Below are 50,115 nucleotides of genomic sequence, written 5' to 3'. Positions count from 1 at the left end.
CTCAGCGGCCGGCCGCCGGCGTCGCTGGTGCGGCGTGGCGCGCCGCCGGGGTGCCGGCCGGTGAATCCGTTGGGCGGCGCCTGCACGGCCGCTACGCGGTCGGCGGCCCGCCCCCGACCACCGCATCGGGCGGGCCGGCCCGCGCGGCGTCCGCCGCCGCCTCCGCGCGTCCGGGCCCTGTCGGAGAACCTGGCCGCGGACAGTGCCCCCGGACCGCGACGGCGCGCTTCCCGACCACGGGCCGCCACCGTCCCGCCTCCCCCGAGGCCGGTGCTTCGGGCCGCCCCCGCACCGCGGCGGCCGCCGGGACACCGCTCACCCGAGGGGACCGGCGCGAGCGGGACGGCGCTGACCAGGGGGGCCGCTCCGCCGGCGAGGGGCCGCCGGGGTGCGTTCCCACGGGGACGGGCCGCGGAGCGCGGCCGCGAGGCCCGTCGGTACTGCCGGGCCCGCCCGCCGCCGTCGCGTCGCGACGGGCGCCGCCAGGGGCCGCGTCGTGCGCTCACCGGCCGGCCTCGCGCTGGCGGACCTGCTCGAACGCGGTCTCGATCAGCCGGCGCTCGGCCGGGCTCGCGGCCGTGCCCCGGGCCCAGTCGACGAAGTCCAGGACGAGTTCGGGCTCGGAGCGTTCGGCGACGCGTTCGGCCCAGCTGACACCGCCGTCCGAGGAGCCGCCTTCGGGCGCGAAGTCGAGGTGCAGGGCGTGCGGGAAGCGCTCACGCAACCGGTCCATGGGAAAGCCGGGGCGGACCGGGTCGGTCAGCGTGACCTGCAGCCAGTGGTCGGTGTAGCGCTCCCACTCCGGCTCCGAGAGCAGGTCCTCGATCCGGCCCCGGATACGGGCGATCCGGCGGGGCACCGGAGCGGGCACGAACTCGGCGCCGGACAGCCCGGTGGCGGACAGTTCCACCAGCCAGGAGCCCTTGACGTGGTGCTCCTCGGAGAACGAGTAGGCGAGCGGGGAGCCCGAGTAGCGGACGCCCGGCGCCATCCGCTGGGCACCGTGCAGGTGGCCGAGTGCGACGTAGTCGACACCGTCGAACACGCCGGCCGGGACGTGCGCGGCGCCGCCCACAGTGATGTCGCGTTCACTGTCGGACGGCTCGCCGCCGACCACGAAGGCGTGCGAGAGGACGACGGAGCGGGCACCGGCCGGGCGGGTGGCGAGGTCGGCGCGGACCAGGTCCATGGCGTGCCCGAGCGCGGTGGCGTGGCTGCGGTCCGGCAGGTTCCAGTGGTGCCGGACGATCTCGGGTTCGAGGTAGGGGATGCCGTAGAAGGCGACCGGCCCGTGCGCGTCCTCGACGATCACCGGCTGCCCGACACCGTCGAGGGAGCTGCGCAGATGGACGCCGGCCGCGTCGATGAGCTCGGCGGCGTAGGCCAGCCGCACCATGGAGTCGTGGTTGCCGCTGACGAGCACCGCGCGCGCTCCGGTGTCGCGGATCCGGGCCAGCGCCTCACCGAAGAGCCGGACGGCGTCGATCGGCGGCAGGGCGCGGTCGTAGAGGTCGCCGGCGACGGCCACGACGTCCACCCGCTCGGCGCGCACGGTCTCGACCAGGTGGTCGACGAACGCGGCCTGGGCTCCGATCAGGTTCTCGCGGTGGAACGACCTGCCGAGGTGCCAGTCGGACGTGTGCAGAATCCTCACCACGGCCTCCCGACCCGCATGTCACCCCTCCTGCCGGCCGAGGGGCCGGCGCGTTGGGCGCCCGGTCTGCCTTTCTCGGCGGCACCGAGCACGTTACCCGCTCGGCGCGGCCGGTGTCGGCTTCCGGCACGGGCCGTCGCGTGGCGGGCGGCACTCCGCTGGTCGGGCGCGCGCCGTGTCCCACGGCCAGCACGCGCGGGGAGTGGATGGTGCCGGCCGGCCGAGGCGGGGCGGGCGAGCGTCAGGGAACCGCACCGGCCTGGAACCGCCCGGCGCCGAAGAGCGGGCGGCCTTCCCCCCTGCCGTGGCGCGTCGGCGGACGGGCGGCACCTTCCCGGAGGCTCCTCCTGGGGGCGCACTCCTCGGACCGGACACGACTGGCGACGGCGTGTGGGGGCGGCGCCCCCGGGAATGCCGCGGCCCGCCGCGCGCCGGACCGCTCGCGCCGCCGGACGCCGCCCCGGCGTGCTGGTCGGAGGCGGGACCAGCCCCCGGCCGACGCGGCGGTGTCCGTAACGGGACTGGCCGGTCCGGAACCGGCCCTGGGCGACCGTCGGTTCCCGGCGAGCCGGTACAGCGCGGGCCGGCGCGCCCGCCTGTGGATAACCCGCGCGGAGCCGGGCCGCCGGGCCGCGTCCGGCGGCTTCGAGGGTGCGGCCGCCGGCATTGCCGGAAACGGCGGCGGGCGGCGCGGGCCGACCGCGTTCCCGGGGAATTCATTGGCGGTCCGGGATTCCCGCGTCCGCCAGTCGGAGACCTGTGGATGTCTGTTCCGATAATGGGAAGTGGCGGGCCGGTAGCGTCGGAGGGTGACCGCGGATATCCACAGGGTGTCGCGGCGGCTGTGTATATCGCGAGGTCGACCAATAGCCGTCCGGAAGGCCGACTGCGCAGCGTTATCGACGCGCCAGGGACGACTACTCAGCGTCATACTTCCGAAATACTGAATGGTCCGCTCCGAAAAGGGCAGACGTCCCGGTCCCGGATTTCCCCCGCGGCCGACGCGGCGGGAATCTCGGCCGCTGCCCGCCGGCCTACCCCGGCCCATGGCGAATCGTCCGCCTGACGAGGGCGTTTAGGCGCGTCTTATTCAGCCGGTACAGATTAGGGGTGATGCACACGCTGCCCACCGCCACCGAGCGGAACGAGTCCCCGGGCGGGACCACCGAGATCCTGCGGTATCCCGCCCGGTCCCTGGTGCTGCTCGGCGGCATCCCAGGAGCCGGCAAGAGCACGCTGCTGAGCCGGCTGTACGGCCTGACCGGGACGGAGGACCACACGGTGCACGCCCCCGACGGGGTGCGGGTCGTCGACTCCCAGGCCTCCCGCAACCGGCTGACCCCGTGGCTGCGTCCGCTCCCCTACCCGGCGTGGCGGTGGGTCGTACACGTCCTGCACTACCTGCGGGTGGTGGCCGCGCTGCGCACCGGTGCACCGGTCATCGTGCACGACACGGCCACGAGGCGGCTGGTGCGCGTGCTGCTCGGCGCCTACTGCCGGCTGAAGCGGGTCGAGGTCCACCTGCTCCTCATCGACGTGGAACCGGCGACCGCCCGGGTCGGCCAGCTCGTCCGCGGCCGGATGGTGACGGCGCGCAGCTTCCGCACCCACGAGCGCCGCTGGCGGCGGCTGCTCGCCGCGAGCGGCCGCGGCCCGGCCGCCGTCGTGCCCGGCGCCGCTTCCCTGCTGCTGCTGGACCGCGTCCGCGCCGGGCGGCTGGGCGGCATCCGGTTCCATGCCCGGCCGGCCCCGGTCCACGGTCCGGCGATGCGGGTGCTGACCTGCCCGGCCGTCTACTCCGCCGCGATGCTCGCCCCGCTCTGACCGCCTGGCGGCGCCCATACGGCCCGTGCGCCGCTCCGGCCCCGGCCGACCCCGGCCGGGGCACCCGCCCGGCGGTGGGAGAATGTCCGGGTGGATGCGCTGGTCAACATCGCCGTGTTCGGAATCGCCGGCGCCGTCATGATGGCGGCGCTCCTGGGGCTGCTGCTCGTCTTCGCCGGACACGAGCGCGCCAGGTGGGCGCGCGTCCTGTTCGGGACGCTGTCGGTCGTGGTGCTCGTCGCCCTTCCGGCGCTCGCCGCCGCCGACCTGCTCAGCACCGGCGCCGCCCCCGGTTTCGGCCGCGCGTTCCTCACGGCCTTCGCCGTGATCGTGATCATCTACGCCGCCAACGTCGCGCTGCTCCCGCTGGTGACCCGCCGGGCGGCCGGCCCCGACCGGCCCGCCGCGCTGCCCCGGCTGTCGGCCGCCACCCTGGTGGGCGGGCTCGTGGTCTGCGCCCTGCTCGGCGTGGTCGACGCCGGCATCGGCAGCCTGCTGCGCTAGCCGGCCCGGGTCCGGGGCTCCGGCCCGGGCTCGACCGGCACCCGGCACGCGGAGCCGCCCGGGAACGGGCGGGCGTCCCGCCGCACGGCAGCCCCCGCGTTACCCGGACCCGCCCGAGCGCCTCCGCCGGAACGGCCGCCCGGCGGCGCCGAGGCTGCCGAGGCCACTGCGGGCGATCGCGTCCAGTACCTCCGGGCCGTGCCCGCTGGCGGTCCGCGCGGCCGCCGGCGGGCACGATCGGCCGCCGGTATCCGCGGGAACGGCGACCCGCGTCTGCGGCTACCCGTTCTCCCGGGAGCGCTGGTCCAGCCGCTGGAGGTAGGCGTTGTAGGCGTCCATGTCGGCGTCGTCGGAGCCGCCCCGGCGGCTGTGCCGCTCCCGCCGCCGCTCGGTCCGCTCCTCGTCGCGGGACCACTGCACGACCAGCGCCACCAGCACCAGCAGGGTGGGAAGCTCGCCGACCGCCCACGCGACGCCGCCGCCCGCGTACTGGTCCTCCTCGATGCTGGAGCGCCACGGCACGTCGAACTGGCCGTAGTACTCCATGCCGATCGGCGCCGACTGCATCATGATGGCGATGCCGAAGAACGCGTGGAAGCCCATGACGAGCAGCAGCAGCACGATGCGCAGCAGGTAGGGGATCTTCCGCGGCGCCGGGTCGACGCCGATCATGATCCAGTAGAACAGGAACCCCGCGAGCAGGAAGTGCACGCTCATGAACAGGTGGCCGAGATGGCTGCTCATGAGGGTGCCGAACAGCGGCGTGAAGTACAGCGCGTAGGTGCTCGCCACGAACACCGGCGTGGCGAACCCGGGGTGCGTCACCAGGTGGGAGTACCGGCTGTTCAGGAACAGTGTCAGCCACTCGCGCGGTCCCCGGTCGCCGCGCCGGCGGGCCGGCCGCAGGGCGCGCAGGGCCAGCGTCGCGGGCGCGCCGAGCACCAGCAGGATCGGGGTCAGCATCGACAGCACCATGTGCTGGATCATGTGCGTGCTGAACAGCACCATGGCGTAGGTGGCGACCCCGCTGAGCTTCGTGGCGACGATGGTGAGCAGCCCCAGGGACCACGCGACGGTGCGGCCCCACGGCCAGCGGTCGCCGCGCCGCCGCAGCCGCACCACGCCGGCGGCGTAGAGCCCGCCGAGCACCGCCACGAGCAGGATGTAGAACAGGTCGGGCCGCCACAGGGCCAGCAGCGTGCCGGCCGAGACGGGCGGCGGCATGCTGAAGCCGAGCAGCTCGCGCACCGGGTCGAAGGTGCCGTCCAGCGGCGGTGGCGGCGCGGTGCGGCTGAGGGCCGTCGCCAGTCCCATGGCCGCCGACATGACCACGATCTCCACGACGACGAGCCGGACGAACAGGCCGCGCCCGCCACCGTCCGCCAGGGCCGGAACCGTCCGCCCGCGGTGCAGCCACCCGACGTAGCCCAGCGCCAGGAACAGCACCGCCTTGGCGACCATGATGAGGCCGTAGGCGGTGGTGACCAGGTCCCCGACCGAGTAGAGGCGGCTGGCCGCGCTCGCGACGCCGCCGACCGCCACTCCGGCGTAGGCCCACAGGGCGATCCGGCTGAACCGGTCCCCGACCACCGGAAGCTGCTCCCCGTCGGCGCGCAGCGCGTGGTAGGCCACCGCGGCGAGCCCGCCGACCCACACGGAGATGGCGAGGACGTGCAGCGCCAGGCCGGTGGTCGCGAGGTCGTGGTTGGGCGAGGACGACGAGTGCCCGGTGAGGGCCGGCGGCACCAGTCCGACCAGGGTGAGGGCGAGCAGCCCGAGCCCGCCCCCGGCCGAGGCCACCGTGCGCCCGAGCAGCGCCACGGCCGTCGAGACCAGGATGACCAGCATCAGCCCGATGCCCTGCGGCACCGATCCGGCGAAGCTGGTGAGCTGGTCCCCGATGACCTCGCCCGGCGGCAGGCCGAGCAGGTCGGAGAGCTGGAAGACCAGGGTGGCGGCCGCGGCGGCCGCCCAGCCGAGCGCCAGCCACGAGGCCGCGCGCACGTACGCCTGCGCCTGGTCGCCGAGCCGGCCGCGGTCCGAGGGCAGCAGTACCGCCGAGAGCAGGAGCGCGCCGAGGGTGAGCGCCGCGAAGACGTCCAGTGCGGTCTTGGCGACGGGAAGCCCCCACCGCGTCAGCATCCCGGCGTCGGGCAGGCCCGGGATGACCTGGGCGGTCACCGCGCCCCCGGCCATCAGGGCGATGATCAGCGCGATGAGGCAGACGGCCGCGGACACGACCGCGGTCTGGACGACGGCGCCCGCACCTCCCTGCCGCCGGGGGTCGCTCTCGCGAGTAACGGGGGAAGCCACGCGTGCCGCTCCAGTGTGGTCGTGGTTACTGCCGTCTGCGTTGGCGTCGGATGACCGCCAGGGCGGCCCCCGCGCCGACCAGCATCCCGAGTCCGCCCCACAGCCAGGGAACGATCTCGGCGGCCGCGTCACCGAACAGCAGGCCCAGTATGTCCAGCGCGGACACCACCTCGGTCCAGAGTAGACGAACTACTACAACGTGTCGGACTTACCTCCCCGCGCGGGCGACCGGCGCGTCGACCCTCCGCGTCAGGCGCCCGGATCCGCTCCGCCGATCCACGAGGAGACTACGCCTCTGCGCACCCTTCGACGCGGTGATGCGTGCGGGGCCCCCGGCCGGACGAAGGGGTGGCGCCTCCCCCTGCCCCCCGGCCGGCTCGGGCGGCCGGCGGTCGAGACGTGAGCGCTCCGAGGTCGCCGACGACAGCGATCATGCCCTCGACCTGCCGCGTGACCACTACCGGCCACACTGGTGACGCTCCGCGACCATACGATTACGATCATGCCGTCTCGTCCCCCGGCACCGGGAGCAGCAAGATGGGTCGTCATGAGAACCAGGACAAGCCCCGCGACAGCGGATCGGGGGGCAGCGCCGGTAGCGACGGAAGCAAGCCCAACGCCCACGGTTCGGAGGGCTTCCCCTCCCAGGGCGGCGATGGCCAGAATCCCGGCAGGTGAGGATGCCTAACCCCGGGGCACGGCTCGCCGAGGCGCTCACCTCGTTCGGCGCCGTCACCGATCCGGCCTGGCACCGCGCGCTCCTCACGGTGCCGCGGGCGCTGTTCGTTCCCGACACCGTGTGGGTGTCGTCGCGTGACCGGCCGGGCTGGTACCGCCCCGTCACCCGCGATGATCCCGAGTACGCGACGTGGGCGGATGCCGACTGGTCCCTCATCACCCAGGTCGACGACGGCGCGCCCGCCGGTGGGAACGGGTGGGGCCGGCTGGCCACCTCCAGCATCTCCCAACCCTCCCTGGTGGTGGCGATGCTCCAGGCACTCGACGCCGACGCCGGGCTCCGGGTACTGGAGATCGGCACCGGCACCGGCTACAACACGGCGCTGCTGTGCGAGCGGCTCGGCGCCGAGCACGTCATCTCCATCGAGGTCGACCCGGTGGTGGCCGAGGGTGCTCGCACAGCCCTCGCCGAGCTGGGCTACCGGCCGCGCCTGGTGGTCGGCGACGGCGTCCGCGGTGTGCCGGAGGACGCTCCCTATGACCGGTTGCTGGCCACCGTCGCCGCCCATGACGTCCCCGCCGCGTGGATCGAGCAGGTCCGTCCCGGCGGGGTGATCGTCACCCCGTGGTCGACGTGGTTCGCGCCGGGCGTCCTGCTGCGGCTGGTGCGGGCCCATGACGGCAGCGCGTCCGGGCGGTTCGTGGGTAACGCCGACTTCATGATGCTGCGGTCGCAACGCTCCCGGTCGCCCTTCGGCGAATGGCGCGAGTACGTGAACGAAGACGATCCGACCGCGGTGGCGAGGCGCACCAGGACGAACCCCCGGTGGATCGCCCACCGCGACGAGGGATGGCGGCTGGTGGTGGGACACCTCGTGCCGGGCGTGGATTTCGCGTCCTACGAAGCGGCCGACGACTCCGGCGAAGCATCCGTGTACGTCTTCGACCGCGGCACGGGGACGGGATCGTGGGCGCTGGGCGAGTACTCGCCCGCCGAGGACGCCTGGGAGGCCAAGGTACGCGGCCCCCGGGATCTGTGGACCGAGATCGGCGCGGCCTGGTCGGCCTGGCAGCGGGCGGGCCGCCCCGGGCGCGACCGGCTCGGGCTCACCGTCACCCCCGAAGGCGACCAGGTGCTCTGGGTCGACTCCCCGTCACAGCCCCTGCGCCGCCCCGGAGCGGCGGTGGCACAGCGGTAGGGCGTTGTTCCTCCGTCGTTCCTCCGTCAGGGCGCGCCCGCGGGGACGACATACCCGGCCGCTCCGAGACCGCGAAGGCGGCCGGCCGGGACAGCCCCCGGCCGGCCGCCTCTCCGGCCGGCTCACTTGCGCGTGAGGATGTGCGTGCCCTTCTCGGTCGCGACGGTCACGCGCTCGAACTCCGGGTGGTCGGCCAGCCAGCGGTCACTCGTTTCCTGCTCGGCCTTTCGGATCGTGTCGTCCAGGAGTACGACGGCGCGCGGTGAGCAGCGCGGCAGCAGGACCGGGCCGGCGGGGTAGCGGGCCAGCGGGGCGGTGCCGCCGGGCGGGCCGTCCACGAAGAGAAGGTCGATGCCGGTGAGGTCGGCGATCGCGTCCAGGTCGTACCAGGGCTGCCGCTCCCGCTCGTCGGCGGCCTGCGCGTCGTCGCGGGCCGGCGGCCAGGGGCGCAGCGGCGCGTAGCGGACCTCCACCAGGTCGGCCAGGCCGTGCGCGGCCACGAGGTCGCGGGAGAGTTCGGCGTAGCGCTCGTCGTGCTCCAAGGCGACCAGCCGGCCCTCGCCCACGCGGCGCAGTGCGTGCCCGAGCCAGACGCTCGACGCCCCGCTGCCGCACTCGACCACCAGGCCCGGCCGGCGTTCCCGGATCTTCTCGACCAGCAGGCACAGCACGTCCGGCGAGGCCGCCCAGCCCCGCAGCGCCGGCATGAAGCGGTCCGGGTCCACGAAGTCGCGCAGCTCGCGCTCGGCGACCTGCTGCTGGTAGTCGCGGCGGCCCTGGTCGGTGACGTGCGCGGTGAGGCGGTCGAACCGGCCGCGCTGCTCCTCGACCAGCCGGGCACCCAGCTTGCGGGCGTCGGCGTGCAGGGAGGGCACGTCGTTGTCGCGGACCAGGCGCAGCATCCGGTTCATGGACTCCAGCCGCTGCGCGATACCGCCCTCGCTGGCCGCCGACTTGTGGTAGTGCTCCAGCCGGCGGCCGAGCCGGTCGACGTTGCGGCTGACGCGCCGCACGACGAGCAGCAGCAGGCCGACGGCCAGCGCCAGGCCCCACAGCACGAGGAGCTGGACGGCGGCCACCCACTCGACGGCCCCGGTGGCGGTGAGCACCGCGAGGACCGCGACGCCGGCCGCCCCGGCCGCGGCGGGGGGAATCCACAGGCGGGGGCTCGGCATCCGCATGTCGTGAACCTCCACGAGTATCAGGTTGTCCGGCCGCACGCGGTGGCGGCAGGGCGATGGGCATCGCCGGCCGGGTATCCCGCGAAAAACCCGCGAACCGAAGAGCGGCTGAGGAGAATAAGAACGGTGCCCGCCCTCGGGCGGGGATGCTGACGACAATAGCGACGGCGGTGCCCCGGACGCTGGACAGCCGCACGATCGAACCAGGCATTTCCCGAGAGTTCGCCTGCTGGAAACGGACCGACGGAGTGCCGACCGCTCCGCGGTGACCTGGTTCCCCCACGGCCGGTGCCACCGCGAAGGGGGCCAGGTGCGACATTTCGATCTCGTCATCCGCTCCGATCGGGTGGTCACGCCCGACGGTGTCATCCCGGCGGCGGTCGGCGTCCGCTGCGGACGGATATCCGTCGTGGCCGACCGCCATGCCGAGCTTCCGGCCCGGCGGGAGACCGACCTCGGCGCGGCCGCCCTGCTTCCGGGCTGCGTCGACATCGACGTGGCCGTGCAGCGCCCCGGGCAGCCGCTCGCCGAGGGGTACGCCGAGACGACCGCCGCCGCGGCCGCCGGCGGCGTGACGACGATCGTGGTCACCCCCGCGCCGGCCTCTCCCCCGATCACCTGCGCCGGGGCCCTGGAGGCGCACCTGCGCGCCGTCGCGGCCGAGGAACGCGGGACGCACGTGGCGTTCCTGGGCGGGATGACCGCGCGCAGCACACCCGCCGATCTCGCCGACCTGCGGGCGGCCGGCGTCGTCGGCTTCCACTGCTCGCTGTCCGACGGCGGTGCGCCGGACGTCGCCGCCATGGGCGACGGCCAGCTGCGCAAGGTCTTGGGCGAGCTCGCGGCCATGGACGCCCTGCTGGTCGTGCACACCGAGGACGCCGCGGAGCTGGCGGAGCCGCGCGGGCCCGGGAACGGCGCCCTGCTCGCCGCGCGGCCGCCGCGCGCGGAGCGCCGCGGGCTGGAGCGCGTCATCGCCGCGGCCCGGCTGACCGGCGGCCGGGCCCACGTGGCGCCGTTCGCCGCGGCCGAGTGCGCCGCCATGCTGGCCGCCGCCCGTTCCGTCGGAGTCCGCGTCAGCGCGCAGACCTCGCCGCACTACCTGTGCCTGCCCGCGGAGGCGGCACCGGACGACGACCCCGACTACCGCTGCCGGCCGCCGCTGCGCTCCGACGCCAACCGCGCCGCGCTGTGGCGCGCGCTGCTCGACGACGCGGGCGACGGCGACACGGTGGCCTCGGTGGGTTCGGGCCACCGGCCCGGCACCGGGGTGGCGGCCGTCCGCTGGCTGCTCCCGGCCCTGTGGACGGCCGCGCGGCGGCGCGCCCTGGGCCTGGCCGACCTGAGCCGGTGGACCGCCGAGCGGCCCGCCGCGCTGGTCGGGCTCTCCGCCAAGGGGGCGATCGCCGTGGGCCGGGACGCCGACCTGGTGGCCTTCGACCCGGACGCCGAGCAGCAGGTGCCGCCTGGCGGCGGGCCCTACACCGGCCGCCGGCTGGCCGGCAGGGTGCTCGCCACCTGGGTGTCCGGCCAGGAGACCGCGCCGGGAAGGCTGGCGAACGGTACGGCGGCCGGCCCGGGCGGCGGCGCCCTGCTCCCGGGCCGGTCGTGAGGTGCGCCACCGGGGCTGCTTACACGTTGTCAGGAACACTCCGCGTTCTCACGCACGATGCTGATGACACTCCCCGTACTCCTGAGTCAGAGTGGAGGGGTACCTGACAGAGGAGGAAGACCGTGCGCGTCGGTGTGCCCCGCGAGATCAAGAACCACGAGTACCGGGTGGCCATCACGCCGGCCGGCGTCCACGAGCTCGTCTCCCACGGCCACGAGGTCGTCATCGAGGCCGGTGCCGGCCTCGGCTCCTCCATCCCCGACGAGGAGTACACCGCCGCGGGCGCCCGCACGCTCGCCGCCGCGGACGACGTGTGGGCCGAAGGCGAGCTCATCCTCAAGGTCAAGGAGCCGGTCCCCGAGGAGTACCACCGGATGCGGGACGGGCAGACGCTCTTCACCTACCTGCACCTCGCCGCCTCCCGCTCGTGCACCGACGCGCTGCTGAACCGCAAGGTCACCGGCATCGCCTACGAGACGGTGCAGCTGCCGGACGGCTCGCTGCCGCTGCTCGCGCCGATGTCGGAGGTCGCCGGCCGGCTGGCGCCGCAGGTCGGCGCCGCCACGCTGCAGCGCCCCAGCGGCGGGCGCGGCGTGCTCATGGGCGGTGTGCCCGGGGTGCGCCCGGCACGGGTGGCGGTGCTCGGCGCCGGAGTCTCGGGCATGAACGCCACCCAGATCGCGGTGGGTATGGGCGCCGAGGTGACGCTGCTCGACCTCAACATCAACAAGCTGCGGCACGCCGACGCCATCTACCAGGGCCGGATCCGCACGGTGGCCTCCAACGCCTTCGAGATCGAGCAGGCGGTGCTGGGCGCCGACCTGGTCATCGGCGCCGTGCTCATTCCGGGCGCACGGGCCCCGAAGCTCGTCGACAACGCCCTGGTGTCCCGGATGAAGCCCGGCGCGGTCCTCGTCGACATCGCGGTGGACCAGGGCGGCTGCTTCGCCGACACCCGGCCCACCACGCACGCCGACCCCACGTTCGCGGTCCACGACACCGTCTTCTACTGCGTCGCGAACATGCCCGGCGCGGTGCCCAACACCTCCACCCACGCCCTGACCAAGGACACGCTGCCCTACGCCGTCGCCCTCGCGAACAAGGGCTGGCAGCGGGCACTGGCGGACGACCCGGCGCTGGCCCTGGGCCTGAACACGTTCGGCGGCGAACTGACCAACGAGGCGGTGGCCGAGGCGCACGACCTGAAGTCCCAGCCGGTGGCGGAGGTCCTGGGCCGGGTGTGACGGTGTCGGCGGCCGGCGTTCGGCCCGCGGCGTGCTGGCCGGTCCGGCCGGGGTCGGCCGGGGTCGGGTGAGCTCGGGTGGGGTCGGGTGGCCGCGCCGACGGCGCGGCCGCTCCGGGAGCCCCTCCGCCCCGGCACGGCCGGCCGTCCTGTTCCCCAGCTCGGCGGCTCGGGCTCCAGGACCGCCAGCCCGTTGGCGATACGGCGTGCGCCGGCCTTTCCGCCACCTCCGGGTACGCCCGGTCATGGTCCGGGTCGTCTCCGCGGCGGAGCTGCTGCCACCCGGGGTAGCGGTACGGGCCGTCGGGGCCGGTACGGAGGATGACGGTGTGGCGGTTGCCGCCGTCGAGAGCGGTCACCGCCGCCGTCCCGGGGCCGGGAAGGGGCGCGGCACCGTATGGCGGCCGTCCTGCGGAATGTGAAGCCTGGCCGCCGGTAGCAGCGTGCCCTCCCTCCGGGGCCGCTGGGCGTGTGGCTGGAGGCCGCCGCGTTCTCCGGTTCCGAAGCCTCGGCCGGGCGGGGCGCGCGGGCGGGGCACCCCGCCCCCCGCAGCGGAAGGTGACTCACCGGTAAGCGGGTTTTCCCACAACCCCGACCGATCAGCTGGTTGCGCCGGGTGAGAGGGGATACCGTCGAAGGGAAGGGCACCCCGCGCCCTTCGGTCCTGTTCCCGGCCCTCTGGAGGCGGAACCGCGTGTCACGCACGGAGCCGGCCACTCTCACCCGCGTCGCGACCGTCGACGTCACCCGGGTGCGGCTGCCGCTGGTCCACCCCAAGCCGCGGCACCGGCCGGACGGCGGGCGGCCGCGCTTCGCCGAGCGGATCCTGGTCCGGGTCTGCGACCCCTCGGGGGCCAGCGGCTGGGGCGAGGTCCCCGTGGCCGACTCCGAGCGCTGGCGGTCGCTGGTGCGGGACTTCGCGCCCGCGCTGCTGCGGCACGCCTGGCAGCGGCCCACCGATGTCGCGGCCGCCTGGGAGGACCTCCCCGCCGATCCGGCGGTGGAGTCGGGGCTGGACATCGCCTGCTGGGACCTGTGGAGCCGGCAGCGCGGCACCCCGCTGTCGCACGCCCTCGGGGGTTCCCGCACCGCCGTCACAGCCGGTGTCACGGTCACCCGGCAGCCCTCGCTGGAGTCGCTCGTCTACGAGGTCAACCGGCAGGTCGGCAGCGGTTTCCGCCGGATCCGGCTGGAGATCGAGCCGGGGTGGGACGTCGAGGCGGTGCGCGCCGTCCAGGCGGCGTATCCCTTCCTGGTGCTCCAGGTGACCGGCAGCGGACGCTACACCGAGGACCCCGAGCACCTCGCCGCCCTGCACGCGCTGGACGAGTACGGCCTGCTCGCCATCGAGCAGCCGTTCCCGGCCGGCGACCTCGCCGCGCACGCCCGCCTCCGCCGCGACCTCCGTACCCCCGTCGCCCTCGACTCCTCCATCGACTCGCTGGAGACGCTCGACGAGGCCATCCGGCTGGAGGCCGCCGGCGCCCTCAACCTGCGCCCGGCGCGCATGGGCGGCCTGACCCCGGCCCGCCGCGCCCACGACCGCGCGGTCGACGCCGGCTGGCAGGTCTGGTGCGGCGCCGACCAGGAGACCGGCATCGGCCGCGCCGCGCACGTCGCGCTCGCGTCCTTGCCCGGGGTGACCCTGCCCAGCGAGACCTCCGGCGCCGGCGGCTGGTTCACCCGCGATGTCGTCAGCCCGCCGGTGCGCTCGGACGACGGTGTCATCCCCGTCCCGCTCACCCAGCCGGGCCTGGGCCACACCGTCGACGAGCGGGCGGTCCGCGCCCTGGCGGTGCGCTCGACCCGCCTGTCCGCCGAGGACTGACCTCCCGGGGGACGCGGTCGGCGGGAGCCCGGCCCACCACCGTGCGCCGCCGCTCGGTCCGCACGCCCCCGACCAGCACGCGGAGGGGACGTTCCGGCAGCCGCACCGGACCGCGCGGGCGCGGAGGGATTGCGGTCCTGGCCGCACACACCGGAGCCGCTGCCGGCATGGCGCCCGGCGCGGACCCGCCGAGCGCTCGTGAGCCCTGGGGACACACCCGGCGATTTCAGCCCGACCTCTCGGCGACCGCCGACGGAGCTTGCGCCTCCCCATCGACGCCCCCGCCGCACCCCCGGCCAAACCCGGCATGCCTCCGGGGCGCCGGAGGGCGGCCGACACCCGCACGGACGTCGGGACCGCGCCCTGCCCGGACGCCCTCTCTCCGTCGGGGCCCGCGTTCGCGCGGTGACCAGCCGTACCGGCTCCCCGGGTGCTCCGCCCCGCACGGCCGACCGCGCGTCCGCGCGGTCTCCGCGGCGCCGTTCTCGGCGACGCGGTCGCGACGGCACGGAAATCACCACCCAAGCAGCTACGATCACTCTGCGTAATGATGGTTGGGCGACCGCCCACCCCCTTCCCGCGCTCCTCGCCGTGTCCGCTCTCCGGAGGGTCGACCGTGCTGTCCCGACGTACCGCCGCCCTGATCGCCGTCCCGCCGCTGCTGGTGGCGCTGTGCGGCCTGCCGCCCGCCGCAGCCGAGGTGGAGTCGCGGCGCTCGCTCCCCGTGGCGCCCGGTGTCACGCTCACCACGACCGAGACCACGGGTGACGGCGGCCCGCTGCGGCTCAACGCGCTCAGCGTGGACCTCGCCCATGGCGCGCGCGTCGGCTACGTCGACGCCGGGAAGGTCGCCTCGGCGGCGCGGCTGAGCGAGCACGCGGCCCGGACCGGGGCGGTGGCGGCGGTCAACGGCGACTTCTTCGACGCCGGCAACTCGCTGGCACCGCTCGGCGCCGCCGTACAGGACGGCGAGGCGGTGAAGTCCGCGACCGGGACGCACCGCTCCGCCGCCACCATCTCCGCCGCGGGACTCGGCAGGGTGGAGGAGCTGCTGTTCGAAGGAACCGCCGAACTCCCCGACGGGAGCCTGCGGATCGACCGCATGAACAGCCATGAGATACCGCGGGACGGGGTCGGCCTCTTCACCGCCCGCTGGGGCGGCCACCCGCGCGGGTCCGCGGTCGCCGGCGCGGAGCGCGTCACCGAGGTGGTGCTGTCCCGGGGAGTCGTGCGCGAGGTCCGCCCGCGCGTCCGGCCCCGGCCGGTCGCGGCGGGCGAGACCGTGCTGCTGGGCCGGGAGGCCGGCGCCGACCGCCTGGCCCGGCTCGCCGAGGGGGACCGCGTCACGGTGCGCCGCTCCCTGACGGCGGACGGCCGGGAGCCGCACACCGCCATCGGGGGCCGCAACGTGCTGCTGCGGGGCGGCCGGATCCTCGATGTGGACGACTCCGCCCGGCAGCCCCGCACCGCGATCGGGTTCTCGGCGGACGGCACCGACATGACGATCCTCGTGGCGGACGGCCGGCACGCCGGCAGCCGCGGGGCGACCCTGCGGGAGATGGCGGAACGCCTGAAGGCGGCAGGGGCCGTGCACGCCCTGGAGCTCGACGGTGGCGGGTCGTCCGCACTGCTCGCCCGCCCGCCCGGAGGGAGCGGCCTCGAACTGTGGAACCGTACCGGTGAGGACGAACGCGCGGTGCCGAACGGCCTGGCCGTCTACGCCCCGGAGGGTGGCGGCCGGCCGCACGGCCTCTGGGTGCGGCCGAAGCCGGACACGCGGCCGGCGCCGGGGCCCGCTTCCGTGCCGCACGCCGATCCGCACCGGGTCTTCGCCGGGCTGACCCGGTCGCTGCTGGCCACGGCCCACGACGACGCCTACGGGCCGGTCCGCACGCGGTTCTCCCCGGAGAGCGTCACATGGAGCGCGACCAGCGGGCGCGTCGCAGAGGGCCGGTTCACCGCCCCTGAGAGCCGCGGCAGGAGCACCGCGACGGTGACCGCCACCGCCGGCTCCGCGACCGGCGAGGTCGAGTTGGAGGTGCTCCCGCCGCCCGACCGGGTCGAGGCCACCGTGCCGAGCATCGCGTTCCCCGAGGCGGGCGGGTCGGCGACGTTCGGCCTGATCGGGACCGCACCCGACGGCACCCGGGCGCCCATCGAGCCGCTCGACGCCACCGTGCGCGCCGACTCCGGCCTGGTCGCCGTCGCGCCTCGCGGGGACGGCACGTTCGAGGTCCGGCCGGTGGCGAAGAGCGGGACCGGCGAGATCAGGATCGCGGTCGGGGACCGGCACGTCTCCGTCCCGGTGGGAATCGGCAGCACCGAGCAGACCGTCACCACGTTCGACGACCCGGCCCGCTGGTCCGCCGAGGCCACCCGCGCCACGGCCGACGTCGCCCCCGGCCGCGACTCCGGGCTGGCACTGCGCTACGACTTCACCGGCTCCGCCGGCACCCGCGCCGCGTACGCGGTGCCGCCCGCTCCGCTCACGGTCGACGGGCACACCCGAGCGCTGCGGCTCCGGCTCCGCGGCGACGCCAACGGCGCGCGGATCGCCGTCCGGCTGGTCGACGGCACGGGCCAGCGGCGCACCGCCTACGGCCCGGCGGTGGACTGGCGGGGCCGGCGCAGTGCGGAGATCCCGGTTCCCGAGGGCACGGCGCAGCCGGTCGCCGTGGACCGGCTGTACCTCGTGGAGGACCGCGCGTCGGCCTCCTACTCCGGCCGAGTGGTCTTCGAGCGGCTCACGGCGGAGATGACACCGGTGAAATAGCGCGGCGGCGCTCCGTTTTCCACCGATAACTCCCCGTACGCCCGCGTGGTCTTGCCGCCCGCGCGGGCTTTCGGGGATGATCAGTGCTCCCGACGACGCGGCAGGGAGGGTAGCGGTGGCGTTGTACGAGGTTCACGCCCGCAAGTGGGAGAACGGGTGGGAGCTGCGGGTCAAGGACGTCGGGGTGACCTGGTCGCCCTCACTGAGCGACGCGGAGTCCCGAGCCCGCGAGTACATCTCCGCCCAGGTGGAGGTGGAGGAGCAGAACGTCCACATCGAACTGCTGCCGAGAGTGAGCGACGACCTGGACCAGCTGGTCCTGGAGACCCGCCGCGCGGTGCACGACGCCGACGAGGCCATGCGGGGTGCGGCGGCGAAGGCGCGGGAGGCCGTCTACGGGCTGGCCGACGCCGGCCTCACCCCCACCGACATCTCGCACTACCTGGGCCTGTCACCGCAGCGCCTCCAGCAGCTCGCCCAGGGCTGATCCCCGACGTGGTCCGACCGAATTCACCGACGGAGCCGTGCACCCGCCCACGCAGACCAAACAGTCGGTACGGGACGGGTCCGGCCCCCGTCGGCTCCGGCCGGCCTCCCGCTCCGCAGCCGCTCGGACAGCCTCCCCGCTCCGCAGCCGCTCGGACAGCCTCCCCGCTCCGCAGCCGCTCGGACAGCCTCCCCGCTCCGCAGCCGCTCGGGCTGGACCCCACAACGGCCGATTGCGACCCAAGGAGAAGCATGCGGAAGTTCGCCGACGCGGCGGCCCTCGCCGCCGCCCGGGGAGAGCACCTCGGACACAGCGACTGGCACGTCATCACCCAGGACCGGATCGACGCGTTCGCCGAGGCGACGGACGACCGGCAGTGGATCCACGTCGACCCGCGACGCGCCGCCGACGGCCCGTTCGGTACCACGATCGCCCACGGCTTCCTGTCCCTGTCGCTGCTGCCGGCCCTCGCCGCCGAGGTGTACACGCTTGAGGAGCGGCCGCGGCTGCTGGTCAACTACGGCCTCAACCGGGTGCGGTTCCTCGCCCCGGTGGCGGTGGGGTCGCGGGTACGCGACGGCATCGAGCTGGTGGAGGCGGCGGAGTCGGCCAAGGGCGTCCTGCTCACCATGCGGCACGAGGTGGAGATCGAGGACGGCGGGCGCCCGGCCCTGGTCGCCGAGACACTGACGCTCGCCGTGCCCTGACCGCGCTTGCCGGCCGTGCCCTGACAGCGCCTGCCGGTACCGGCAGGCGCGCAGGCGCGCTCCGGCCCCGCGGCACCGACCGGGCCGCGGGCCGCCAGGCGCGGCCTCCCCCGTCCCGCCTGCTCTCGGCCAGCGCGAACACCCCGCAACCGCCGGGGCCGCCAGCTGTCCTCGGGTGAGACCCGGCTGGTCTCCTATGTGCCGCTGTTCGCGGCCAGCGCGGCGTTCTACGACATCCTGCGGGCGGACGAGTCCACGATCGAGGGCCCGCTCCGGCGCGTGCTGCTCGACGAGGCGTTCGAGCGCCTGGACGACCCGGCGGTCGCGCGGCTGCTGGAGCCGCTGGTGGACCTCGGCATGGACGGGGCCAGCACGCGGCCGTCCGGTGGGGGTCTCGCCGAAGAGCGAGCGCATGGCGCAGGGCCGGGTCGCGGCGGCTGGCGCCGGCCCGCCGGTACTCGGCGCTGTCCGGGATCGCCGGGAGATGCGGTGTCTCGCTAGTGTTGCCCCACTCGTGGCTTATCAACGAAAGGGAGCAAGATGAGCGGACAGGACTCCGATTCGGCCAAACTCAGCGAGCTCGTATCGTTTCTCCGCGGGCTGGACCACGACCTCGACTCCGGCGCTCCTTCGCTTTCAGAGACTCTGGCCATGGCGGAGGCCGCCCGGGACAGCAAGTCGGAGGACCCCGAGACGCGTCGTGCGGCCTCCGGCAAGGCGGCAGCGGCCACCCGCGCGTACAAGAATAGGAACGACCTGGGCCCCGACTTCCACCCGAAGCGAACGAGCGGGGGCAAGGGCAGGAGCGCCGGATAGCGGTAGCCCCCGCTCCCCCGCCGCGGGACCGCGCGGCCGCGTCCGGGCGTCCTCGGGTGCGGTCGGCGGCGCCCCGGCGGCAGGTCTGCGACGGACGGAGGAAGCGATGCGGACGATCGGACTGATCGGCGGGATGAGCTGGGAGTCCTCGGCGGAGTACTACCGGCTGCTCAACGAGCTGACCCGCGAGCGGCTGGGCGGGCACCACTGCGCGCCGAGCGTCATGGTGACGGTGGACTTCGCCGAGATCGAGGCCATGCAGCGGGCCGGGGACTGGCCCGGCGCCGGGCGGCGGCTCGCCGAGGCCGCCTCCAGCCTGGAGCGCGCCGGAGCCGACCTGGTGGTGCTGTGCACCAACACCATGCACCGCGTCGCGGACCACGTCACGGCGGCGGTGCGGATCCCGTTCGTGGACATCGTGGACGCCACCGCCGAGCGGATCCGCGCCGCCGGAGCGCGGACCGTCGGGCTCCTGGGGACCCGCTTCACCATGGAGGGCGAGTTCTACCGCGCCCGGATGCGGGAGCACGGCGTCGAGGTCCTCGTCCCCGGTGAAGCGGACCGCACCCTCGTGCACGAGGTCATCTACCAGGAACTCACCCTGGGGCGGGTCCGGGACGAGTCGCGGCGGGAGTTCGTCCGCGTCGTCGGCGACCTCGCCGCGCGCGGCGCCGCGGGCGTGGTCCTCGGATGCACGGAGATCACCCTGCTCATCGGCCCGGACGATGTCGCGGTGCCGGTGTTCGACTCCACCCGGCTGCACGTGGAGCGGGCGCTGGATCTGGCCCTGGCCGCCCCCGGCGCTCCCCTCGCGCATGACGCGCGTTTGCATGACCGGCCGGTGGCCGGGTAGGGCGGCGGGCACCGGGTTATTCCCGATCGGGCCTGTCGCAAGGGCAACACCGGTCGGCGGCCGGCCCGGCTGATAACTTTTTACCCGCGAGAGACTCGCGATTTTATTGCAGATGACTTGTTCACAGGAAGGTGCGTAGATGTCCGCGCCATATTCGCTGCCCGACCTGCCCTACGACTACAGCGCGCTGGAGCCGTGGATCTCCGGGCAGATCATGGAGCTCCACCACGACAAGCACCACGCGACCTACGTCAAGGGTGCGAACGACGCGCTGGAGCAGCTCGCGGAGGCCCGCGCCAAGGAGAGCCTGGGCACGGTCAACCTGCTGCAGAAGAACCTCGCGTTCAACCTGGCCGGGCACGTCAACCACTCGGTCTTCTGGCCGAACCTGTCGCCGGACGGCGGCGACAAGCCCGAGGGCGAGCTCGCCGCGGCGATCAGCGACGCGTTCGGGTCCTTCGACGCCTTCCGCGCGCACTTCAACGCGGCCGCCACCGGCATCCAGGGCTCTGGGTGGGCGATCCTGGCGTGGGACATCCTGGGGCAGAAGCTGATCATCGAGCAGCTCTACGACCACCAGGGCAACCTGGCCGCCGGCTCCTACCCGCTGCTGCTGCTCGACATGTGGGAGCACGCGTTCTACCTGCAGTACAAGAACGTGAAGGCCGACTACGTCAAGGCGTTCTGGAACGTCGTGAACTGGGCCGACGTGCAGCGCCGCTTCGCCGACGCGCGTCAGGTGAAGCTCGCCTAGCACACGTCCGCGCGCTTCTCGCCTATCCGTCGAAGGGCGGCGCCTCCGGGGCGCCGCCCTTCGGCGTGCGTGCGGGCGTGCGCCCCGCTCAGTCGCCGAGCATCGCGACGGCCTCGGCCGCCGAGTCGGCGACCGGGTGGCCGGTGGCCTCCAGGCGGGCCCGCGACATCAGGCCGGTGGCGACCAGGACGGCGTGCGCCCCGGCCTCGCGGGCGGCGCGGGCGTCGTCGTCGATGTCGCCGATCAGCGCCACCGTCGAGGGGCTGATGCCCTGCGCCTCCAGGTGCTGGACGAGGTGCTCGGCCTTGGAGTCGTGCGCGCCGTCGTGGCGGCGGCCGTCCACCCGGGTGAAGTGCCGGGTCAGGCCGCGTTCGGTGATGAGCGGCTCCAGGTGCCGGTGCGCGGCCATGGACAGCAGCGACTGGGTGCGGCCGCGCCCCGTCCAGGACGTGAGCACCTGGAGCGCGCCGTCGGCCAGCCGGCAGGACGGCAGCAGCGAGCTGTAATGGCGGTCGTAGGTCTGGTTGAGACGTGCCCACTCCTCGTCGGCGAGCGGGCGGCCGAACAGCTCCTCGTAGCAGGCGAGCAGCGGCCGGCGGAACACGGCACGCCAGTACTCCAGCTCGACGGGTGCGCGCCCGAACTCGGCGCACACCTGGTTGAGCGCGGCGAGGTTGGCGTGGTTGTCGTCGAGCAGGGTCCCGTTCCAGTCCCAGACGATGTGCGTGATGCCGTTCGGAGGTGCGATCGCGTCCTGTCCCACGCAGTGCACTCTAGACGAGCGGTCGCCGCGGTGCGGGCGGGCGGCCGCCCGCCCGCACCGCCGCACCCCGGGCTGGGCTGCGGCGCCATGTCCGACGGACCCGCGCTGCGGAGCGGCAGCCGGTCCTCCGCGGCTCCCCTCCTCGACCTCGCGGCGGTCGGGACTCCTGGCGGCCCCCTGGTGGTCTGCGCCGACGGCGACGGGGCGGTGTGGACGTGGGAGCCGCTGCGGGACGTGTGGCGCAGCCGTCCCCTGGCGTACGCCTTCACCGGGGACCCGCTCGCCGCCGCCTACCCCGACGCCGAGAACGAGATCGACGCGGTGGCCGCGGTCGTCGCCGGCGGCCGTGTGGTGCTCGCGGCGGGCGGAGCCGAGCAGGGGCCGGCCCTGTGGGACCTGGAGAGCGGCGCCCTGATCCGCGGGACGGACTACGACGCCCCCTACCTCGGGGCCGTCACCGCGGTGCGGGGAGCGGCCCCGCCGCGGTTCGTGACAGGCTCGCAGTACGTCGGCGAACTCCGCGTGTGGGCACCGTCGGCTGGCACCGCCCCGCTGGAGCTGCCGAGCGGCGAGGCCGACATCGTCGGCCTCGCCGCCGCGTCGGTGGCGGGCCGTGCGCTGGCCGCGGCGGTCGGCCTCGGGGTCGACGTGTGGGACCTGACGCGGGGCGAGCGGGTAGCGGAGCTGGACTGCGCCGGTGAGGAGGTCGGCGCGGTCTCGATCACCCGCCTCGGCGACCGGCCGATCGTGGCCGTGGCCGCCGGGGCGGACGTGCGTGTCTGGGGGCTGTCCGGGGACGGCGCCGAAGCGCTGCGCGCCGCGGTCACCGGTCACGGGGCACCGATCCTCGCCATGGACACCGCCGTCGTCGGCGGCCGGCCGGTCGCGGTGACCGCGTCCGAGGACGGGGCGGTGCGGATGTGGGACCTGGTCGAGGCGGCGCCGGTCGGTACGCCGTTCGGACACGGGTCCGGCGCCGTGCTCCTGCGGACCGCGGAGTTCCGCGGCCGCCCGGTCGTCCTCGGCACGGGCGGGGACGGCGCGATCCGTGTCTGGGACCTTGCCGCGGCCCTGCCGTGACGCGTCGCCCGGTCAGTCGGCCATCGGCCCCTGACCGGCACTGGCCAGCGCGCACCGGCGCCTCGTCACCGGTCTAGGCGGGGGCGGCGTCGCCGGCCGCCTCGCCCGCCGCGTCGCGGCGGCGCCGGCGTCGGCGGGCGCGCCACACCCAGACGATCGCGGCGATCGACAGCGGGGTCACCACGAGGATGATGACGGGCAGCAGGATCGCCAGCACGGAGACCACGGTGCTGATGACGTCCTCCACCGTGCTGATCACCGGCGCGCCGGCCCCGGCCGTGACCGTGTTGAGCACCGGGCGGGCGAGCGCCTTGAGCCCGTGGAAGACGAGCGCGATCACGATTCCGCAGACGACCGGCCACCACGACCCGTCCCCGGTGCCGGCCGCCGCGATCTCGTCGGTGGTGATGGCGGAGGCGCCGGCCCCGAAGGTGATGCCGCCCGAGGTCGGCCGGACGAAGGTCTGGATGACGTCGTTGACGCTGTCCACGGCCGGGATCTTGTCGGCGACGAGTTCGACGACCAGCAGGAGCGCGACGATCCCGAGCACGACCGGGTGCTCCAGCCACTGCCACGACGCCGACAGCGGAAGCGCGTCGGTGTAGCGGGCGAGCAGCCCCACAGCCAGTAACGGTACGTAGGCGTTCAGCCCGGCGGCCGAGGCCAGTCCGGTCCCGGTCAGCACCTCTAGCATGCGTCCTCTTCCAGTCTCGGGGGATGGCGGCACAGGAAGAGACGCCGGGCCGCGCCGTACGGTTCCTGGCGCCCGGGGGCCCGCGCTCGCGGGGCGCCCGCGCCGGTCGGCGCGCAGCGGTCACGTCACCGGCGGCCCCGCGTGTCGGCGGCGCGCACCGGGGCACCGGAGTCGCGGCCGTACCGCTCGCTGGCGCGTCGGCGGCGCAGCAGGTCCCAGCACTGGTTGAGCGCCGTCTCCAGTTCGCGCATGCGCTCGCGCTCCTCGGGGGTGAGCCGGTGCTCGTGCTGCTCCCGGAGGTCGCGCTCCTCGGTGACGAGTTCCCCGATCCGCCGGATGATCTCCGCTTCGTGGCTCCTCGGACGGTCCATGTTCTCCATGGTCGGCGCTGCCGCGGCCCGGTGGCAAGGGCCGGCCGCCTCGTCCCCGCAGGTCACGGCCCTGTTGGCGGCGGCGCGGTTGGCCGGGGCCCCCGCCGGGAAGGTTCCGGCCGTCGCCGGTGGCCGTCCGCGGCCACTCCCCCTCGCACCGGCTTGGAGAACTGCGTTGAAGATCTACGCCGATCGGCCCGCGCGCCGCCTCCTGCAGATCTGCGGCGACGCGGCCGCGCTCGCCTGGATCGCCGGGTGGGTGTGGGCGGCGGTGGCGCTCCGGGACGCGCTCACCCGGCTGGCGGGGCCCGGCGAACTGCTGGCCGACGCGGGCAGCGGGCTGAGTTCCAGCATGGAAGACGCGGCGGAGCGCGTCCGGGAGCTGCCGGTGGTCGGCGAGGGGCTCAGCGCCCCGTTCGGCAGCGTCGGGGCGGCCGGCGGGACGCTCTCCGAGGCGGGGCAGCGGTTCCAGGAGGCGGCCGGCGACGCGGCGCTGGCGCTGCCGCTGCTCACCGCGCTGCTGCCGGGCCTGGTGGTGCTGGTCGGCTGGTTGCCGCCGCGGGTGCGCTGGGTGCGCCAGGCGGCCGACGTGCGGCGCGCCCGCGCCCTGGACGGGGACGCGGCGGACCGGCTGCTGGCCCTGCGGGCGCTCACCCGCGTCCCGGTCGGCCGGCTCGCGCGGGTGCACGCCGATCCGGCCGCGGCGTGGCGGGACGGCGACGCGGCGGCCACGGCGCGGCTGGCCCGGGTCGAGCTCGACCGGCTGGGTCTGCGCCCCTGAGCGGGTCCGCCCGCCGCGGCCGCGCCCGGCCGAGCTCCGGGGACGGCCGACAATTCCGACGTATCGTCCGGAGCACCGATACTCGGTAGGGAACGCGCGCTGTCCGGCCACCGGATCCGCTCGACCGTTCCCGCTCGCGGAGCACGCCGGCACCGGCCGCGCACGAGCCGCGGGCCTGCCGAGCACAGCGGGAAATATACCCGGAGGGGGTATCGTTGGACCACGAAGAGCAGAAGGATCAGGGGGGCGCGGGCATGGCCACCTACGGCTACCACGACCACAAGCAGCAGCACATCAACCGGCTGCGCCGCATCGAGGGGCAGGTGCGCGGGCTCCAGCGGATGGTGGAGGACGACGACTACTGCATCGACATCCTCACCCAGACGGCCGCGGTGAACAAGGCGCTGCGCTCGTTCGCCCTCGCGCTGCTCGACGAGCACCTGAAGCACTGCGTCGCCCACGCGGTGGCCAACGGCGGCGAGGAGGCCGACCTCAAGGTCCGGGAGGCGTCGGACGCGATCGCCCGGCTGGTCCGCTCCTGACCGACGCCCCCGGCCCACCGTCCGGGCCGAGGCGGCGCGCCGCTCCCGGCGCGTCCGCGCGGCCCCGCCCCCGATCAGCCCCGCTGCCGCTCCGCCCGCTCCCGCAGCCGCGCCGCCTCGGCCCGCACGTGCTCGGGGTCGAGGTAGTGGCCGGCCTCGATGTCCACGAACGTGGACGGCTTGCCGTGCATGAACCCCAGCCGGGAGACCTCGCCGCCCAGCAGCGAGCGGATCGCCCAGTTGGCCGCCACCCGGGCCCGCGCCGGGCCGGAGGGCACCGTAGCGAGGTGGTAGCCGCGGGTCACCAGCATCGCGGGCAGCCCGGCCAGGTCCACCCCGAGCGGCCGGGCCACCGCGTCCCGGCCGCTGAGGTCGACCACCAGGCCCTTGTCGGTGTAGGAGAAGGGCCGCAGCGGCCGGCCGAGGATGGAGTTGATGATGTTGTCCGCCGCCGCCCGCCCCTCGTGGATCGCGTACTGGGCGGTGGGCGGGCAGAGCGCCTCCTCGGCGTCCTTGGTCAGGTCCGGGATCGCCGCGGCGTCGCCGACCGCGAAGACCTCGCGCGCGTCGGGCACCGCGAGGTCCGCTCCCACCCGCAGCCGCCCCCGCTCGGTGGGCGCCCCCAGGGACGACACCAGCGGGCTCGGCGAGGTGCCAGCCGTCCAGATGAGCGTCCGGCAGGGCAGTACCCGGCCGTCGGTGAGCGTCACCTTGTTCTCGGAGACCTCGCGGACCGACACCTCCAGCTTCACCTCGATACCGCGCCGCCGCAGCAGGTCCAGCGCCTCCTCGCCGAGCCGGGGACCCAGCTCGGGCAGCAGCCGCGGCGCGATGTCCACCAGGTGCCACCGGATCGCCGAGGCGAGGTCGGGGTAGCGGTCGGCGGCCTCCTCGGTCAGCCGGTGCAGGGACGCCGCCGTCTCCACCCCCGTGTAGCCGCCGCCCACGACGATGAACCGCGAGCGCTCCTCCCGCTCCACCGGGTCCTGGCTGGCGTTGGCGAGCTCCAGCTGCCCGAGGACGTGGTCGCGCAGCACCACCGCCTCGGCGAGGTTCTTGTTCCCGAACCCGTACTCGGTCAGGCCCGGGATGTCGAAGACCCGCGTCAGGCTGCCGGGGGCGAGCAGCAGCCGGTCGTAGGGCTCGTAGGTCAGCTCGTCGGAGATCTTGCGGATGAGGACGGCCCGGGCCTGCGTGTCGACCCCGATCGCGGACCCCGGGACGATGCGGGTGCGGCGCAGCAGCCGGTGCAGCGAGACCGCCAGCGACTGCGGGGTCAGCAGCCCGGAGGACACCTGCGGGAGGAGCGGCGTGTAGAGCATGTAGTCGTTGGGCGCCACCAGCACGAGTTCGGCCGCGCCCTTCGGGATCCGGCGTTCCAGCCGCCGTATGGCGTTCAGCCCCGCGAACCCGGGGCCGACCACCACGATGCGAGGCCGTGACATCGTCGAACCACTCTCCCTCCTGGTGGCCCGGCGTCCCGCCGTGTACCGTTCGGCCGACACCGGACGGATCGCGTCGTTCGTGACAGGTTGCCCGGCGACCCGGGGGTCAAACGTAGCCGCGCCCGCCGCCGCGCTCCGCCGGGCGCGCCGGACGCCAGCGCGGTTTGGCGACACCTTGACCTCGCGGTGCCCCGGCCCGTCTGGCGGTCCGCTCAGGCGCCGCGCCGCACGTCGCGCCGCGGCCGCCGGGGGCCGCGGCGGGCCGGCGTCCCCATCACCCCCTCGCGGGCGAGCAGCAGCACAGCGCCCGCCAGGACGGTCCAGATCTGGGCGGGGAGGATCCAGAAGCGCTCCATGCCGCCCAGCCCCAGGCCGAGGTCGATGCCGGTCATGAAGAGCACCGTGGCGGCCACCCCGACCAGTCCGAGCACGAGGGCGGTGGAGGCCGTGGGCCGCAGCGCGCCCGCGCGGGCCCCGAGGCCCGCCAGGACGAGGCCGACGTTGCCGGCGGCCAGCAGGAGCGCGCCCGCGGAGTGCGCCTGCGGCTGCACGTCGGCCGGAGCCAGACCCACGATGATCCAGCCCGCACCCGCCACGGCGAGCAGCACCCCGGCGCCCCACGACGCGACAGCGCCGCGCCGCCACAGGGTCCGGACGAGCAGCGCCCCGGCGATGAACGCCACCCCCTGGAGTACGAAGGACGCGTTCATGACGCCGTGCAGCGGCGAGCAGATGTAGCGGCCGGCCCAGTCGCCGCACTCGACGGCGCCGAGGTCGCTGACGTTGTTGGCCGACCAGCTGTAGGGCTGCGGCCACGCCCACTGCACGACGAGGTGGGCGGCGAGGAACTGGGCGGCGCCCAGCAGCCACGCGATGGCTCCGAGGCGGGTGCTCCGCGACACTGCGGGGACCTCGTGTTCTTCCGTTCCGAGCACGTGCGCTGCCTCCTGTCTGGTTCCGGATCTGTCGGACCCCGCCCCCGGCCCGCCGCGTAGGCCGGAGCCGCGGCGGCCGACCCGGGGCGGCCTCCTGACGTCCCGTGCCCACGGAACGGCGCCGCATGCGGCGGCCCCGCCGATCCGCGGGCACGACCGCGAGGCCGCTCCCCGGGGGACGCGCCCGCGGTGCGGCACCGCGCGCCCGCGGCCCCCGCGCCAGACCGCTCCGCGCCCTCGCCGGCCCCGCCCGGAGCGCGGTTCCCGGCCGAGGAGCCAACGGGGAGGGTCGCATGATGCCGCTGATCGCGTCGCCCTTGGCCTGGATCCCGTCCGTCGGCCGGGAGCGGGTGCCGTCCCGGTCTGAGCGCGGGTACCGCTCATCACAGGCCCTCCACGGGCCCTGCGGTTCAGGGAATGCGCGCCACGGCGCGCCCGCGGACCGCCCCCGGGTCCCGTCGGCCCCCGGCGGTGATCACGCCGCCGCTCGGCCACGGCCATCGGTTCGGGGCGGCGCCGGCTCGATCCGTTTCCAGGCCGCCTCGGCCGGCTCACCGGCCCCACCGCACCGGGCTTCACCCCAGCCGCAGCTGGCCGGACGCCCCTCCTGGCAGACGCCCTCTGGCCGAGGTGCCGGAGGAAGGGCCGGAACCCCGGCCGCGCCCATCCCGCTCACGCGGCCGGCCTCCCCGACCGTGCGCGGGACCCGGACCGTGCGGCGGTGCCGGCATCGCCGTCCGCCCAGTTCGCCGGGCGTGGGAGGCTCCCCGGCCCGTGTCACCCCGGCGGGGGCGGCGCCGCGCCGGGGGCGCCCGCCGCGCCGGGGGCGACGTGCTCCGGTCCCTTCCCGTCGGTCGGGGCCCCCGCGCCCGCCCCTCGCACCGACAGCAGGGCCGACCGGCCCATCGTGTGCAGCAGCCGGGCCGTCTCCTCCCGGGGGAGGTCGCCGAGGATGTGCGGCGTGGAGTTGAGCAGGCCGAACGCCGCATGCACGGCCGCCCGAAGCGCGGCGGTCGGAGCCGCCGGGTGCAGCTCGGCGAGAACCTGGACCCACTGCTCCAGGTAGCCGCGCTGCAGGCGGCGGATCCGGCGGCGCTCGTCGGGCGGCACGTTCCCCAACTCGCGGTCGTGCACGGTGATCAGCGCGGGCTCGTCCAGGGCGAAGGCGATGTGGCCGTCCAGCAGCCCGGCCAGGGCCTTCTCGGGATCGGCCGCCGCCGCCACGCGCGCCCGCCCGCCGGCGGCCAGGCGTTCGCTGACGTCCAGCAGCATCGCGGCCAGCAGCGCCTCCTTGCCGGGGAAGTGCCGGTAGAGCGCGGGCCCGGTGGTGCCGACCGCGCGCCCCAGGTCCTCGATCGACACCCCGTGGAAGCCGCGCGCCGCGAACAGGTCGGCCGCGGCCCGCAGGATGGTCACGCGGCGGGACCGCGCCGGACTGCTCGCCATCCGGCCTCCTTCCGGCGCGCGGAAGCCGGCCCCGGCCGCGCGCTGTGATCCTGGACACCGATGTTAGCGACCACTAACATCTGCCATGTTAGCGCCCACTAACACGGCCGCCTCGGCGGCACCACGGAGGGGAAGCCATGAGCGGGGCACCCGTGCTCACCTCGGCGATCGACACGGCAGGCGCGGCGTTCGCCGCCAACGCCGCGGCGAACCGCGCGCTCGCCGCCGAACTGCGCGAGCGGATCGCCACCACCGCGCTTGGCGGTCCCGAGAAGACCCGCATCCGGCACGTGGAGCGCGGCAAGCTGCTGCCCCGCGACCGGGTCGACGCGCTGCTCGATCCCGGGTCCCCGTTCCTGGAGCTCTCCCCGCTCGCCGGCTACGGGATGTACGGCCCCGACGGGCAGGACGCCCCGGCAGCCGGCATCATCACGGGGGTCGGCCGGGTCGACGGCCGCGAGGTCGTGGTGGTGGCCAACGACGCCACCGTCAAGGGCGGCAGCTACTACCCCATGACCGTGAAGAAGCACCTGCGCGCGCAGGAGGTGGCACTGCAGAACCGCCTGCCGTGCGTCTACCTCGCCGACTCCGGGGGCGCGTTCCTGCCCATGCAGGACGACGTCTTTCCGGACCGCGAGCACTTCGGCCGCATCTTCTACAACCAGGCCACGATGTCGCGGCTCGGCATCCCGCAGATCGCGGCGGTGCTCGGCTCCTGCACGGCCGGCGGCGCCTACGTCCCCGCGATGAGCGACGAGGCGGTGATCGTCCGCGACCAGGGCACCATCTTCCTCGGCGGCCCACCGCTGGTGAAGGCCGCCACGGGCGAGGTGGTCAGCGCCGAGGAACTGGGCGGCGGCGACGTGCACGCCCGGATCTCGGGGGTCGCCGACCACCTCGCCGAGAACGACGCGCACGCGCTCGGGATCGTCCGGCAGATCGCGGCCACGCTCGGCCCCCGCCCCGCGCCCGCGTGGGACCGGGTGCCGGCCCGGCCGCCGGCGCTGGACCCCGAGGAGATCTACGGGATCGTCCCCACGGACACCCGCACGCCCTACGACGTCCGGGAGGTCATCGCCCGCGTCGTCGACGCCAGCGAGTTCACGGAGTTCAAGGCCGAGTACGGGCCCACCCTGGTCACCGGGTTCGCGCGCGTCCACGGCCACCCCGTGGGCATCGTGGCCAACAACGGCATCCTCTTCTCGGAGTCCGCGCTGAAGGGCGCGCACTTCATCGAGCTGTGCGACCGCCGCAGCGTCCCGCTGGTCTTCCTGCAGAACATCTCCGGGTTCATGGTGGGCCGCGACTACGAGGCCGGCGGCATCGCCAAGCACGGCGCGAAGATGGTCACCGCCGTGGCCTGCGCCCGCGTCCCCAAGTTCACCGTGGTCATCGGCGGCTCGTTCGGCGCCGGGAACTACAGCATGTGCGGCCGGGCGTACTCGCCCCGGTTCCTGTGGATGTGGCCCAACGCCCGCATCTCGGTGATGGGCGGCGAGCAGGCGGCGTCGGTGCTCGCCACGGTCCGGCGCGACCAGATGGCGGCCCGCGGCGAGGAGTGGGCCGCCGAGGCCGAGGAGGAGTTCAAGGCGCCCATCCGCGCCCAGTACGAGGAGCAGGGCAGCCCGTACTACTCCACGGCGCGGCTCTGGGACGACGGCGTGATCGACCCCGCCGACACCCGTACTGTGCTCGGGCTCGCGCTGGCCGCCGCGCGGCACGCACCGCTGGAGCCGGTCGGCTACGGGGTGTTCCGGATGTGACCGACCGCGCCGCGACGACGACCCCGACCCACCAGCCACGGAGAGAGCGAAGCCGGACATGAGACCGCACCAGGCCAGTCTGTCCGTTCACGCCACGGAGAGCTCGCCCGTCCACGCCGCGGAGAGCTCCTCCGTCCACGCCACGGGGGCTGCCACCACCACCGTTCTCGTGGCCAACCGCGGCGAGATCGCGGTGCGCGTCATGCGCACGCTGCGCCGCCTCGGCATGCGCTCGGTCGCGATCCACACCGCCGCGGACGCCGGGGCGCCCCACGTGCGGGCGGCGGACGTCGCCGTCCAGGTGGGCGACGACGGCGGCGCCTCCGGCTACCTGGACGGCGCGGCCGTCATCGCCGCCGCCCACGCCACCGGCGCGACCATGGTCCACCCGGGCTACGGCTTCCTGTCGGAGAACGCCGCCTTCGCGCGGGACTGCGCGGCAGCCGGCCTGGTGTTCATCGGCCCGCCGCCCGAGGCGATCGAGGCGATGGGCGACAAGATCCGGGCGAAGCGCACGGTGGCCGATGCCGGCGTCCCCCTGCTCCCCGGCTTCGCGGAGCGGGACGGCGCGCCGATGTCCGACGACGAACTGCTGCGGGCCGCCGCCGACGTCGGCTACCCGCTGCTGATCAAGCCGTCGGCGGGCGGCGGCGGCAAGGGCATGCGGCTGGTGCGCGGCCCGGCCGAGCTGCCGGAGGCCGCGGCCGCGGCGCGGCGGGAGGCGCGCGGCGCGTTCGGCTCCGACACACTGCTGGTGGAGCGGTTCGTGGAGCGGCCGCGGCACATCGAGGTGCAGGTGCTCGCCGACGCGCACGGCGCGGTGCTGCACCTGGGCGAGCGCGAGTGCAGCCTGCAGCGCCGCCACCAGAAGATCGTCGAGGAGGCGCCGTCGCCGCTGCTCACCCCGGCGCAGCGCGCCGCCATGGGCGAGGCCGCGGTGGCGGCGGCCAAGGCGTGCGGGTACGTGGGCGCGGGCACGGTGGAGTTCATCGTCGCGAGCGCCCCGGCGGACTCCGGGACCGCGGGGGCCCCACCGGGCGGGACCGGCGGCGGGCACGCCGGTGCGGAGGTCCCGGGGGAACCCCTGCTATGCGTTCCCAGCCACGCAGGCGATGATTCAAGTGAAGCCGACGCCGACCTCACCTCACCGCCACAGGCCCCTTCCCTGTGGACGGATGCCGTCGACTACGCGTTCCTGGAGATGAACACCCGGCTGCAGGTCGAGCACCCGGTCACCGAGGCCGTCGTCACCGTGGGCGGGCACCGCGGGATCGACCTCGTCGAACTCCAGCTCCGGATCGCCATGGGCGAGCCGCTGCCGTTCACCCAGGCCGATGTCGGCCTCGCCGGGCACGCCGTGGAGGCGCGGGTCTACGCCGAGGACCCGGCCCGCGACTTCCTGCCCACCGGCGGGTCGGTGCTGCTGCTGGACGAGCCGCGGGGCGAGGAGGTCCGCGTCGACTCCGGGCTGGCCGAAGGCGCCGTCGTCGGCTCGGCCTACGACCCGATGCTCGCCAAGGTCATCGCGTGGGCGCCGGACCGGTCGGCGGCCCTGCGCCGCCTGGACGCCGCGCTCGGGCGCTACGCGCTACTCGGCTGCACCACCAATGTCGCGTTCCTGCGCGGCCTGCTGCGCGACCCGGAGGTGGCGGCCGGCCGGCTGGACACCGGGCTGACCGAGCGGCTGCGCCCCCGGCTCGCCGGCTCCGGTGACGTGCCCGAGGAGGTGTACGCGGCGGCGGCCCTGGACTGCCAGCTCGCGCTGGAGCCCGCCGGCCCGGTCGCCGACCGGTTCGACGTCCCGGACGGCTGGCGGGTCGGCGGACCGGCGTGGACCCCGTGGCGGCTGCGCGTCCCGGGCGGCGCGCCGGTGACGGTGCGGGTGCGGCGGGACGCCCGCCGGCCGCACCACTACGAGGTGCGGGTCGCCGACGGCCCGGTGGTCGCGGCCACGGCCGCCCGCGCGGCCGGCGGCCGCGCGCTGGACGTGGGCTACGGCGGGCACACCCGGCGGTACGCGCGCGCGGCCCGCGGCGGTGCCGGAGCGGGTGTCGCCCCGCACGAGACCGCCCCCGAGGGCACCCTGTGGCTGGGTGTGGCGGGCGCCGCCTGGCGGATCGCCGAGGAGCCGGCGTTCGCCCCGGCCCGCGCCGCGGCGGCGGCCGGCGACGGCACGCTCCGCAGCCCGATGCCGGGCACCGTCCTCGCCGTACCGGTCGAGCCGGGCGCCCGGGTGAGCGCCGGGGCCCCAGTCGTCGTGGTCGAGGCCATGAAGATGGAGCACGCCGTCGCCGCGCCCGTCGACGGAGTCGTCACCCGGTTGGAGGTCCGACCGGGCCAGGCCGTGGCCATGGACATGATCCTGGCCGTCATCGCCCCCGAGCCGCCGCAGACCCCGGCCGGTCCGCAGGGGGCGTCCGCCACCGCTGAGGAGTGAGCGTCATGGACCACCGACTGGCACCGGAGCACGCGCAACTGCGCCGCACCGTCGAGGAGTTCGCCCGAGACGAGGTCGCGCCCGTGATCGGTGACTTCTACGAACGGGACGCGTTCCCGTACGAGATCGTGGCGAAGATGGGCCGGATGGGGCTGTTCGGGCTCCCGTTCCCCGAGGAGTACGGCGGGATGGGCGGCGACTACTTCGCCCTGTGCCTGGCGCTGGAGGAGTTGGCGCGGGTGGACTCCTCGGTGGCGATCACCCTGGAGGCGGGGGTCTCGCTGGGCGCGATGCCGATCCACCGGTTCGGCAGCGAGGAGCAGAAGAAGACGTGGCTGCCGCGGCTGTGCTCCGGCGAGGCGCTCGGCGCGTTCGGCCTCACCGAGCCGGGCGGCGGCTCCGACGCCTCGGCCACCCGGACCACGGCCGATCTCGTGGACGGCGCGTGGGTGGTCAACGGCACCAAGTCCTTCATCACCAACTCGGGCACCGACATCACCGCGCTGGCCACCGTGACGGCGGTGACCGGACGCCGCCCGGACGGCCGCCCCGAGATCTCGGCGATCCTGGTGCCGTCCGACACCCCGGGCTTCACGGTCGGCCAGAAGTACTCCAAGGTGGGCTGGAACGCCTCCGACACCAACGAACTCGTCTTCACCGACTGCCGGGTCCCCGAGGCCAACCTCGTCGGTCGCCGCGGCGCGGGCTACTCCCAGTTCCTCCGCATCCTGGACGAGGGCCGGATCGCGATCGCCGCGCTGGCGGTCGGCCTGGCGCAGGGCTGCGTGGACGAGTCGCTGCGCTACGCGGCCGAACGCGAGGCGTTCGGCCGGACCATCGGGGGCTACCAGGCCATCCAGTTCAAGATCGCCGACATGGCGGCCCGCGCGCACACCGCCCGGCTGGCCTACTACGACGCCGCGTCCCGGATGCTCGCCGACGAGCCGTTCAAGCGGCAGGCCGCCATCGCCAAGCTGGTGGCCTCCAACGCGGCGATGGACAACGCCCGCGACGCCACCCAGATCTTCGGCGGGTACGGCTTCATGAACGACTACCCGGTGGGCCGCTTCTACCGCGACGCCAAGATCCTGGAGATCGGCGAGGGGACGTCGGAGGTGCAGCGGATGCTCATCGCCCGCGACCTGGGGCTCCCGGCCTGATCCGGGGCAGGCGGCGCCGAGCAGCGGCAGCCGTCCCACGATCTTGTCGACCTTGTTGCGCGGGCCGAGGACGCTGATGCCGCTGTACTCGATCTCGGCCGGGTCCGCCCCGGCCAGGGTCTCCAGGTACCCCTCGTACACCCGGCTGGTCTGGGCCATCCGCGGCATGTCGACGACGAGCAGCCCGTCCTTGCCGGCGGCCTTCTCCCGGATCCGGCGCAGGGTGGCGGCGTCGGCGCCGAGGACGGAGCACCCCGTCCAGGGCAGTCCGGGGTGGCTGTGCCCGGTGGCGTCGGTGCCGTCCGGGCCGAGAATGCCCGGGACCCGGCCGCCCACGGCCGCGGCCAGGCAGCCGGCCGTGTTGGCGGCGAGGCCGGGGGCGAGCGCGGTGTCGATGACCATGACCCACTTGATCCGGGCGACGCGGGTGGAGGCGTCCGGCCGGACGTCGGCCGGGTCGAGCTCGAAGGGGGCGGGGCGGGTCAGCTGGTCGGGCATCCGGTGTTCTCCTCGTTCCTCGGCACGGCGCGCTGGGGGGGCCGGGCGGCGCCGAAGCATCGACGTCGACGGCCGGCGTAGGATCGCGCACGGTGCGGTGATCGCGCTGAACGCTAGTTCGGTATGCGGGCGGAGGAAAGCCGCGCCGAACGAAATTCGGCACGTGAGGGGTTTCGATGGTCCTCGACGAACTCGACCGGGCGATTCTGCGGGAACTGCAGAAGGATGCGCGGATGACCAACCGCGATCTCGCGGCCGCGGTGGGGGTGGCGCCCTCCACCTCGCTGGAGAGGGTGCGGGCGCTCCGGGAGCGGGGGGTCGTGCGCGGCTACCGCGCGGAGGTGAGCCTCGACGCCCTCGGCCGGCACGTGCAGGCGATGATCTCGGTGCGGATCCGGCCGCCGTCCCGGCACAACATCGAGGCGTTCCGCGAGTGGGTCGCACGGCTCCCGGAGACGGTGGGGGTGTTCGTGACGTCGGGCAACAAGGACTTCCTGGTGCACGTGGCCGTGCCCGACACCGACGCGCTGTACGGCTTCGTCATCGACCGGCTCACCCAGCGCCCGGAGGTGGCCGACGTGGAGACCAGCGTGGTCTACGAGCACCTGCGCGCCCCGGCGGTGGAGCCGGTCCGCCCCGGGACCGCCCGCACCCGGCGCCGGCCGGGCGGCGGCTGACGGCCGGCCCGGTCGGAGGCGCACCTATGGGGACGGAGCCATGGGTGCGCCTCTCACGACGATCGGCGACGCCTGCTCGGGGCTACCTCCACGAGGTCTGCCCTCCGGTGGAGGTCGGCTGGCCGGCGGAGGCGGTGTCGCCGACGGTGATGGCGTGCTCCACCAGCCGGATCAGCGTCGCCTTCGTGGAGCCGCGGTCGCGCGCGTCGCACTGCACGATGGGGATGTCCTCGCTGAGCGTGAGCGCGTCGCGGACCTCGGCGGCGTCGTGCGGGTAGTAGGAGTCGAAGCCGTTGATCGCCACGATGAAGGGCAGCCGCGCCTCTTCGAAGTAGTCGATGGCCGGGAAGCAGTCGGCGAGCCGGCGGGTGTCGACCAGGACCACGGCGCCGATCGCGCCCTTGACCAGGTCGTCCCACATGAACCAGAAGCGGTGCTGGCCGGGCGTGCCGAACAGGTAGAGGATGAGGTCGGAGTCGAGCGAGACCCGGCCGAAGTCCATCGCGACCGTGGTGGTCTGCTTGTCCGGCGTCTTCGCCAGGTCGTCGACGCCCACGCTCGCGCTGGTCATGACCGCTTCGGTGGTCAGCGGCACGATCTCGGAGACGGAACCCACGAACGTCGTCTTGCCGACGCCGAAGCCTCCGGCGACGACGATCTTGACCGACGTCATCGCGCTCGCCACAGCACCGCCCTCATCGGCCGGGCTAGAGCTTGCGAAGTCCACTGAGCACCCTTTCAAGCAGGTTGGCGTTGGGCCGGCCTTCGGTGTTGAGCGACGTTCTGATCTGGACCAGGCCCTGCTCCGACATGTCGGCCACGAGCACCCGGGCGACGCCGAGCGGGATCCGCAGCAGGGCGGAGATCTCGGCCACGGAGCGCCACTCCCGGCACAGGTCGCTGATCGCCTGGCACTCGGGCGTCAGCATCCCGAACTCGTTGCGCGCCGTCAGGGTCGTGGAGATCAGCGCCTCCATGGGCAGCTGGGAGCGCGGTTTGGTCCGACCTCGCGTCACCGCGTAGGGGCGCACCAGGGAACTGGGCGCGCCGCTCGCGGCCGGCTGTTGTTGTTGGTCTGGTGGTTGCTGGCCTGTGCGTGGAACATCACCGCCGATCGGACCGTCCGGCACCGCGCGGGGCGCGCCGTCGGGATGCTGTCCGAACCACGAGGCGCTCCCGGCTTCTCTACCGTGAGGTGGTGCCACCACTTCCTCCTGTCGGTGGTGGGTCAGTGGATTCCCGAGGTGCGCGCTGCCGGAGTCAGCGCCCGTCCCGCCCGGTCCACGAGCAGCGTCATCTCGTAGGCGACGAGACCGAGGTCGCATTCGGCGGCGGCCAGCACCGCCAGGCACGACCCGTCGCTGATCGCCATGATCAGCAGCAGGCCGCGCTCCATCTCGACCACGGTCTGCGCGACGGCTCCGCCCTCGAACACCCGGGCGGCGCCCTGGGTCAGGCTGGACAGACCCGACGCGATCGCGGCGAGCTGGTCGGCCCGGTCGGTGGGGAACCCCGCCGAGGCGGCCAGTGGCAGCCCGTCCGCCGATACGACGATCGCGTGCGCGACGTCGGGTACACGGTTGGCGAAGTCAGTGATCAGCCAGTTGAGCTCATTCACCGGTTGATTCATCTGCTCTCCTGTCGGTCCCAGCCTTCGCATGGCCGTGCGGTTCGGAGCCGGCCAAAAGCCAAGATTTCATCGTGAGTGACTTTATTGGGGATCATTGTCCAAGAAGTGCGGATGATGCTAATTCATAGCTCATCCGTGATCTTCGGCGGGCGGTTCGCGCGGATCGCGGATCCGGCGGATCCAGCTACCCCACGCCGGATCCGCGTCCGCGGGCACGTTGGCGGTGCGCACTACTTCTCCTTGGGCCGTCGGTCGCCGGCCTCACTCCGGCCCTGGCGCACCCCCTGCTGGAAACTGGAGAAGCGGTTCCGGACCTGGTCCGCCGAGCGGGCCGGGATCTGCTTGAAATTCTCCGGCACGGGAGCCGTGCCCGGAACAAGGTTTGCCTTGGGAACGCGTTTTGGCAAGCCCGCGGAGGTCAGCCCGCCGGCGAGCGGCTCGGCCGCGGAGCGCGCCGCCTCCCAGCCGCGGTCGGCCTCGGAGTCCCACTTCGGGTCCGCCGCCGCTCCCGTGGCGCGGGGGCGCTCGGTCTCGGATCCGGCACCGCCGGGAGTGGACCACTTCGCCGCGTCCAGGCCGGCCGGGCGGCCGCCGGAGCGCTCCGCGCCGTCCCGCGGCGCCCGGCGCGGGTCGTCCACGATGTTCAGGGGGCCGGTGTCCGGTGCGGTGACGGCCGGCCGGCCGGACCGCCGCCGGAACCAGTTGGACTCGATGGAGTCGAATATCGGCAGCGGCTCGCTGTTGGACTCCGGGCTCGGCGGGACCACCGTGCGGTTGCCGGGCGTGCTGCCGTGCCGCCGGGAGAGGTAGGCGGTGGAGCCGTAGCCCTCGCGGTTCTCCGGCCCGGCGGGGGCGTCGTGCCGCTCCTCGCCCGCGTGCGGCCGCCCGCCGGCGGGCGGCGGGAAGCCGGCGCCGTGGGGCCCGGCGGGTGCGGCCGGGGCGCCCGGCTCCGGGTCCTGGGGCCGCAGCCAGCCGGTGTCGCCCCACAGGTCCTGCCCGCTCGGCGGGTGCTCCGGCGGCGCCTCCTCGCCGCGGCGCGCCTGGCCGTTGCGCTTGGGGAGCCCGGAGGGCGTCTCGCGCTGCCAGGACGGCCGGTCGCCGGCCGCCGGCGCCTGCCACACGTCCGCGGGGTCGGAGGGAGCCGGGTTGGCGGCGAACGCCGCCGTCGCCTCCGCGTAGGTGTCGGGGACGCCGCCGCGCCCGGTGCCCAGGGCCGGCGGCGCGGCGGAGTCCACCGGGCTGATGAGCAGGTCGGCCGGCAGTGCGACGAGCGCGGTCACGCCGCCGTTGTGGGCGGGCCGCAGCCGCACCTGGATCCCGTGCCGGGCGGCCAGGCGGCCGACCACGAACAGGCCCATGCGCCGGGAGACGGCGACGTCGATCACCGGAGGCTTGGCCAGCCGCTCGTTGGCGGCCTCGATCTCCTCCGGGGGCATGCCGATGCCGCTGTCGGAGACCTCGATCATCACCTCGCCGCTCTCCAGCGCGCGGGCGGTGACCGAGACCTGGGTGTCGTGCGCGGAGAAGGAGGTGGCGTTCTCCACCAGCTCGGCCACCAGGTGGATGACGTCGTTGACCGGCCGGCCGAGCACGGAGATGTGCGACGGCGCCCGGACGTTGACCCGCTCGTACTGCTCGACCTCGGAGAGCGCGCCCCGCAGCACGTCGACCAGCGGGATGGGCTGCGCCCACTTGCGCGCGTTGTCCTGCCCGGAGAGGACCAGCAGGTTCTCGTTGTTGCGCCGCATGCGGGTGGCGAGGTGGTCGAGCTGGAAGAGGTCCCCGAGCCGGTCGGAGTCCTGCTCGCTCTGCTCCAGGCCGTCGATCAGCCGGAGCTGCCGCTCCACCAGGGTCTGGCTGCGCCGGGACAGGTTCACGAACATCGCGTTGACGTTGCTGCGCAGCGCGGCCTCGTCGGAGGCCAGCCGGACGGCCACCCGGTGGACCTCGTCGAAGGAGCGCGCGACCTCGCCGATCTCGTCGGAGGAGTCCACCCCGACGGGGGCGACCCGCACCTCCCCCGGTCCGGCGCTGCTCTCCCGCATCCGGGCGATGGCCCGCGGCAGCTCGGTCTCGGCGACGCGCAGCGCGCCCTCGCGCAGTGCCCGCAGCGGCCCGACCATCGAGCGCACGACCAGCAGGGTCATCACCAGGACCGCGGCGAGCAGCGCCAGGATGAACCCGGAGTCCACGAGCGCGTCGCCGCGGGCGCCCGTCTTCAGGTCGGCGGCCTGCCGGCGGACCTCGCCGGACAGCGCGGCCTCGACCTCCTGCATGCGGTCCAGCGACTCGCCGGCCACCTCCAGGTAGTCCGCGGGGGCGTCGCCGGCGGTGAGGCCGGTGAGCGGCTGCCCGGTGTCCACGCGCATCATGACCCGCAGCCGCATGGTCGCCATGCGGTTGACCTCCAGGCCGCTGAAGATGTCGTCGTAGATCTTGCGCTGGTCGACGGTGGCGCTGGCGGTGAAGTTCTGGATCTCGTTCTCGTAGCGCGCCCGGGTGCTCTCGACGGCCTCCTGGATGCCACCGGACATGGTGTTGCGCATCAGCGAGTGCAGCATGAGCGCGGCTTCGTAGGAGAGCTGGTCGCGCGCCTTGCTCAGCGCGGTCATGGCCCGCACGCTCTCGCGCAGCGCGGTGTCGCCGGTGTTCTCGGCGATCGTCTCGTTGAAGCCGATCAGCGTGTTGGTGAGCTGCCGGTACTTCGTGACGGCCGGCAGCACGGTGACACGGGTGTCGGCCACCTCGTTGCGGATCGCCCCGAGGCCGTCGAGAGCGGTCAGCATGCCGCTGAGCCGGTCGCCGGCGAGGTCGGTGCCGGGTTCCCCCAGTTCCAGGGCGCCGGTGCGGACCTCGTTCACCGCCTGGTCGACGACCTGCTGCTGCTCCTCCAGCTCCAGCCGGCGCTGCTGGGAGCGGTTCGCCGGGTTGGGCGACTCGGCGATGTAGGCGGCCGTGAGCAGCCGCTCCCGCCCCAGTTCGTTGGCCAGGTCCACGATGGCCTCGCCGAGCGTGGCCGCCGTCTCGATGCGCTCGTGGGTCAGCGTGTCCTGCACGTTCTCCGTGATGCGCAGCCCGCCCAGCAGCACCGCGGCCACCGTCGGGATGACGATGAGCGCGAGCAGGCGCGAGCGCACCCGCCAGTTGCGCGGCGCCCATCGTTGGGCGCGCCGCCGTGGCGCGCCCTCCGCGGCGTCGCCCTGCGCGGCCAGGCCATCTTGTGTGGCGTCGGCTGCGCCGTTCGTCGCTCGTGTCGACACGGACCCTCGCACCCTTTCGTGTCACCGCCTCCGGGCATATGGACGTGGTCCCTCATGAGGGGTCGCGCGTGGACCGGTGAGGAGACCCAGAGGACCGCGGCGCCCGCCGGTCCGCCGGCGGGGAGGGCTGTCCGTCATCGAAAAAGCAGGAGTACCAGGGGATACCTGGATTTCGGTGCTGGGCTCGCCTCATGAGGGGGGAGAGGCGTCGCGCACCATTAAACCGAAACAGTGCACGTGAGGTCGATAGCGTACCAATGTGGCATGTGGCCGCAGATGCTCACGTTTTGCGCTATTAGCAGAGATCACCACACATCCGGCGTCGCCCCGCCGTTCACGGCGCCCCGCACCCGGCCGTGTCCCGCCGCAGGTCCACGCCCTGGGAGCCAGCCTCCAGGTTTTTCATAACGTTTTGGACACGCCGACGTCGTTACCAGGAGTAACCCCACCGATGTGCGATCGTGATGCCGCCTACGCACGTCTCGGGGGGAGCGTCCGTGCAGCACAGCCACCGAGTGGCCCACCGACCGACCCGGCGGCGCCGGCTCGGCCCGCCGGGCACGGCCGTCCTGCTGGCCCTGGCCGCCGTCCTCGGCGTGGCGGCGCCGGCCGCGGGGGCGGAGGGCGTCCCGGAGACCGGGGAGACCGACCGCGCGCTGCGTACCGCGGCCGGCCGCGCCGAGTCCCTCGGCGCCCTGCGCGCCCGGCTGGCGGAGGTCCGGTCCCGGCTCGACGACCTCCAGGCGGCCTCGGAGGACGCCATCCTCGCCTACCAGGCGCAGGCCGCGCGCCTGGCCGAGGCCGAGGAGGAGCTCACCGCGGCCGAGCGCGTGGCCGAGAGCGCCGCCGCCGCACGCCGGGAGCGCCGCCGAGGCGCGGCCGACTACGCTCGTTCGGCCTACCAGGGCGCGGACCTGAGCATGATGCACGCCTGGACGGAGCCCGCCGGCCCGCAGGAGGTGCTGGAGCGCAGCGGCTACATGCAGCTGCTGGCCGAGCGCCAGGACGCCGTGGTGCTCCGGGCCGACGCCGCGGGCGTCGCCGCCGAGACGCTGCGGCGGCGCGCGCGGGAGGCGCGCGAGGAGCGCCGGCAGGCCACCGACGCCGCCGCCGAGGCCCGCGACGCGGCGCTGCGGGCTCTGGACGAGCAGCGGGACGCGATGGCCGGCATCCTCGGCGAGCAGTCGGAGCTGGAGGCGCGGCTCGCCGCCGCGCGGGAGGACGGCGCCGGGCTGGAGCGCCGGCGGGAACGCGCGCTGCGGCGCGCCGAACGCGCGGCCGACGCGGCAGGTGGGGACAGCGCCTCCGCGGACCCACGCCCGGGATGCGGCGCCGTGGCCCGCGGTTTCCGCAACGGCCGGATACCGGAGTCGGCGCTGTGCCCGCTCCCGCAGCCGGGGGAGATGCTGCGCGCCGACGCCGCGGCGGCCTTCATCCGGCTGGACGGCGCGTTCCGCGAGCGCTTCGGCCGGCCGATGTGCGTCACCGACTCCTACCGGCCGCTCGACGAGCAGGTGGTGCTCTTCCTGCGCAAGCAGCCGGGCATGGCCGCGCGCCCGGGGACCAGCACGCACGGCCTCGGCACCGCGGTGGACCTGTGCGGCGGGGTCGAGCGGTACGGCTCCCCGGAGTACGCGTGGCTGATGGCGAACGCCCCCGCCCACGGCTGGCACAACCCCGCCTGGGCCCAGGGCGGTTTCGAGCCGTGGCACTGGGAGTTCGACGCGGCGCCGTAACGCCGCCTCCGGGGCGCGCGAGCACGGGCTGACCAGCCCCCCGGGCCCCAGGCAGGAACTAGGCGCCCGAGCCCACCCGCAGTTCGTACTCACCGAGGACGCCGCCGTCGATGAACAGCTCCTCCCCCGGTTCCAGCGGGCGGGTGCCGGCCGGCAGCGCGGCCACGATCTCGCCGCGCAGGCCCTCGGCCCAGGCGAGCTTGCCGTCGAGGACGGCCGCTGCGAGCTCGGTGCCGTCGGCCGCGGCCGTCACCGCGAGGTCCGATCCGTCGAACTCGTCGCCGGTCACGATGGCCGGCCCCAGGGTGAGGGCGACGTCCGCGCCCTCCGGTGTCCGCCACAGGCAGGCCAGGCAGTACCCCGCGTGCCGGCCGCCGCCGCCGAACACCGCGGCGACCCCCGGCGCCGCGGAGACCGCCGGCATCCCGGCGGGCAGCATGACGCCGTCGTCGGTACCGCGCACCAGTGCCGGGTCGACCTCGCGCCGCTCCCCCGCGCCGACGACCACCGTGACCGGTGCGCTCGGCCGGACCGGCGGGCAGAGCCGGGTCTCGAACTCCACGATGATCTCGACGGGCGCCGCGAGGGCGCGTTGGTAGGCGTCGGCGAGCGCGTCGCGGTTCTCGGCCAGGAGGGCGGGCACGCTCTCGTGCCCCGGATACCCGAACACGCAGCCGTCATCGACGACACCGGGCCGCTCCGCTCCCCCACTGGGCGACAGATAGGTGACCCAGCGCATGTGTGTACCCCTCCCCGAGGATGAACCGTGCGGGTCGATTATCGCCCCGATCACGGCGTCCCCGGGCGGGAGATGTACAAGTCGCCGGCGAAGGCGCCGCACATGTCGCGCTCCGGACAGGGAAACCCGCGATGTTCGCCGGAGTTCCGGCGGCGGACCGGTCCGGGCGTCAGGCGCCGGCCTGCGCGGGCAGCGCCGAGCCGCCGCCGGCGAGCGGATTGTGCTCCTTGCCGGTTCCGTCGCACATGCGGCACGGCTCCTCGACCCGGATCCAGTCGATCACGCCGCTGCCGTCCCGGTGCGGCATCTCCGGGCGCCACCACCCCGACCCGTCGCAGAACCGGCAGGACCAGTCGTCACGGTCGCACCACTCGCAGGTCTCCAGCTGGCAGCGCTCGCGTGTCCGCCTCACCCGCATTTGCCGGTCCCCCTGCACGTGTCGCAGTCCTCCACGCTGTCCACGAAGACGACGGAACCGTCCGTCTCGCGTCTGGGGCGCTGGTAGGTGATCCTGCCCGTCCCCTTGCAGCGCCCGCACGGCGGCGGCTCCGAGTTGCGCGGCATCGCTCTCCTCCCGTCGCCTCGCTGGAGCCCGCCCAGACTGGCACAGCGCCCGCGCGACCGTCCAGAGGGAGATCTCGGACACCGGTGGCCAGGAGCGGCCGGATCCGCCCAGGTCGCGCCGCGCTTCTCCCACGGCCACCACCACGCGCCGGCCGCCCCCGGGGCCCCGGGCCACCGGCCCTAGCCGGACTCGCGGATGACGAGGTGGGCGTCCAGGACCACGTTCTCCGAGGGTTCCGTGCCGGCCGCCAGGGCGTCGGTGAGCAGCCGGGTCATCTCCCGTCCCATCTGCTCGGTGGGCTGGTGCACCGTGGTGAGCGGCGGATCGGCGTGCAGGGCGAGGGTGGAGTCGTCGTAGCCGACCACCGCCACGTCGTCGGGGACGCGGCGGCCCGCCGCGCGCAGCACCCGCAGCGCGGCGAGCGCCATGGGATCCGACGCGACGAACACCGCGTCCACGTCCGGTGCCGCGCGCAGCAGCCTGCCCATGGCCTCGGCGCCGCTCTCGTAGCTGAAGTCGCCGACCGCCACCAGCTCCGGGTCCAGCCGGTGGCCGGCGTCGCGCAGGGCGTCCCGGTAGCCGCGCAGCCGGTCCACGCCCGCCACCATGTCCTGCGGCCCGGCGACCGTGCCCACCCGGCGCCGCCCGGAGGCGACGAGATGGCGGGTGGCCGCGTAGGCGCCGCCCACGTTGTCGATGTCGACGTAGTGCAGGGGGTGCCGGCTCTGGCCGAGCGGACGGCCGCCGTGCACGCACAGCACGCCGGCCTCGGCGAGCCGGTCCGGGAGCGGGTCGTCGCTGTGCAGCGAGACGATCAGCACACCGTCGACGTGCCGGCCGGTGAGGTACTCGCCCAGCCGCTCGTGGTCGCTGGCCGAGCGCGCCATGGTGAGCATGAGCTGCAGGCCCCGCTCGTCCAGCACCGCGCTGACCCCGCGCACGATGTGGGCGAAGAACGGCTGCTCGAACAGCCGCTCGTCGGGTTCGGACACCACGAGCGCCACGGTGTCCGTGCGCTGGGTGACCAGGGTGCGGGCCGCGTGGTTGGGCACGTAGCCCAACTCCCGTACCGCGTTCAGGACCGCGTCCCGCGTCGCGGGGCTGACCTGCTCCGATCCGTTGATGACACGCGACACGGTGCCCCGTCCCACCCCCGCGTGTTCGGCCACCATCTCCAGTGTCGGCCGCTGCCGCCGACCATTCATCCTCAGCCCACCCCCGTCACGCGTCCCGGCCGCCGGTCCGGCGGCCCTCGGGCTGCCACCAATTGTGGTACACCCGAGGAGGCCGCCGATCTTGGTCGGGGGAATGGTCAGAGGTGGTCGGCAGCGGCCGCGGACGGCGGCGCGGGCAGCTCCCCGCTGCGGGCCACGCCCGCGTACCACCGCCCGCTGTCCTTGACCACCCGGCGCTGGGTCGCGTAGTCGACGTGCACCAGGCCGAACCGCCGGCTGTAGCCCAGCGCCCACTCGAAGTTGTCCAGCAGCGACCAGGCGAAGTAGCCGCGCAGCGGCACACCGTCGGCGATGGCCCGGTGGACGGCCCGCAGGTGCTGGTCGAGGTAGCCGATCCGGTCCGCGTCGTGCACGGCGCCGTCGACGCCCACCTCGTCCTCGTAGGCGGCGCCGTTCTCGGTGACGTAGAGGTCCAGGCCCGGCTGCTCCGCCGCGAGCCGGATGAGGACGTCGTAGAGGCCGCTGGCGTCGACCTCCCACCCCATGGCGGTGCGGGGCAGCCCCTGCAGCACGAACCGGACGTCCTCGCTGCCGACGTAGGTGGCGTCGCCGTCGCCCTCCACCACCGCGGGATCGATGCCGCGCACGTCGCCGGAGACCCACTGCGGGTTGTAGAAGTTGATGCCGAGGTGGTCGATCGGCGCGGACACGGCGGCCAGGTCGCCGTCGCGGACGAACCCGAAGTCGCTGACGCCGGCGACGTCGGCCAGCACGTCCGCCGGGTAGCGCCCGTGCAGCACCGGGTCGGTGAAGATCCGGTTGCGCAGGCCGTCGATCCGCCGCACGGCGTCGAGGTCGGCCGGGCTGGCGGTGTGCGGGCGCAGCACCGTCTGGTTGTGGACGAGCCCCACCCGGTGCGGCCGCCCGTCGGCGGTGCGCCCGCCGCGGATCTCCGCGGCCGCCAGCCCGTGCCCGAGCAGCAGGTGGTGGACGGCGGCCAGCGCGGCGGCGGGCTCGCGGCGCCCGGGGGCGTGCACGCCCTGCGCGTAGCCGAGGAACGCCGAGCACCACGGCTCGTTCAGCGTGTTCCAGGTGGCCACCCGGTCGCCGAGCGCGTCGCGCACAGCGACGGCGTACTCCGCGAACCGCAGGGCGGTGTCGCGGTGCGGCCAGCCGCCCGCGTCCTCCAGCGCCTGCGGCAGGTCCCAGTGGTACAGGGTCGGCCACGGCTCGATGCCGGCCTCCAGCAGCGCGTCCACCAGGCGGTCGTAGAAGGCGAGCCCGGCCGGGTTGAGGGCGCCGGCGCCGTCGGGGCGCACCCGCGGCCACGCGACCGAGAACCGGTAGGCGCCGAGCCCGAGCTCGCCCATGAGGGCGATGTCCTCGCGGTAGCGGCGGTAGTGCTCGGTGGCGGGTTCCCCGGTATCGCCGCCGACCACCGCGCCGGGGGTGGCCGCGAAGGTGTCCCAGATGCTCGGTCCGCGGCCGTCGGCGGTCGTGGCGCCCTCGATCTGGAACGACGCCGTGGCGGCGCCCCAGACGAAGCCGGCCGGGAACCGCGTGGGCGCCCCCTCGGCTGGCAGTTCCGCGGGGACCGCGCCCGTGGCGGTGCCGCCGGGGGACGCGGGGGACTGTCGTGGAGTCACGCTTTGATCGCACCTTCCATGATCCGGCCGACCAGCTGGCGGCCGAGGACGACGAAAATGATCAGCAGCGGCAGGGTGGCGAACGCCGCACCGGTGAACATCAGCGCGAAGTCGCGCGAGAAGGCCGACAGGTTGAGCTGGTTGATGGAGTACTGCACGGTCGGGTTGGCCGGCGTGAGCACCGCGAGCGCCCAGATGAACTCGTTCCACACGGTCATGAAGGTCAGCAGGCCCAGCACCACCATGGCCGGCCGGAGCGCGGGCAGCACGACGCTCCAGTAGATCCGGAAGGTGGAGCAGCCGTCGATCCGCGCGGCCTCCAGCAGCTCGTCGGGGATGGTCTGCTGCACGTACTGCCGCATCATGAACACCCCGAATCCGCTGACCATGAACGGGACGATCACCGCCTGCAGCTCGCCCCGCCACCCCAGCCATTCCATCAGCATGAGCAGCGGGATCACACCGACCTGCACCGGGACCGCCATCGTCACGACGACCGCGGCCGTGAATCCGGCCCGGCCGCGGAACCGCAGCTTGCCCAGGGCGAACCCGGCCAGCGAGCAGAACAGCACGACCGAGACCGCCACGGTGGTGGCGGCGATCAGCGAGTTCATCAGACCGGTGGTGAAGTTCGCCGTGCTGTTGGCGAACAGCCGTTCCATGTTGAGGCCGAGGTTGGGCCCGGGCAGCAGGGACGGCGGGCGGGCGGACGCGGCGGCGGAGTCGCGGGTGGCCACCACGAACATCCACCACAGCGGGAACACCGACAGGACCAGGGTGAGCACGAGCGCGGCGTAGGTCAGCGGGGTCGCCTCGCGCATTCCGCCGGAGCGGCGGCGGGTCCGCGCCCGCGGCGGTGAGGGCCGGCGCGCGGCCGCCGGCACGGCGGCGCTACCGGTGGTACTGGCGGTCATGTGGCGCTCCGAATCCGGCTGGTCACCAGGACGTTGAGGAGGGAGAACAGCACGATCAGCAGGAACAGCATCCAGGCGATGGCCGAGCCGTAGCCGTAGTTGCCGTACCGGAACGCCTCCTGGTAGACGAGCATCATCACGGTCTGGAACTGGCTCTGGGTGCCCCCGTTCATGGCGCCGTCGGTCCCGAAGACGGCGGGTTCGGTGAACAGCTGCATCTGGCCGATGGTGGCGATGATGACGGTGAAGATGATCGTCGGGCGCAGCAGCGGGATGGTGATCTGCCAGAACTGGCGCAGCCGGCTCGCGCCGTCGATGGCCGCCGCCTCGTACACGTCCCGCGGCACCGCCTGCATGGCGGCGAGGTAGATCAGCGCGTTGTAGCCGGTCCAGCGCCAGTCGATCATGACGGCGATCGCCACCCAGGAGGCGTACTTCTCGCCCCGCCAGTCCACCGGATCGACCCCGGCGAGTTCCAGCAGGTAGTTGACCATGCCGAACTGGGGGCCGAACAGCTGCCCGAACACGATGGCCACCGCGGCGATGGAGGTCACGTAGGGCAGGATGAGGCCGATGCGGAAGAAGCCGCTCCAGCGCAGCCGGCGGTTCAGCAGGTCGGCGAGGAGCAGCGCCATGAGCAGCTGCGGCACGACCGCGATGGCGAAGATGCCGATGGTGTTGTAGAGGGCGTTCCAGAACTTGCCGTCGGTGGCCAGCCGCACGTAGTTGTCCAGCCCGACGAAGCCCTCGTTCCCGCCGATGAGGCTCCACTCGTGCAGGGAGACCCACACCGTGTACAGCAGCGGGAACAGGCCGAAGACCCCGAACAGCAGGAAGAACGGGGCGATGAAGAGGTAGGGCGATCCCTTGGCGTCCAGCCGGCCGGCGAGGGCGCGGCGGCGCTCCCGGGCGTCGTCGCCGGTGGTGGGCCGGCCGCGCCCGGCGCCCGGCGGCGGGCCGGGGGGCGCCCCGGGTCCGCCGCGATCCAGTGTGGTCACGTCACGCGCTCCTGGGTTGGTCTCATGGATGGGGCGGCCCGGCCCCCCGTACGCGGCGCACGGCCGCGCACAGCGGGGACGGGAGGGCGGGGAGCCGGGCCGCCGGCTGCGGGTCCGGCGGCTCAGCCCTCGCCGGCCGCGCGCTCCGCCTCCTCGGCGGCGCGCTGCCACCCCTCGTCGGGGCTGGCCTGTCCCTGCTCGACCGACTCCAGGGCGGCGCGGAAGGCGTCGTCGATGGCCTGGTTGTCCGGACCGAAGTAGACCGGCTCCAGCTCACGGGCGCTGGCCCCGTAGATCTGGCCGACGGGCGCGTCGTTGAAGTAGGGGCGGGTGAACTCCTGGACGTCGGCGCTGTCGATGGCCTCCTCGGAGGAGGGCAGGTTGTTGGCGGCGTTCCAGGCGGCGAGCTGGCCTTCGGGGCTGCTCAGCAGGATGGCGAGCTCCGCGGCGAGCTCCGGGTGCTCGCTCTGCGTGGGGACGGACAGGAAGGAGCCGCCCCAGTTGCCGCCGCCGCCGGGCACCGCGGCGACGTCCCACCTGCCGTTGCCGGCGTCGCCGGCGGTGCTCTCGATGTGGCCGAGCATCCACGCGGGGCAAGGCAGCGTGGCGAAGGTGTTGTTCTGGATGCCGGCGTTCCACTCGTCGGACCAGAGGGGCAGGTTGGCCGAGAGCCCCGCCTCCGCCATCGAGGTCACGGTCTCCCAGGAGCCGCGGACGGCGGGGTTGGTCTCGATGACCAGCTCGCCCTCGGTGTTCTGGTAGGTGTGGTCGCCCTCCTGGGCCTTGAGCACGTTGAAGTAGGGGAAGATCGTGGAGACGAACGACGCCCCGGTGTCGGCCTCCTGGAACTGCTGGCCCGTCTCGATGAAGTCCTCCCACGTGGGCCAGAGCTCGCCGACCTCCTCGCGGTCGGTGGGCAGCCCGGCGTCGCGGAAGAGCTCGACGTTGTAGCACATCGCCATGCTGCCGATGTCGGTGCCCAGGCCGATCAGCCGGCCGTCTGTGGTGTGCCCCTGCTCCCACTTCCAGGGCAGGAAGTTCGCCTCCAGCTCGGCGCCGCCGTGCTCGTTGAGGTCCACGAAGCGGTCGGCCTGCTGGAGGAACTGGACGAGGATGCCCTCCTCGACCGCCACGACGTCGCCGGCGCCGCTGCCGGCCGCGATGTTCTGCTGCAGCTGGGGGGTGTAGTCGGCGAGGTCCGTGATGTTGCGCTCCTCGATGGTGACCCCAGGGTTCTCCTCCTCGAAGCGCTGGTACAGCTCTTCGTAGCCGAACACACCAAAGGTGTCGACGACGAGGGTGACCTCGCCGTCGGCCTCCCCGGATCCGCCGCCGCACGCGGTGGCGGCCAGCAGCACTCCGGCGCCGGCCGCCGCGATGGCGGCCCGCCAGCCGGGACGTAGCAGGTTCTGCATCTCGACCCCTGTTCCAGACATGGTTGACGACGCGTCGCTCGCCAACTAGATCGTTGATGGGATTTTGTTGAACCGGCTGCGGGCATGGCGAAGGGCGCCCACGATCGATGTGTGACCAACAACCTGGACGCCCTTCTCACCGCACTCTACGTCCATCTTGACGACCACGTCCTGCCTTCAGGACAGTCGATGCGAACACGCGGACCCGCGCGGCTGCTCACCGACGCCGAGCTGGTCTGCGTGGCCGTGGCCCAAGTCCTGCTGGGATGCGATTCCGAACGCCGGTGGCTGCGGACGGCCCCCGGCAGGATCGGCCACCTCTTCCCCCGCCTCCCCGGTCAATCGGAGTACAACCGGCACCTGCGCGCTCTGGCTCCCGTGCTCTTCGCGGTCGCGATGTGGCTGGCCCGCGCCACACCCACCTACCAGGAGAAACTCCGGCTGATGGACGGCACCCCGGTGCGCTGCGGAGCCTCCCGCGTGACCGTGAACCGATCCGGCCTGGGCGAGATCGCCGGCTACGGCATGGACAAGTCCCACCACGCCTTCTACTGGGGAGCCAAGCTCCTGCTCATCACCACCCCAGACGGTGCCGTATGCGCATTCTCCCTGGCCAACCCCAAAGAGCTGGACGAACGCAAGCAAGCCCTGCACCTGCTCCACGTGCAGCAGTGCGCACCGGGGCCGTGCCCGATCGTGGGCGACAAGGGGTTCGCCGGGGCCGGGATCGAGAAGGCCGCCGCCGCCTTGGGCCACGTACTCATCCGCCCGGTACGCCGCGACGAGGACGTCCCCGGTATCTTCCCCGGCTGGCTGCGCCAGCGCATCGAGGCGGTCATCTGGACCCTGAAGAACCAGCTCGGCCTGGAACGCCACGCCGCACGCACCCAGGAAGGACTCTGGGCCCGCACCTGCCAGCGCATCCTCGCCCTCAACGCCGCGATCTGGCACAACTGGCTGATCGGAGCGCCGGTCAAACGCTCGCTCGTGGCTTACGACCATTGAGGAACCCCCATCAA

Annotated in this window: 43 protein-coding genes and 1 pseudogene; 22 read left to right on the top strand and 22 right to left on the bottom strand. The window is 74.3% G+C overall.

The features are described 5' to 3' along the window. Positions 1-502 precede the first annotated feature (502 nt). Positions 503-1,654: an exonuclease SbcCD subunit D gene (locus DEF28_RS12650; protein WP_114396898.1), complete on the bottom strand. Its 1,152-nt coding sequence runs from the start codon at positions 1,652-1,654 to the stop codon at positions 503-505. A 1,113-nt stretch (positions 1,655-2,767) separates the two neighbouring features. Between DEF28_RS12650 and DEF28_RS12645 the strand changes: the two genes are divergently transcribed. Next, on the top strand, positions 2,768-3,478 hold the full coding sequence (locus DEF28_RS12645; protein WP_114396899.1) for an AAA family ATPase: 711 nt from the start codon (positions 2,768-2,770) through the stop codon (positions 3,476-3,478). A 90-nt stretch (positions 3,479-3,568) separates the two neighbouring features. Beyond that, positions 3,569-3,982: a hypothetical protein gene (locus DEF28_RS12640; protein WP_114396873.1), complete on the top strand. Its 414-nt coding sequence runs from the start codon at positions 3,569-3,571 to the stop codon at positions 3,980-3,982. Positions 3,983-4,261: 279 nt separating this feature from the next. Here DEF28_RS12640 and DEF28_RS12635 read toward each other — a convergent pair whose 3' ends face one another. Beyond that, complete coding sequence (locus DEF28_RS12635) at positions 4,262-6,295, bottom strand: cytochrome c oxidase assembly protein (protein ID WP_114396874.1); 2,034 nt, start codon at positions 6,293-6,295, stop codon at positions 4,262-4,264. 25 nt (positions 6,296-6,320) lie between these two features. Continuing rightward, complete coding sequence (locus DEF28_RS27540) at positions 6,321-6,464, bottom strand: hypothetical protein (RefSeq protein WP_158562806.1); 144 nt, start codon at positions 6,462-6,464, stop codon at positions 6,321-6,323. A gap of 511 nt (positions 6,465-6,975) precedes the next feature. On the opposite strand from DEF28_RS27540, the gene DEF28_RS12630 reads away from it, so the two are divergent. After that, positions 6,976-8,172, top strand: a complete 1,197-nt coding sequence (locus DEF28_RS12630) for a methyltransferase domain-containing protein (protein WP_181874239.1) — start codon at positions 6,976-6,978, stop codon at positions 8,170-8,172. A 122-nt stretch (positions 8,173-8,294) separates the two neighbouring features. On the opposite strand, the gene DEF28_RS12625 is transcribed toward DEF28_RS12630, so the two are convergent. Then, positions 8,295-9,368, bottom strand: coding sequence for an O-methyltransferase (locus DEF28_RS12625; RefSeq protein ID WP_233515267.1), 1,074 nt, complete (start codon positions 9,366-9,368; stop codon positions 8,295-8,297). 295 nt (positions 9,369-9,663) lie between these two features. On the opposite strand from DEF28_RS12625, the gene DEF28_RS12620 reads away from it, so the two are divergent. The 10 genes from DEF28_RS12620 (at position 9,664) to DEF28_RS12575 (ending at position 20,426) form a co-directional block, all read left to right on the top strand. Then, positions 9,664-10,965, top strand: coding sequence for an amidohydrolase family protein (locus DEF28_RS12620; protein WP_114396902.1), 1,302 nt, complete (start codon positions 9,664-9,666; stop codon positions 10,963-10,965). A gap of 122 nt (positions 10,966-11,087) precedes the next feature. Then, positions 11,088-12,209 (top strand): alanine dehydrogenase, encoded by a 1,122-nt coding sequence (gene ald, locus DEF28_RS12615; protein ID WP_114396875.1) that lies wholly within the window; start codon positions 11,088-11,090, stop codon positions 12,207-12,209. 693 nt (positions 12,210-12,902) lie between these two features. Next, complete coding sequence (locus tag DEF28_RS12610; RefSeq protein WP_114396876.1) at positions 12,903-14,036, top strand: enolase C-terminal domain-like protein; 1,134 nt, start codon at positions 12,903-12,905, stop codon at positions 14,034-14,036. Between the two features lie 616 nt (positions 14,037-14,652). Continuing rightward, positions 14,653-16,809 carry a phosphodiester glycosidase family protein gene (locus DEF28_RS12605; RefSeq protein WP_114396877.1) on the top strand — a complete coding sequence of 719 codons (2,157 nt, stop codon included), beginning with the start codon at positions 14,653-14,655 and terminating at the stop codon, positions 16,807-16,809. A gap of 115 nt (positions 16,810-16,924) precedes the next feature. Next, the gene (locus tag DEF28_RS12600; RefSeq protein ID WP_114396878.1) at positions 16,925-17,296 is read left to right on the top strand and encodes a hypothetical protein; all 372 of its coding nucleotides are present in this window, start codon (positions 16,925-16,927) and stop codon (positions 17,294-17,296) included. A 251-nt stretch (positions 17,297-17,547) separates the two neighbouring features. After that, positions 17,548-18,003, top strand: coding sequence for a MaoC family dehydratase (locus DEF28_RS12595; RefSeq protein WP_114396879.1), 456 nt, complete (start codon positions 17,548-17,550; stop codon positions 18,001-18,003). Positions 18,004-18,201: 198 nt separating this feature from the next. Continuing rightward, positions 18,202-18,504 (top strand): hypothetical protein, encoded by a 303-nt coding sequence (locus DEF28_RS29120; RefSeq protein WP_233515266.1) that lies wholly within the window; start codon positions 18,202-18,204, stop codon positions 18,502-18,504. Positions 18,505-18,654: 150 nt separating this feature from the next. Continuing rightward, a complete protein-coding gene (locus DEF28_RS27535; protein ID WP_158562805.1) occupies positions 18,655-18,819 on the top strand; it encodes a hypothetical protein in 165 nt (54 codons plus the stop codon). A 106-nt stretch (positions 18,820-18,925) separates the two neighbouring features. Next, positions 18,926-19,672, top strand: coding sequence for an aspartate/glutamate racemase family protein (locus DEF28_RS12580; RefSeq protein ID WP_114396882.1), 747 nt, complete (start codon positions 18,926-18,928; stop codon positions 19,670-19,672). Positions 19,673-19,811: 139 nt separating this feature from the next. Beyond that, positions 19,812-20,426, top strand: coding sequence for a superoxide dismutase (locus DEF28_RS12575; RefSeq protein ID WP_114396883.1), 615 nt, complete (start codon positions 19,812-19,814; stop codon positions 20,424-20,426). 88 nt (positions 20,427-20,514) lie between these two features. Here DEF28_RS12575 and DEF28_RS12570 read toward each other — a convergent pair whose 3' ends face one another. After that, positions 20,515-21,189, bottom strand: a complete 675-nt coding sequence (locus DEF28_RS12570; RefSeq protein WP_114396884.1) for an HAD family hydrolase — start codon at positions 21,187-21,189, stop codon at positions 20,515-20,517. Between the two features lie 87 nt (positions 21,190-21,276). Between DEF28_RS12570 and DEF28_RS12565 the strand changes: the two genes are divergently transcribed. Continuing rightward, the gene (locus tag DEF28_RS12565; protein ID WP_147280076.1) at positions 21,277-22,269 is read left to right on the top strand and encodes a WD40 repeat domain-containing protein; all 993 of its coding nucleotides are present in this window, start codon (positions 21,277-21,279) and stop codon (positions 22,267-22,269) included. A 73-nt stretch (positions 22,270-22,342) separates the two neighbouring features. Here DEF28_RS12565 and DEF28_RS12560 read toward each other — a convergent pair whose 3' ends face one another. Continuing rightward, positions 22,343-22,963, bottom strand: a complete 621-nt coding sequence (locus tag DEF28_RS12560; protein WP_114396886.1) for a DUF4126 domain-containing protein — start codon at positions 22,961-22,963, stop codon at positions 22,343-22,345. A 125-nt stretch (positions 22,964-23,088) separates the two neighbouring features. Next, entirely contained in the window at positions 23,089-23,334 is a 246-nt protein-coding gene (locus DEF28_RS12555; protein ID WP_114396887.1) for a DUF2630 family protein, read from the bottom strand. 175 nt (positions 23,335-23,509) lie between these two features. On the opposite strand from DEF28_RS12555, the gene DEF28_RS12550 reads away from it, so the two are divergent. Together DEF28_RS12550 and DEF28_RS12545 are read left to right on the top strand one after the other, a co-directional pair. Then, positions 23,510-24,115: a hypothetical protein gene (locus tag DEF28_RS12550; RefSeq protein ID WP_114396888.1), complete on the top strand. Its 606-nt coding sequence runs from the start codon at positions 23,510-23,512 to the stop codon at positions 24,113-24,115. 254 nt (positions 24,116-24,369) lie between these two features. Further along, a complete protein-coding gene (locus DEF28_RS12545) occupies positions 24,370-24,657 on the top strand; it encodes a metal-sensitive transcriptional regulator (protein ID WP_114396889.1) in 288 nt (95 codons plus the stop codon). A 74-nt stretch (positions 24,658-24,731) separates the two neighbouring features. On the opposite strand, the gene DEF28_RS12540 is transcribed toward DEF28_RS12545, so the two are convergent. The 3 genes from DEF28_RS12540 to DEF28_RS12530 form a co-directional block, all read right to left on the bottom strand. Beyond that, complete coding sequence (locus tag DEF28_RS12540) at positions 24,732-26,102, bottom strand: NAD(P)/FAD-dependent oxidoreductase (RefSeq protein WP_114396890.1); 1,371 nt, start codon at positions 26,100-26,102, stop codon at positions 24,732-24,734. 212 nt (positions 26,103-26,314) lie between these two features. Continuing rightward, on the bottom strand, positions 26,315-27,037 hold the full coding sequence (locus tag DEF28_RS27530) for a DUF998 domain-containing protein (protein WP_158562804.1): 723 nt from the start codon (positions 27,035-27,037) through the stop codon (positions 26,315-26,317). 777 nt (positions 27,038-27,814) lie between these two features. Continuing rightward, positions 27,815-28,483 (bottom strand): SACE_7040 family transcriptional regulator, encoded by a 669-nt coding sequence (locus DEF28_RS12530; protein WP_114396892.1) that lies wholly within the window; start codon positions 28,481-28,483, stop codon positions 27,815-27,817. 152 nt (positions 28,484-28,635) lie between these two features. On the opposite strand from DEF28_RS12530, the gene DEF28_RS12525 reads away from it, so the two are divergent. The 3 genes from DEF28_RS12525 (at position 28,636) to DEF28_RS12515 (ending at position 33,843) form a co-directional block, all read left to right on the top strand. Beyond that, positions 28,636-30,246, top strand: coding sequence for a carboxyl transferase domain-containing protein (locus DEF28_RS12525; RefSeq protein ID WP_114396903.1), 1,611 nt, complete (start codon positions 28,636-28,638; stop codon positions 30,244-30,246). 202 nt (positions 30,247-30,448) lie between these two features. Then, positions 30,449-32,683 (top strand): acetyl/propionyl/methylcrotonyl-CoA carboxylase subunit alpha, encoded by a 2,235-nt coding sequence (locus DEF28_RS12520; RefSeq protein ID WP_233515270.1) that lies wholly within the window; start codon positions 30,449-30,451, stop codon positions 32,681-32,683. Positions 32,684-32,688: 5 nt separating this feature from the next. Beyond that, positions 32,689-33,843, top strand: a complete 1,155-nt coding sequence (locus DEF28_RS12515) for an acyl-CoA dehydrogenase family protein (protein ID WP_114396893.1) — start codon at positions 32,689-32,691, stop codon at positions 33,841-33,843. 30 nt (positions 33,844-33,873) lie between these two features. Here DEF28_RS12515 and DEF28_RS12510 read toward each other — a convergent pair. Next, positions 33,874-34,245, bottom strand: a pseudogene (locus DEF28_RS12510) (DUF2000 domain-containing protein); the annotation flags it as partial. Positions 34,246-34,517: 272 nt separating this feature from the next. Here DEF28_RS12510 and DEF28_RS12505 point away from each other — a divergent pair. Beyond that, positions 34,518-35,018, top strand: a complete 501-nt coding sequence (locus tag DEF28_RS12505) for an Lrp/AsnC family transcriptional regulator (protein ID WP_114396895.1) — start codon at positions 34,518-34,520, stop codon at positions 35,016-35,018. An 82-nt stretch (positions 35,019-35,100) separates the two neighbouring features. Here DEF28_RS12505 and DEF28_RS12500 read toward each other — a convergent pair whose 3' ends face one another. From DEF28_RS12500 to DEF28_RS12485, 4 genes are all read right to left on the bottom strand, one after another. Beyond that, a complete protein-coding gene (locus DEF28_RS12500) occupies positions 35,101-35,691 on the bottom strand; it encodes a GTP-binding protein (protein WP_114396905.1) in 591 nt (196 codons plus the stop codon). Positions 35,692-35,725: 34 nt separating this feature from the next. Further along, on the bottom strand, positions 35,726-36,226 hold the full coding sequence (locus tag DEF28_RS28405) for a DUF742 domain-containing protein (protein WP_233515265.1): 501 nt from the start codon (positions 36,224-36,226) through the stop codon (positions 35,726-35,728). Positions 36,227-36,246: 20 nt separating this feature from the next. After that, entirely contained in the window at positions 36,247-36,648 is a 402-nt protein-coding gene (locus DEF28_RS12490) for a roadblock/LC7 domain-containing protein (protein ID WP_114396897.1), read from the bottom strand. 230 nt (positions 36,649-36,878) lie between these two features. After that, entirely contained in the window at positions 36,879-39,908 is a 3,030-nt protein-coding gene (locus tag DEF28_RS12485) for a sensor histidine kinase (protein WP_114446145.1), read from the bottom strand. Between the two features lie 515 nt (positions 39,909-40,423). Between DEF28_RS12485 and DEF28_RS12480 the strand changes: the two genes are divergently transcribed. Beyond that, positions 40,424-41,644 (top strand): M15 family metallopeptidase, encoded by a 1,221-nt coding sequence (locus DEF28_RS12480; RefSeq protein ID WP_233515264.1) that lies wholly within the window; start codon positions 40,424-40,426, stop codon positions 41,642-41,644. A gap of 58 nt (positions 41,645-41,702) precedes the next feature. On the opposite strand, the gene DEF28_RS12475 is transcribed toward DEF28_RS12480, so the two are convergent. From DEF28_RS12475 to DEF28_RS12445, 7 genes are all read right to left on the bottom strand, one after another. Continuing rightward, the gene (locus DEF28_RS12475) at positions 41,703-42,383 is read right to left on the bottom strand and encodes a hypothetical protein (protein WP_114399939.1); all 681 of its coding nucleotides are present in this window, start codon (positions 42,381-42,383) and stop codon (positions 41,703-41,705) included. Positions 42,384-42,552: 169 nt separating this feature from the next. Next, the gene (locus DEF28_RS12470; protein WP_114399940.1) at positions 42,553-42,801 is read right to left on the bottom strand and encodes a hypothetical protein; all 249 of its coding nucleotides are present in this window, start codon (positions 42,799-42,801) and stop codon (positions 42,553-42,555) included. Between the two features lie 326 nt (positions 42,802-43,127). Further along, positions 43,128-44,153: a LacI family DNA-binding transcriptional regulator gene (locus tag DEF28_RS12465; protein ID WP_181874412.1), complete on the bottom strand. Its 1,026-nt coding sequence runs from the start codon at positions 44,151-44,153 to the stop codon at positions 43,128-43,130. Between the two features lie 107 nt (positions 44,154-44,260). After that, complete coding sequence (locus tag DEF28_RS12460; RefSeq protein WP_114399946.1) at positions 44,261-45,706, bottom strand: GH1 family beta-glucosidase; 1,446 nt, start codon at positions 45,704-45,706, stop codon at positions 44,261-44,263. 59 nt (positions 45,707-45,765) lie between these two features. Then, complete coding sequence (locus DEF28_RS12455) at positions 45,766-46,683, bottom strand: carbohydrate ABC transporter permease (RefSeq protein WP_114399941.1); 918 nt, start codon at positions 46,681-46,683, stop codon at positions 45,766-45,768. Further along, positions 46,680-47,681 (bottom strand): carbohydrate ABC transporter permease, encoded by a 1,002-nt coding sequence (locus DEF28_RS12450; protein WP_114399942.1) that lies wholly within the window; start codon positions 47,679-47,681, stop codon positions 46,680-46,682. Before DEF28_RS12450 ends, DEF28_RS12455 begins: the two co-directional genes overlap by 4 nt. Before the next feature lie 122 nt (positions 47,682-47,803). Beyond that, the gene (locus tag DEF28_RS12445; RefSeq protein ID WP_233515263.1) at positions 47,804-49,117 is read right to left on the bottom strand and encodes an ABC transporter substrate-binding protein; all 1,314 of its coding nucleotides are present in this window, start codon (positions 49,115-49,117) and stop codon (positions 47,804-47,806) included. Between the two features lie 90 nt (positions 49,118-49,207). Here DEF28_RS12445 and DEF28_RS12440 point away from each other — a divergent pair, with 90 nt between their 5' ends. Further along, on the top strand, positions 49,208-50,101 hold the full coding sequence (locus DEF28_RS12440; protein ID WP_114400938.1) for a transposase: 894 nt from the start codon (positions 49,208-49,210) through the stop codon (positions 50,099-50,101). Positions 50,102-50,115: the final 14 nt, after the last annotated feature.

It is taken from the genome of Marinitenerispora sediminis, from assembly GCF_003336425.1.
Classification (GTDB): Bacteria; Actinomycetota; Actinomycetes; order Streptosporangiales; family Streptosporangiaceae; genus Marinitenerispora; species Marinitenerispora sediminis.
The sequence above is the reverse complement of the archived record's forward strand: the minus strand, read 5'-3'. Positions and strand labels throughout refer to the sequence as shown.

Coding starts and splice junctions, on each gene's coding strand:
- DEF28_RS12645 (WP_114396899.1), top strand. CDS start 2,768: ATGCACACGCTGCCCACCGCCACCGAGCGGAACGAGTCCCCGGGCGGG.
- DEF28_RS12630 (WP_181874239.1), top strand. CDS start 6,976: ATGCCTAACCCCGGGGCACGGCTCGCCGAGGCGCTCACCTCGTTCGGC.
- DEF28_RS12595 (WP_114396879.1), top strand. CDS start 17,548: ATGCGGAAGTTCGCCGACGCGGCGGCCCTCGCCGCCGCCCGGGGAGAG.
- DEF28_RS27535 (WP_158562805.1), top strand. CDS start 18,655: ATGGCGGAGGCCGCCCGGGACAGCAAGTCGGAGGACCCCGAGACGCGT.
- DEF28_RS12580 (WP_114396882.1), top strand. CDS start 18,926: ATGCGGACGATCGGACTGATCGGCGGGATGAGCTGGGAGTCCTCGGCG.
- DEF28_RS12575 (WP_114396883.1), top strand. CDS start 19,812: ATGTCCGCGCCATATTCGCTGCCCGACCTGCCCTACGACTACAGCGCG.
- DEF28_RS12565 (WP_147280076.1), top strand. CDS start 21,277: ATGTCCGACGGACCCGCGCTGCGGAGCGGCAGCCGGTCCTCCGCGGCT.
- DEF28_RS12560 (WP_114396886.1), bottom strand. CDS start 22,963: ATGCTAGAGGTGCTGACCGGGACCGGACTGGCCTCGGCCGCCGGGCTG.
- DEF28_RS12555 (WP_114396887.1), bottom strand. CDS start 23,334: ATGGACCGTCCGAGGAGCCACGAAGCGGAGATCATCCGGCGGATCGGG.
- DEF28_RS12545 (WP_114396889.1), top strand. CDS start 24,370: ATGGCCACCTACGGCTACCACGACCACAAGCAGCAGCACATCAACCGG.
- DEF28_RS12540 (WP_114396890.1), bottom strand. CDS start 26,102: ATGTCACGGCCTCGCATCGTGGTGGTCGGCCCCGGGTTCGCGGGGCTG.
- DEF28_RS12530 (WP_114396892.1), bottom strand. CDS start 28,483: ATGGCGAGCAGTCCGGCGCGGTCCCGCCGCGTGACCATCCTGCGGGCC.
- DEF28_RS12520 (WP_233515270.1), top strand. CDS start 30,449: ATGCGCACGCTGCGCCGCCTCGGCATGCGCTCGGTCGCGATCCACACC.
- DEF28_RS12515 (WP_114396893.1), top strand. CDS start 32,689: ATGGACCACCGACTGGCACCGGAGCACGCGCAACTGCGCCGCACCGTC.
- DEF28_RS12505 (WP_114396895.1), top strand. CDS start 34,518: ATGGTCCTCGACGAACTCGACCGGGCGATTCTGCGGGAACTGCAGAAG.
- DEF28_RS12500 (WP_114396905.1), bottom strand. CDS start 35,691: ATGACGTCGGTCAAGATCGTCGTCGCCGGAGGCTTCGGCGTCGGCAAG.
- DEF28_RS12490 (WP_114396897.1), bottom strand. CDS start 36,648: ATGAATCAACCGGTGAATGAGCTCAACTGGCTGATCACTGACTTCGCC.
- DEF28_RS12475 (WP_114399939.1), bottom strand. CDS start 42,383: ATGCGCTGGGTCACCTATCTGTCGCCCAGTGGGGGAGCGGAGCGGCCC.
- DEF28_RS12470 (WP_114399940.1), bottom strand. CDS start 42,801: ATGCGGGTGAGGCGGACACGCGAGCGCTGCCAGCTGGAGACCTGCGAG.
- DEF28_RS12465 (WP_181874412.1), bottom strand. CDS start 44,153: ATGAATGGTCGGCGGCAGCGGCCGACACTGGAGATGGTGGCCGAACAC.
- DEF28_RS12455 (WP_114399941.1), bottom strand. CDS start 46,683: ATGACCGCCAGTACCACCGGTAGCGCCGCCGTGCCGGCGGCCGCGCGC.
- DEF28_RS12445 (WP_233515263.1), bottom strand. CDS start 49,117: ATGTCTGGAACAGGGGTCGAGATGCAGAACCTGCTACGTCCCGGCTGG.